Here is a 55,095-nt window from a genome sequence, read left to right as displayed (position 1 = left end):
GTCGGTTGCCCCTGGGTAGTCCATTCCACGCGGTGACGGCAATGCGCCGGAATGTCCAGGCAGTCGCCTGGCACCAGCAAGCGGGTGTAATTCTCGTGCTCAAGGCGCAGCCCGGCGGTGCCGGTCAACAACATGATCCATTCGCCTTCGGCCTGGTCGTACCAGTAGCCTGGCGGGCTGGCCTGGCCGCAGGAAACGATGCGTTCGATGCGCAGGCCAGGGCGCCGCAGCAGTTCATCGACCCGCTCGGCAGCGGCAGGGTCGCAACGGGGCAGGGCGTTGAGCAGGTTGGTGAGCGGCATGGGCAGTTCTCGCACTGATGGAGGTGCTTCCACTATGGACCTGGTCGCTCTGTTGTGCGCTTCTTGACCCGCTTCGTGGTTTGTAGGACTGTTCCGAGATTTGAGAATCGGGGTATCCATGGACAAGCTCTTGGCGATGAGGATGTTCACCACGACAGTCGATGCCCAGGGCTTTTCCGCGGCAGCGCGCAGGCTCGGCGTCGCCACCTCGTCGGTGACGCGCCTGGTCGACGGGCTGGAGTCGGAACTTGGCACGACCTTGCTCAACCGCTCCACGCGCCAGGTGAGCCTGACCGAGGCGGGCGCACGTTACTACGCCCGGGCAAGGGAAATCTTCGACGCGCTGGAGGAAGCCGACGCCAGCGTCGCCGATCGTGGCGATGAGCCGGTCGGCGTGCTGCGCCTGTGCCTGCCGGTAGAGTTCGGCCGCCGCGTGATCGCACCGCACCTTGGGCCTTTCCTGGCTCGCCACCCGTCGCTGGAGCTGGACATCGACATGAGCGACCGGCTCGATGACTTGCTCGACGGTCGTTACGATCTGTCCATTCGCCTCGGCGACCCGTCACCGAACGACGAACTGGTGTGTCGGCAACTCGGTCGCTTCCAGCGCTGGCTGGTAGCAAGCCCCGATTACCTGGCCAGGCGTGACGCGCTGCTGCATCCCGAGCAGTTGCTGCAGCACGCCTGCCTGCGTTTTCGCTACGGGCAGAAGGCGCGCGCCTGGCGCCTGCAGCGTGCCGATGAGGCACTGGAACTGGACGTGAGCGGGCCGTTGCGCAGCGCCAACGCCGACCTGTTGCGCGAAGCGGCGCTGGCCGCCAGCGGTATTGCCTTGCTGGCCGACTGGCTGGTGCGCGAAGACGTGGCGGCCGGGCGCTTGCAGCGGATATTTGCGGACTGGCAGGTCAGTCCCGGCACCGCCAATGACAGCATCAATGCCTTGTATTTGCCCAACCATCGCGGCTCTCGGCGGGTCAACGCGTTCATCGGCTTTTGCGAGGGCCTGCTCAAACCCTGATCCCTGCCGTTGCGCCTGGCGCAAAGCCCCGTTGCGCCGGAGCCGGATTCTCTCGCTGGCAAGCGCTCGGTAAGGTGCCTGACATATTCCAACCCGATGCCGAGGTACCTCGCATGAATTCCTCCCTTGCTGCTGCACCGCCAGCCCATGCCGGCCTGAGCCGTGCTCTGGTCGCGCTGCTGGCGTTCTGTTGTGGCGCGATCGTCGCCAATATCTATTACGCGCAGCCCATCGTCGGGCTGATCGCCCCGGACCTGGGCCTGTCCACCGAGCGCGCCAGCCTGATCGTGTCACTGACCCAGCTGGGCTACGCACTGGGCCTGCTGTTGCTGGTGCCACTGGCTGACCTGGTGGAAAACCGTCGGTTGATGATCGCCACCGCCGTGCTGGCCTGTGTCAGCCTGTTGCTGGCGGGGACCAGCAGCAGCGGCCAAGGGCAACTGTTCCTGGGCTATGCCTTGCTGATCGGTTTCAGTTCGGTGGCTGTGCAGATGCTCATCCCGTTGGCTGCTCACCTTGCGCCTGAGCAAGCACGCGGGCGGGTGGTCGGCAACATCATGGGCGGTTTGCTGCTGGGTATTCTGCTGGCGCGGCCGCTGTCGAGCCTGGTCGCCGACCACTTTGGCTGGCGCGCGGTGTTCATGGGGGCTGCTGGCCTGATGTTGGCAATCATTCTGTTGTTGGCGCTGACGCTGCCGCGCCGGGTGCCTGAGCACAAGGCCAGCTATGCCGGGCTGATGGTGTCGTTGGTTGCCCTGCTGCGCCAATACCCGGTATTACGCCAGCGCTCGCTGTACCAGGCTTTGATGTTCGCGGCGTTCAGCCTGTACTGGACCGCGGTGCCGCTGGCCCTGGCCAGTGAGCACGGGCTGTCGCAAAGCCAGATCGCCTTGTTTGCCCTGGTCGGCGCGGTCGGCGCCATCGCCGCGCCCATGGCCGGCCGCCTGGCCGACGCCGGCCATGCCCGTGCCGGTTCGTTGCTGGCGCTGGTGTTGGCGCCTCTGGCGCTGCTGCTGGGCCTGACGGCGCCCGGCTACAGCGTGATCGGCCTGGGGTTGACCGGGGTGCTGCTGGATTTCGCCGTACAGATGAACATGGTGATCGGCCAGCGTGAAGTCTATGCGCTGGACCCGGCCAGCCGCGGGCGGCTGAATGCGCTGTACATGACCAGCATCTTCCTGGGCGGGGCAATGGGTTCGGCGGTGGCCAGTGCGGTGTTCGCCCAGCAGGGGTGGCACGGTGTGGCGCTGGTGGGGGCGGCATTGCCGGGCATGGCCCTGGTCGTCTTCTTGCTGGTTGCGCGGCGCGCTTGAGCTTTCACCGGCCCAGCGGCAAAGCCACGCCAATCAATGCGAACAGGCTCCCGCAGCAGCGATTGAACCCTTTGCCGCCCTTGGCCATCCAGGGCCGGATACGAAACGCCAGGCGAGCCAGCAGGTATTCGACCACGCATTCCACGCTGGCAAAGGTCGCTGCCATGATCACGAACTGCAGCAACAGCCCACGCTGCGGGTCGATGAACTGCGGCAGGAAGGCACCGTAGAACAACAGTACCTTGGGGTTGGCGATAGCAGACAGCAGGCCTTGGCGGAACATCCCCAAATTGCCCAGGCGGGCAGCGCGTTCGGTCACCTCCAGATGCAGCGCAGGGCTGCGCCAGAGCTGGATGCCCAGCCACACCAAGTAGGCTCCCCCCACCCATTTGAGCACGTTCAGCACCGAGGCCGACGTCTGCAGCAGCGCCGTCAGCCCGAACATCGCCAGGGCAATCAGTGCGCTGAAGCCGAACACCCCGCCGACGATGGTGAACAGCGTGCGGCGCGCGCCATACAGTGCACCGTGCGTCAGCGCTAGCAGACTGTTCGGGCCAGGGGTCAGCGACAGGCCGATGCTCGCCAGCAGGTAGATGAACCAGGTATCCAGAGCCATGATGGGCGCCTCAGGTAGTCACGAGCACTCAGTCTATGGGACGGTACTGCAAGTGCAGGGTATGATCTGGACATTCAATGGTGTTTTCTGGACTTGTTTCGAATGGCCCCTGATATCCGCCTGCTGATCCTGCCGTTACCGGACTTCGCCTTGCTGCCGTTCGGTGCGTTTCTCGACAAGCTGCGCTTCAGCGCCGACGACGAGGACTACAGCCAGCAGCGCTACTGCAGCTGGACCTTGGCCAGCCTGACGGGCGAGCACGTGCCGTCGAGCAGCGGTGCGGTGATGCAGGTGCGGGCCATTACCGAGCAATTGCGCTGGAATGACTACGACTACTTGGTGCTGTTCGGCAGCCGCAATGCTGAAGCCACCGCCGCGTTGGCCCCGAGCTACAAGCCTCTGCTCAAGCGAGCGGCCAAGGCGGGGGTGAAGCTGGTCGCCATCGACAACGCCGCCTTCCTGCTGGCCGCCTGCGGCCTGCTGGACGGGCACAAGGTCGTGGTGCACTGGCGCCATGAGGCGGAGTTTCGGGCATCTTTCCCGCATCTGCAGGTGCTGCGCGAGCAGTTGTACTGTATCGACGGGGGGCGCATCACCTGTGCCGGCGGCACGGCAGCCCTCGACCTGGCGGTGGAACTGCTGGCGGGCGCCTGCGGGCGTGCCCGGGCGCTCAAGGGCCTGGCCGACATGCTGGTGGACGAATCTCGTGACAGCCGCCATGCCCTGCGTTCACTGGAGGCCGACGCCGGGCAGGGGCGCCAGGTGCAGCGTGCGCTGGCGCTGATGCGTCATCACCTGGGGGCACAAGGGTCGATCGAACAGCTGGCTGCGGAACTCGGCATCAGCCGGCGTCAGCTGGACCGCCAGTTCCAGGCCAGCCACGGCATGAGCGCCAAGGCCTGGTGGCTGGAAATGCGCCTGCAGCAGGCGCGCTGGCGATTGCTCAACTCCAGTCACAGCCTGGCGCAGATTGCCGACGAGGTCGGGCTGGGTGATGCCAGCTACCTGGGCAAGTGTGTGCGGCGGCGGTTTGGCTGCACGGCGCTGGCGCTGCGCAGCTCAAACGGTCATTGCGGCGTGCCGAACAGGCCGGTCCAGTAGATGCCGGCATCGCTCTTCGGGTCTACCGCATAGGCCGCACCCATTTCGCGGAAGTCCGGGTTCATCAGGGTGGCGCAATGACCGGGGCTGTCGAGCCAGCCATCCACTACCTTCTGCGCGGTGTCGCGCCCGGCGGCGATGTCTTCGCCGATCTGCTGATACAGATAGCCGGCCAGTTCCGCGCGGTCACCCGGCGTGCGCCCGTCCTTGTCGATATGGTCGAAGAAGTTCTGGTTGGCCATGGCCCGCGTATGGCTGGCTGCCACCCCCGCCAGCGCAGCGCTCCAACTCAGCGCAGGGGCTGCGGCAAACGGCTGGCCGCCGCATTGGCGGGGGGTCTTGCGTGCGGTATTGATGGCCTGCAGCAGCTTCTGCCCCTCGGCCTGCCAGTCACCCAGGCGCCCGCTGAGCAGGGGCCGGGCCAGCACGATGCGCCAGTCGCGGCCTTCCTGGCTGACGCCGATGTCGACAAACTGCGGGTCGAGCACCACCTGGCAGAAGCTCTCCTTGATGGCATTCATGGCAGCGTTCGCATCACGTGGGCCGGACAGGCTGATCGCCTGGACGTTGACCATCGGATAGGCCGCGCGGCTCATGGCCTGCTGCAGGTCACGGGTGCCCTCCGGCGACAGTGCCAGGCGCGTGTCGCTGTTGAGCGGCGGCAGTTCCACCGACACCTGGTCCCCGCAGCGCTGGGCCTGGCTGCGGTAGGTATTGATCGAATCGATCAGTTGCGCTTCTTCGCCGGTGACGGCCAAGGCCCCGGTCGACAGGACCAGGCCCATCGACAAGGCGGCAACGGATGACAGGACGCGCATGTGGATCTCCCTGTGACTGGCAGCGTCTTGGTATGCGCTGCTCATCCTACACAAGCGCGAGGCTTTTGGCCCAGTCTCGTGCAAAGCAAAGAAAACGCCAGCAATGACTTGCAGGCGGCAAAAGAGGGAGTAGACCGGCGAGCGCCAGAAAAGTGCAGTGGCTTATCAGCGCGCCAGTTCCTGATTCGGCTTGTAGAACAGGAAATGCCGGGTTTCGGCGGTCTTGCGATAGGCCTTGGCCCAGCTCGGGTGCACCTGGCGGTCATGGAAGTACAGCGCGCCGCCAGTGCTGTCCTTGAGTTGCTGGTTCAAGGCCTTGCGGGCAATTTCCTTGGCGATGTCGTAACGGTCCTTTTCCTCGACCTGGTCCGGGCGGCCGTCACACCACCAGGAAAACTGGCAGGATTTGGTTTCCACGCCTTGCTTTACCACCCCGCAGATGGTGTTGGGGAAGCCATCCTTGCCTAGCCGGTTGATCACCACGCTGGCCACCGCGCTCATGTCCCCGTCGTCGGCACCCTTGGCTTCCCAATAGATGGTGCGTGCCAGGCAGGTGATGCTGTCATCCATCGGCGCCTGACCTGCCGGGTCCACTGCCTGCACCTCGCCAGGGGTGATGGTTTCTGGCTTCTTCGGCGGAGGAGCATCCTCCACCACCTTTTTTTCCAGGTTTTGCGCCTTGTCCTCGGCCACTGCGGCCTTGGCACTGTCGGCGGCGTGCAAAGGGCCTGCGAGCAGGGCCGAGGTCAAGCCGATCAGCATCCACGAGAGGCGCATGGTCAATTTTCCGAAGTGTGGGCTGAGTCACAGTCTAGCCAAGCGTAATCACCTCAGCGTTAGCATTAGCATCAAAGGCAAGGTCACGGCGGCCAGCACGGTCTGCAGGGCGATGATGGTGGCCATCAGCGGCGCGTTGCCGCCCATCTGCCGCGCCATCACGTAAGACGACGAAGCGGTCGGCAAGGCCTGGAACAGCACTGCCACAACCGCTGCCTGGCCGCTCAACCCAAGCAGGCGGCACAGGCCCCAGGTGGTCAGCGGCATGACCAGGAACTTGAAAGCCGATGCCGCCAGCAGTGGCCGCACTTGCTGGCCGACACTGGCGCCACCGAGTGCAGCGCCCACACACAGCAGGCCCAGGGGCAGGGCGGCCTGGCCCAGCGCCTTGATGGTGGGTTCCAGGCCGGCCGGCAAGCCCAGGCCGCTGGTCCGCAGCAGCAGGCCCCCGGCGCAGCCGACGATCAGCGGGTTGGCGAAGATGGCCCGCAACACCGTCGCCGGGGAGCTGTGGCGCGCGCTGAAGCGGGCGAACACCAGCACGCAGAGCAGATTGACCAAGGGTACGATGGCGGCGTTGGCAACGGCGGCCAGCGCGATCCCGGCGCTGCCGTAGATGCCGGCGGCGAGGGTGGCGCCGATGTAGTTGTTGAAGCGCACGCCGCCCTGGAACACCGAGGTGAAGTCGGCGCCTTCGTGGTTCACTGCACCCTGATAGAGCACCAGCAGCACGGCGCCAAGCAGGGTGGAAAGCATCAGCACACCGACCATGCCCAGCACCGGCACGCCATCGAGATTGGCCGTGGCCAGGCCATGCAGGAACAGCGACGGCAGCAGCACGTAATAGCTCAGGCGTTCGGCGCCCGGCCAGAACGACTCGGCGAGGAAGCCGCGGATGCGCAGGAAAGTGCCCAGGGCAATGAGCAAGATGATGGGCACGAGTGTGGTCAGCAGCAGGTGAAGCATGGTGGTCGTTCCGTGGTCGGGTACGGGCACAGGTTAGCGTGGCTGACTGATTGGGAAAAACGTTGATTTCTGCACTGACTGTTGAGGAAAACTGTACCTTCACGCGTCCATGGCGGTCCTCAACACAGCACTGAGGTGCCGGCGCTGGCTCTTTTCGTGTTCCAGCAACACTACCCGCCGCACCAGCTGTGGCTCGCCAAAGGGCAGGCAGGTGGCCGGCGGCAAGCGTTGCAGATCGTCATCGGCCATGGGAATGATCGCCACCCCCAGCCCCATCACCGCCATGCGCGCCAGTGCTTCCTGGCTGTCCAGCTCCATCTGTTCACTGACCTGCAAATGCTGGCGGCGCAGCTCCTGCTCGATCTGCCGCCCGGCCCAGGCACGCTTGTCGAAGCGCAGGAACGGTTGGCCTGCCAGCAGCTGCGGCAGGCTCTGGCCGGCCAGCTCGGGGCTGGCGATGGCCCAGAAGCGGTCTTCGAACAGCGGCGTGAAAATCAGGTTCTGCGGGTAGGGGCTTACCGGTTCCGTGGTGATCGCTGCATCCAGCTCACCGTCCTCGACGCGCCGTGCAAGCTCCGCCGACATCCCTGAGTTGACGCTGATGTGCAGTTGCGGGTGATGCGCCTTGATCCAGACCAGGGCCTTAGGCAGGCGCCGGGCCAGGACCGTGTGGATCGCCCCCAGGCGCAAACGGCCGCGCAGGCTCGGGCCGCTGGCCAGGGCATCGGCCAGTTCGTCGTAGGCGCCGAGGATGTGCTCGGCCCGCGCCACCGCCAGTTGCCCGGCTTCGGTCAGCGCTACCTGGCGACGGCTGCGGTCGAATAGCGCGACCTTGAGTTCGTCCTCGAGGGTCTTGATGTGCAGGCTCACGGCCGAAGGGGTGAGGCTGAGCAGGTCGGCGGCACGGGCGAAGGTGCCGTGGCGGGCGATGGTCACCAAGGTGCGCAGGGCTTTGAGGGACACGCGAGCGGGCTCCGGGTTGCGAGGGAAGTGTTTCAGTCTGTGGCTGGAGGGAATGCCTGGCAAGCTGCGCAGTCCCATTCGTTACGTGGGTACGAAACCCACCTGTCCCAAGCCATGGAGAAACGACATGAAAGCAGTAGTCTTCACCACATTGCTGGCCTGCGCCGGTCTCGCCCAGGCCGCGCAGACGGTGGAATTGAAGCTGGCCGGGGCGGACGGTCCGGGCAAGTCGATCGGGACCATCAGCATCGAACAGAACAAGTACGGCACCGTGCTCACCCCCGACCTCAAGGACCTGCCACCGGGCGTACATGGCTTCCACCTGCACCAGCAGGGTTCGTGCGCGGCGGCAGAGGAAAACGGCAAGCCAGTGCCAGCCGGCGCGGCGGGCGGGCACTGGGACCCTGACGCCACCAACGCACACAAAGGCCCCTATGATGACAGTGGCCACCGCGGTGACCTGCCGGCACTCTATGTCGGCGCCGACGGCAAGGCCACCTACCCGGTATTGGCGCCTCGTCTGAAAGCCACCGATTTCAAAGGCCATGCACTGATGGTGCATGCCGGTGGCGACAACCACAGTGACCATCCGCAGAAGCTGGGCGGTGGTGGTGCCCGTGTCGCCTGCGGGGTGGTTCAGTAAACCCGGCCAGGTCGCAACAGCCCGTCGCTGACTAGCTGCGTGGCGTGTCAGCCAGGCAGGCGAACACACCGGAAAGACCACTTGCCGTTTTCTTGTGTTTACAAGCGAGGTCCTGGCAAGCCTTGACGCAGAAAACGCGGCAGGGCGAAAGGGCTGCTCAGGGTTGGCGCTCGGCCACCGCACGCAATGTGCGTAGCGTCACCACCGGGGCATCGACGACGAAGCGGTTGGCCAGCCAGCCCGGCACGTCCCCGGCAGGGTCTGCCTGCAACTGGTAGGTCACCTCGGTTTCCCGCTCGCCGAGCGGCTTCATCACCCATTCGCCCGAGAGGTGCTGTACGCGAATCAGCCCCGGCTCTTCTGGCAGGCGGCTCGGTTCGGCGCTCAGGTGGCGTACCAGGGTGCCGTCATCCAGACGTTCGGTGCGGACCTTGAGAATGATGTCGCGCGGCAGGGTCGGCCACGGCAAGTTGGTGGTCAGGTACACCCAGGTGCTATCGCCATCCACGTCCAGCAAGCGCATCTGCTCGCAGGCATACAGCCATTTGCACGCTACCCGCAGGTTTTCCTGCAAGTCGATGAGGGTACGCACGCTGGCTTTCATGGTGCTGACGCCGCGGAACTGCTGGTAAGGCGAATCAGCTGCCGCGGCCAGGTACACACGGATACCTTCGCGGTCGTAGGCGATCTTCCAGTCATCAGCCGCCAGGCTGGCGCTGGAAGCAAGCAATAAGGCAAGCATCAGGCAGCGGTTCATGGCGAGCACCGCGCTAGGGGCAGGGCTTATCAGTATGAGCGGCAAACAGAAAGCCCGCCAGGTGGCGGGCTTTCGGGCATCAGTCTGAACTCAACGCTGGGGGTTGAGGGTCAGGTGCACGTGACGGTTCACGTCCTTGTACAGCAGGTAGCTGAACTTGCCTGGGCCGCCGGCGTAGCAGGCTTGCGGGCAGAAGGCGCGCAGCCACATGAAGTCGCCGGCTTCCACTTCGACCCAGTCCTGGTTCAGGCGGTACACCGCCTTGCCTTCCAGCACATACAGGCCGTGTTCCATGACGTGGGTTTCTGCGAACGGAATCACGCCGCCCGGCTGGAAGGTGACGATGTTGACGTGCATGTCGTGGCGCATGTCGGCCATGTCGACGAAGCGAGTGGTGACCCAGCGGCCTTCGGTGCCCGGCATCTCGATGACGGTGGCGTTGTCGCGGTGGGTGACGAACGACTCAGGCACGGCCAGGCCTTCGACTTTCTGGTAGTGCTTGCGCAGCCAGTGGAAGGTGACGTTGGCCTTGCTGTTGTTGCGCAGGCTCCACTCGGCGCCCGGGGCCAGGAAGGCATAGCCGCCTGGGGTCAGGGTGTGGTGCTTGCCTTCGACGGTGATGTCCAGCTCGCCTTCGACGATGAACACCACGGCTTCGGCGTTCGGGTCCAGCTCAGGGCGCTCGCTGCCGCCTTCCGGAGCCACTTCGACGATGTACTGCGAGAAGGTTTCGGCAAAACCGGTCAGCGGGCGGGCGATGACCCACATGCGCATCTTGTCCCAGAACGGCAGGTGACTGGTGACGATGTCACGCATCACGCCCTTGGGGATGACGGCATAGGCTTCGGTGAACATGGCACGGTCAGTCAGCAGCTCGGTCTGAGCTGGGTGCCCACCGTGGGGGGCGAAGTAGGAGTGGTTCGACATGAGCGGTCTCGACTTGTTGTTCTCTCCCCGTGCCTTGGACCACACCGGCCGGTGCGTGCAGGGGATGTGCGGACAGCATATGGGGCAGTCCGCATCATCCACAAATTAAATGTTGAAATACTCGACATTCAGTTACTGAATGCGAACGTGGCGCCCTGCGTGGGCTTCGGGCAGCCGGTCGCCATGGCCGAACAGCTTGTGGCGCAAGGTGCCGTCGGTGTAGCTCAGCGGGTAGCGGCCACGGCGTTGCAACTCCGGTACCAGCAGGTCGACGACGTTGGCCAGGTCGTCCGGTTGCACCGCATAGGTGAGGTTGAAACCGTCGATGCCGGTCTGGTCGAGCCAGTGTTCCAGCTGGTCGGCAATCTCGTCGGGCGAACCCACCAATACCGGGCCACGCCCGCCCAGGCCGACGAATTCAGCGGCTTCACGCACGGTCCAGCGGCGGTTCGGGTCGGCGGCGGTGAACGCCGCCAGCGCGGCACGGCCAGCATCGTTCTCGACGTATTCGATGGGGGCATCCGGATCGAGGCCGGCGAAGTCGATACCGGTCCAGCCTGAAAGCAAGGCAAGGGCGGCGTCCAGATCAACGTAGCGGCGGTATTCGGCATAGCGTGCCTGGGCTTCCTGGGTGGTCGGCGCGACGATCAGCAGCGCCTGGGCATAGATCAGCACCTCGTCACGGCCACGCCCGGCCACCTCGCTGGCCTGACGGATGCCGTCGGCGTAGCGACACAGCACGGTGGGCGTCGGGCCACTGATGAACACGCACTCGGCATGCCGGGCGGCGAACTGCTGGCCGCGCGCCGAGGCGCCGGCCTGGAACAGCACCGGGGTGCGCTGGGGAGAGGGCTGGCACAGGTGCATGCCGGGTACCTGGAAATGCTCGCCGGCGTGGCGGATGGCGTGCACTTTCGACGGTTCGATGTAGCGGCCGGTTTCACGCTCCAGCTGCACCGCATCGTCTTCCCAGCTTTTTTCCCAGAGTTTGTACAGCACCTCCAGGTATTCCTCGGCCAGGTCGTAGCGCTGGTCATGGCCCAGCTGGCGGGCCAGGCCCAGATTGCGCGCGGCGCTGTCGAGGTAGCCGGTGACGATGTTCCAGCCGACCCGGCCATTGCTCAGGTGGTCGAGCGTGGACATGCGCCGGGCGAATGGATAAGGGTGTTCATACGTCAGCGAAAAGGTTACGCCGAACCCCAGGTGCTCGGTGACCCCGGCCATGGCCGGCACCAGCAGCAACGGGTCGTTGACCGGCACCTGCACGCCACCGCGCAGGGCGGCTTGCGGGCCACCCTGGTAGACGTCGTAGATACCCAGCACGTCGGCGATGAACAGCGCATCGAACAGCCCGCGCTCCAGCAGGCGAGCGAGGTCGGTCCAGTAATCGAGGCGGTTGAACGCCACGCTGGTGTTGCGCGGGTGGCGCCACAGCCCCGGGGACTGGTGGCTGGCAGCGTTCATGCTGAAGGCGTTGAAGCGGATGTGGCGGGGCATTGCCTTCACTCCCTGGTCACGGCAATACAGAGGCCGGGTAGACGGCGTCGGCGACCTGCAACTTGTGCGGGATCAGGCCCAGGCCCTGGAAGGTATCGGCCAGCTTCTGCTGCTCGGCGACGATCTGCGGGGTGATGGCCACGGCGTTATAGTTGCGCCGTTCGCTGGCCACCTCCAGCACATTGGCGCTGATGCCCAGTTGCGGTGCCAGCAGCGCGGCGACTTCAGCGGGCTTGGCGTTGGCCCACTGGCTGACCTTGCCCAGCTCGCTGAAGAAGGTCTTCAGCAGGTCGCGGTGCTGGTCGGCGAAAGCGGCGGTGGACAGGTAGAAGGTGCGGTTGTTGGTCAGGCCGCTGCCATCGCGCAGGTTCTTCAGGCCTGGCTGGCTTTCGGCCGCTGCGAGGAACGGGTCCCACAAGGTCACGGCCTGCACGCTGCCCGATTGCAGGGCGGCGACGGCATCGGCGGCATTGTTGACGTAGGCCGGGGTGATGTCCTGATAGCTCAGGCCGGCCTGCTCCAGGGCCACCGCCAGCAGGTATTGGGCGTTCCAGCCGCGGCCGGTGGCCACGCGCTTGCCTTTGAGGTCCTGCACTGCGGTGAGTTGATCCTGCTCGCGCACCACCAGGCCGATGCCGCGTGGGTAAGGTTGTTCGGCGGCGAGGTAGACCACCGGCTTGCCGGCGGCCTGGGCGAATACCGATGGCGCGTCGGCAGCGTGGCCCAGGTCGATGGCGCCGGTGCTCAGCGCTTCGAGCAGCTGCGGGCCGGCGGCGAATTCGTGCCAGCTGACTTTCACGCCTTGGGGCCCCAGGGCCTTTTCCAGTGCGCCACTGCCTTTGAGAATGTTGATGCTATTGAATTTCTGATAACCGATGCGCAGAGTCTTGGTGTCTTCGGCCAAGGCGCTGGACCAGGGCAGCAGGCTACTGGCGACGGTCGCCAGGAGGCCGCCGATGAGCAGGCGGCGAAAAGGGGAGAAGGGCATGGGCGTCGCTCCTTGAACAGGGTGGGAAACGGTGTACCCAGCCTAAGGAGGTGACGTTTGGCTTTCAATTTTTTAATTCCATTTGGTTAGATCATTTTCTTATTTTTATATCCTTTTGTGTTTGTGTCGTCTGATGACGACATTTCCAAATCCTCTTGCTAGGATTCGGGCCAACTTCAAGGAGCCCCGTTCATGCCCATCCTGCGCCGGCGCAGCACCCGTGTCGCCCTGACTGTCACCACCGGACTGGTGGCCGCCACCCTGGGCTTTTTCGCCTGGCAATCGTTCTACCCGGTGCAGGCCGCCAGTGGCTGGCGTGTCGAGGTGCTGCACCGCGACGTGGCCAAGGCCGCTTCGTTGCTGCCCCAGGCCGACGGCAGCCTGCTGGTCAGCCGTGAGCTGGATGACGGCAAAGGCAGCATTCTCAAGATCACTGCCAGCGGCGACCGCGTGGTGCTGATCGACAACCTGTCCAAGCCCGACGGCATGGTCGCGGCGCAAGGTGGCTGGGTGTTCAGCCAGGAAGGCGGCCAAGCGCCGGTCAGCCTGTCCCGCGATGGCCAGGTCACCCACCTGTTCGATGGCAACAGCGTGCAGGGCTTGTGGAACGACGGCGATCATCTGTATGCCATCGAAGACCGCAAGGGCAATGGGCGGCTGATGCGTTATGACTGGGCCATCGGCCAGCTCGAGGTGCTGCGTTCGGGGCTGACCGAAACCGAAGGCCTGACCCGCTGCGCCGACGGCCGCCTGCTGTACACCGAGAAGGGCACCGGCATAGTTCGTGCGTTGTCCGACGACGGTAAGGACCCGGTGGTGGTCGAGGACCTGCGCCATCCCACCTTCCTGATGTGCGACCAGCGCGGCCTGTGGATCAGCGAAGACAACACCCACCGCGCGCGCCTGCTGCGGGTGGAAGCCGATGGCACCCAGCACGTGGTGCTGACCTTCCTCAAGGCGCCGCAGTCGATCATCGCCGATGGCAAGGGGGGCTACCTGCTCGCCGAAGGCGGGCGCAATCGCGTGCTGCAGCTGACCCCGCCTGCCGACGAAGCCACTGCCCAGCGTTAACTGGGCAGGCGGCGCTGCTGATGGCGCGGGTCGCACCGATGCGTGCCGCCAAGCCGAAGTACAGCACATAGGTGGTGGCGCTCATCACACTGCTGCTGAGCGCAAGGTCTGGCCCGGCAGGCTACCCGGCAACCATCAGCAGCGACTGCGGCACCGGGCTCTGCGGATGCTGCGGCTCCTGCAGGCTCAGCAACCTGAACCCCGCCATGTCCAGGGCATTCAGCCAGCTGGTCAAGGTCCGGAAGTACCACGGCATCGGCCGCCATTCCCCGGTAAAGCCGGCAAACGACTCCTCGCGCCAGCCGTCCTGATAGTCCCCGCCTGCCACGCTCCAGGGGTGCAGGGTCTGGATCAACAGCACGCCACCGGGCGTCAGCAGGGCTTTCATGGCCGTCAGCAAGGGGATGATGTCTTGGTGCAGCAGGGCGAAATTGGCGCAGATCAGCTCATAGCCGCTGCCGACATTCACCTCACCTGCGACCAACTGCGCATAGCTGGCCTGGTGCACGTGCGGCGAGCCTGCGGCCCGCGAAGCCTCGACCAGCGCGGCGTCGCCATCCACGCCGGTCACCTCGATGCCGCGATCGGCCAGCGCCCGTAGCAACCAGCCTTCGCCGCAGCCTAGGTCCAGCATCCGCTCGGGCTGGCGACCGAGGATCGCCAGCAGGATCGCCTGGTCGGTGACCTGCCGGCGGCTCTCGATGGCGCCGCCACGTACCGCGTCTATCCAGGCCCGGGCGTTGTGTTGCCAGCTTTGCCGGAGGGCGTCTTCGAGCGTGGGCATGTCGGTGTTCCTGAGCAGTGGGACTGCTCAAGCATAGGCGTTCGCCGACCTCTTGTCCGAAGGGGCCCGGGCGGGAGCCTGAAGCGCCTCGCGTCCGTAGAAGCCCAGCGCAGTGGCCCAGGTGGTCAACCACACGAAAATCCCGGCCCAGAAAGTATGGGACATGTAGTGCCAGCCTTGCAGCACGCGGGTGGTGCCATAGACGAAGCCGATCAGCAGGATGGCCACCAGCAGCTTGCGCGCATGCTGCCAGCGGTAACGCAGTGCCACGAAGTACAGCGCCAGCAGGGTGAAACCGCTGGAGGCGTGGCCGCCCGGCCAGCAACGACCTTCACCCGCCTTGCCGAACCAGCGGAAATTCTCGTACCACTCCATGTGCGCCTCGGGGCCGCCATAGAGGGTGGTCTCCACCGGGCAATACACGCTGGTGTGGCTTTTCAGGTAATGAATGACCGTGGTGCTCAGGGCAAATGCCACCACCACGAACAGGAAGTCGCGGCGATGACGGCTGGTAAAGCGCAGTACCGGGCTGATCCTGGCGGCATTCAGACCGCGGGTGATCAGCGCGTCGGGGTGGTTGGCCAGACGGGGCCAGATGAACGACAGCAGCGCGCCGATGATCGCCGCCTCGCCGGTCCAGTTCGGCAGGATGCGCGGCCATTTGTGGGTCACTTTTTCGAACAGCTGGTCATGCAGCAGCGGGAATTGCCCACTGACCGGGTCGAGCAGCAGGTTACTGATCCAGCGGTCCAGCGTGGTGAGGTCGAACAGCAGGAACGTGATCGCGGCGAGCAACAGCGGCAATAGCAAGTTGTTGACGTAGAACGTGGTGCGTGAAGAAACGGGCATGCTTACTTCCCTGTGCTGCTGTTGAGTGTCTGCCATTGGTTGGCGTTGAGTTGCCCGAGCAAGTGTGCATTGCCGTTGCTGTCTTTGCTGACGAACAGTGCACTGGCATAGCCGGCAACCCGTTCGCCGCCAGCTACGTGCAGCTGGCGTTCGAGGTGGTCGATGCAGCCGCTGTGGGTGACCAGCACCAGGTTGTGGCCCTCGCGCTTGTGCGCCAGGGCGGCGTTGGCAAAGGTGCTGTCACAGCGCGCCAGCCAGTCCTGGGTTTCGATGGCCTTGCCGAAGACGAACGAGGCCGTCTGCTGGGTGCGGACTTCCGGGCTGCTGAGGATATCGGCATTGGCCAGGCCCAGGCGGCGGATGCCGTCGCCAACGGCGGCTGCGGCCTGGCTGCCGTCCACGGTGATGCCGGCAGGGTCGCCAAGGCAGGCATGGTTGGAGCGGTCGCAGCGTTCGGCATGGCGGATCAGAACAATCACCTTGCCGCTGTTCCAGGCGCTGTAGACGCCCTGGTCGCTCATCAATTGTGAGCTGCCCAGGTTGGTGACATGCGTACGCATCACGTGCCAGAGGCCGAACGCCGTGAAGGCCAGCATCAACGCCAGCAGCCAGACAACAGGCTGTTTACGGCGTTTCTGGCGCGCAAGACGCGGGTGCGTCGCAATAACATTTTCCAGCATGCTGCCACTCCGAGGACAAGGCTGGCTGCACCTTATCCTCGGCTTTGTGGCCCAATAGTGAAGTGGATGTGAAAATTGTCTTATCCCTAGCCGATCTGGGTGGCATCGGTCAGGTTGCGCTCGGCGTCGAGCCGTTCATTGATGTGGGCGCGTAGCGAGAGCGCTTCGGCCACGCCCCCAACGGCGAACACCTAAGAGCCGACGCTCAAATCATCAAACCCCCACAGCAACGGCCCCAATGGCAGGCTCCCGCCGAATACTGGCCAGCGGCACCGCCACCAGCAGCAAGGTCAGCACCACCGTCACGCCGATACCCCAGGCCGCCAGGCTGAAGCCACCGAGCGAAATCAACCCGCCGGAAATCGCCGGGCCCACCGCCAGCCCGAGGCTGAGGAAGCTACCGGCGGCAGCCACCACGCGGCCCTCGCGGTCCAGCGCTGCAGCCAGCCCGGTGAGGTAGCTGAGGGCGTAGAAGTAGGTGATGCAGATGGTCATCACCCCGGCGGTGTACAGGGTCTTGGAGTGCTCGCCCAGCACATAGCTGAGGCTGGTTGCGCCGGTCAGCAGAATCGCCAGGATCACTGGCGTGCTCATGCCGAAGCGCTTGCCGACCATGGCTGCGATCAGCGGCCCGATCAGGCCGACGAACGACTGGAACGACAACAGCACGCCCAGTTCATCGCCGCTGTAGCCGACCATGGTGCCGATTCGTTCGACGAAGGCCCAGCCCATGGTGTCGCGGGCCTGGAACACGAACATCGCCAGCATCATGCAGATCGCCGGCAGGCTCAGCAGGATATTGCCTGCCCCTGGCTGGCCGGCAGGCGCCTGGATTGAAGGTTCGGCAAGCGGTGCGCGCTGGACCATCGCCGGGATGGCCAGCAGCATCACCGCCATGGTCGCCGCCATCGCGTAGTACAGGCCGTGCAGGCCTTGGGCAGCCATGACCTTGGCGTAACCCAGCATCACCACGATCATCAGCACCACCGACAGCACGTTCATGTGCCCGGCGACCCGGTCCGGGTGCTTGGCGCTGGACACGGCGGCGTTGCCACAGGCCAGTGCCAGGCCGGCGCCGATACCCGCAATACAGCGTACTGCCGCGAGTGCATAGAGGCTGTCGACATTGGCGCTGATCAGGTTGGCGACAATCGCCAGCAGGGTACCGGCCAGCGCCAGGGTGCGCCGCGGTGCGCGGCCCATGAACGGGGCGACCAGCAGCGAGGCGAGCATGGTGAAGCCGAACTCGGCCGACATCAGCAGCCCGGCCTGGGCTTCGTTGAGTTGCAGATCGTGAATGATGGCGCTGATCAGGAACGGCAAAGCCCACAGCCCGAGCAGGCCGACGCCGTAGGCAGACGCGGCGGCGGAGAACACCAGGCTCCAGCTCTCGGGCAAGCAGTGTTTTATTGTTTTCATTGGGGTAACCCCTGAATGGCAGGCACGGCATTGGGTAGACGCGCGCAGGTTTAGGCGCGCGCAGGGTACGGGTTACTGCTGGCTTTCGTCGACAGGGGTGCCGTCGTCGTACTGCGACAGCCAGCTGACCATGGCATCGCGGTAGCGGGTGAAGCCCTTGTAGTCGACCAGTTCCTGGTCCAGGTCGCGGATCACCCGATGCATGCGCTTGGCCCACTGCGGCGCGAACTCGGCCAGTTCCTGCAGGCTGACCAGGTAGGTCCGCACCGGGAACAGCACGGCGTTGCTGCGTGGCAGGCGGTGCAGGGGCTGCAGCTCGATGCGCAGGTTGACCCGTTCACCGGCGTTTTCGGCGGTCACGGTGGTGCGGTCCGGGGCCCAGTCGGGCAGAGTTTCGGCGGAGGTTTCCAGGCGCGGGTCGACAGTGATCGACCAGTTGGTGCGGCGCACCGGGTGGCCTGGGCGCAGGCGCAGGAGGAACTTCAGCGCGCGCTGCAGGATGCCCATTTCATGCAGCTTGGGCACCGGGCCGTGGAACTCCATGAAGCTCATGCCGAGGTTGAAGCGCAGCGAGTAGTCGGCGCGCTGGGTCGCCATGCCGGCGCCCATCACCAGGGTGTCGTCACGCTCTTCGAGAAGAATGAACTCGCCCTGGGCCTGGCGGGTGATGTATTCCATCGGCTCCATCGGCAAGGTGCTGGCATCGCCGAAGGTGAAGGTCTGGTCGATCTGCAGCGGGCGGTTGATCCAGTGCCACTGGCTGCCTTTCTTCTCCAGGGTGAAGTGTTCGGGGTAGTCGCGCGAGTACGACTCCATCAGCAGCTCCAGCAGGTCCCACTGGGCTTCCATCATGTGCGGCAGGGCGGCGTAGTGCACGCCCGGCTGACTGTCGAGGGTGTGCGCACGGTGGTGGCACTCGGAGATGTAGTGCTCGTCGATGTCGAACTGCCCGCGCAGCGCGCCGGTGCCGAACGGCACGTGCGGCTCGACGTTCATCGAGTACATGTACTGGTCTTCCGGGTACGGGAAGGGCAGGCGCAGCACGGCTTCGCGGCTGTTCTTGTAGGTGTGGCCCTGGCCTGCGTCGGCGTAGGATTCGATCGGCTTGAATACGGTCATGTTGTTGTTTTCCTGTTTCAGAGGTCTACGACCAGGCGGCTGCAGTTGGCGCGGGATACGCAGGGCATGAATTTGCGTTTGCTCAGCTTGTCTTCCTCGCTGAGCCAGTCATCGCGATGGTCGAGTTCGCCATCGATGTCCAGTACTTCGGTCTCGCAGTAGCCGCAGGCACCGCCGCGGCACAGGTAGGGCACCTTGTAGCCGGCCTGTTCGGCGGCCTCGAGCAGTGACTGTTCGGCTGGCACTTCGATGGTCACCCCCTGGCGTGCCAGGGTGACGCTGAACGGCTGGCCGCTGGAGCCTTGTTCGACGAAGCGCTCGTAGTGAATGTGGCTGTCGGTCCAGCCCAGTGCGCGGGCATTGTCGAGGGTGTCGTCGATCATGCTGTCCGGGCCGCAGACATACACGTGGCTGCCCAGCGGGCGATCAGCGAGGATGTGGCGGATGTCCATGCGCGCATCGACGCCTTGCACATACAGATGCACGCGCTCGCCGTAGCGTGCCTGCAGCTCCAGGCCCAGGGCGGTGTGCTCGGGGCCGCGCACGGCCAGGTGCAACTCGAAGGTGGCCTGCTTGAGTTGCAGTTCTTCCAGTTGCGAGTAGACCGGGGTGATGCCCACGCCGCCGGCAATAAACACGTGCTGGCGGGCGTGCTTGGCCAGCGGGAACAGGTTGGCGGGCTGCAGGATCTGCAGCAGGTCGCCTTCAGCGACCCGGTCATGCAGGTAGCGCGAGCCGCCCCGGCCATCGCTGACCCGGCGCACGGCAATCTGGTAGGCGCTGGAGTCGTAGGGCGAGCTCATCAGCGAGTAGGCGTTGCGGTGGGTCTTGTCGCCGTCTTCGAGCACCACCACCACGTGGCTGCCGCCGGAAAACGCCGGCAAGTGCTTGCCGGCCGGGTCGACCAGAGTGAAGCGGGTGATCTCCGGGGTGAGTGCTTCGATGCGGGCGACGCGCACGCTGAGGGTGCCGTTGTGGGTATTCATGTGTCGAGCTCCTCGGCTGCTGGCAGTTCGCCCGGGACTTCGCCATCGGCCTTGATGCCCTGGAAGGCGGCCAGGCGGCGGGAATAGTGGTCGCGTACCACCAGGTCGAGCTGGCAACCAGGGCAGCTGAACACGCGCTGGGTGACGTTCTCGGTGTAGGTGTCGCAGTGCGCGCACCACACACGGCGGACCAGGGTGCCGCTGTGTTCGCGCAGGACTTCGTCCCGGTTCAGGTCAACCGCGTTGGCGGCTTGCATGGCGGTGCCGATGAAGCTTTCCGAGCCGCTGAGGTACAGGCGCGTACCCATGTGGGCCTGGCCCAGGCGTTCGCGCAGGGCGGCGATCAGCGCCTGGTTGCTGGGGAACACGTCCAGCCCGGCCGCTTCTGCGGCTTGCAGCGCCTGCAGGTGATCGTGGCCGGAGAATGACTCGGTGGAGTAGAGCAGGGTGCTGTGGGCACGCTGCGCGGGGGACATGTCCGCGATCAGGCGCAGCATAGCCGCGCCGCCGCTGCCCTGGCCCGCGATCAGGTGGCGCAGGCCGCCTGACATGGGCCGCAGCTGGTCGTAGACCGGGCGGCTTTTGATGCCGGTGATAAGCATGGTGACACACCTCGTAAGCCCGAACCCCCGGCCTGTGCCGGAAGGTAAAGTTGGCGGCTGTTTTCAGGCTCGGGCATGGGTGGAAGCAGAACCCATGCCATATTGCCTATGGTTTTATATGTTTTATGACCAAAGTCGACAATCAGTGCTTGAACATCACGTGGCGCACGCAGGTGTAGTCCTCCAGGCCGTACATCGACATGTCCTTGCCGTAGCCGGACTGTTTCATGCCGCCGTGGGGCATCTCGCTGACCAGCATGAAGTGCGTGTTGACCCAGGTGCAGCCATATTGCAGGCGTGCAGCCAGGCGGTTGGCGCGGCCGACGTCGCGGGTCCATACCGAAGAGGCGAGGCCGTAGTCGGAATCGTTGGCGAAGGCCAGGGCTTGGGCTTCGTCGGTAAACGGGGTGATGCTGACCACCGGACCGAATACTTCGCGCTGGACGATCTCGTCGTCCTGGCGGGCATCGGCCAGTACGGTCGGCGCGAAGAAGAAGCCGTCGCCCGCACCCCGATGGCCGCCAGTGATCAGGCGGATGTGCGGCTGGGCCTTGGCGCGCTCGACGAAACCTTCGACGCGCTCCAGGTGCTCGCGGGTTATCAGCGGTCCGAGCTCGGTTTCAGGGTCGTCCTGCAGGCCCATGCGCAGGCTGGCCACGGCTTCGCCCAGCTTGCTCACGAACTGCTCGTAGACGCCTTGCTGCACATACAGGCGGCAGGCCGCGGTGCAGTCCTGGCCGGCGTTGTAGAAACCGAACGCACGGATGCCTTCGACGGCGGCATCGATGTCGGCGTCGTCGAAGATCAGTACCGGCGCCTTGCCGCCCAGCTCCATGTGGGTGCGTTTCACGCTGCTGGCGGTGCTGGCGATGATCCGTGCACCGGTGGCCACGGATCCGGTCAGCGACACCAAGCGCACCTTGGGGTGGTTGACCAGCGGTTCGCCAACGCTCGGGCCACGGCCGAACAAGATGTTGACCACACCGGCAGGGAACAGCTCGGCCATGATCTCTCCCAGCGCCAGGGCGGTCAGCGGGGTTTGCTCGGAGGGCTTGAGCACCACGCAGTTGCCGGCGGCCAGCGCGGGGGCGAGCTTCCAGGCGACCATCATCAGTGGGTAGTTCCATGGCGCGATGGAGGCGATTACGCCGAGCGGGTCACGGCGAATCATCGAGGTGTGCCCCGGCAGGTACTCGCCGCCGGCCGAGCCAGACAGGCAGCGGCTGGCGCCGGCAAAGAAGCGGAACACGTCGGCGATGGCCGGGATTTCGTCGTTCAGTGCGGCCTGGTAAGGCTTGCCGCAGTTCTGCGACTCCAGGCGGGCGAGGCGGGCGGCTTCGGCTTCGATGCGATCAGCCAGCTTGAGCAGCAACTGGGCGCGATCCTTGGGTGCGGTCTGCGACCAGCCGACGAAGGCCCGGTCGGCGGCCTGCACCGCAGCATCCACCTGGGCAGCGCTGGCTTCGGCGATAGTCACCAGCACTGTGCCTTCGGACGGGTTGTACACGGCGTACGGACTACCTTGCCCGTCGACCAACTGGCCGTTGATCAGGAGTTTGGTTTGCATGGCGGATTCCTTGGTCGGTCTTATTGGTAGAAATCTAAACCTATGAAACCATATCTTAATATTTTTAGTTTGCCAACCACTGCGAAAATCGACTTCCAGGCGGTAGAATGGCCCGTCAATCGGTACCGGGCGCTGCCCCGTTCGCTATAAGATGCGAAACTGAACCTTTTAGCCGAGGCCCGCGCCAGGCCTGGCAATGCTCGATAGGGAGAGGCAATGACTGCCCTGAATAGTGCTCGTAACACCGCCTTCATCCGGTTGCGCCAGGAAGGGCGAACCGATGAAGTGGCGCGCCGCCTGGTGGAGGCGATCGAGCTGGGGATGTTCGCCGAGGGGCAGCAACTGCCCAGTGAATCGGAACTGGCCCTGCAGTTGGGCGTCGCCACGGTGACCTTGCGTGAAGCACTGGTGGTGCTGCGCCAACGCGGCTTGATCGAGACCCGCCGCGGGCGCAATGGCGGCAGCTTTGTCTGCGCCCCGGTGGAGTTGCCCGAAGCGCTGCTGTTGCAACGCCTGCGTGACATGAGCGGCCCCGATCTGCGCGACCTCGGTGATGAACAAACGGCCATTTCCGGCACGGCAGCGCGCCTGGCCGCCAAGCGCAGCTCGCCAGAGCAGCAGGCACGTATCGCCCAGCATATCGAAACCCTCAGCCAGGCCGGTTCGCGTCTGGCCCGGCACCGCGCCGATGCACGTTTTCATATCGAAGTGGCCGCCGCTGCCCAGTCGCTACGCCTGACCAGCGCTGAAATGCGCCTGCAGTCGGAAGTTGGTGAACTGCTGTGGATGGAGGCCGCTGGCGGCGGTGACGTGACGGTGGTCGAACACGAGCACCGGGCCATTCTCGAAGCGCTGGTCGCCGGTGACGCGGTGCTGGCTGGCGCCTTGGCCGAAGCCCATGTCAGCCGTGGCATCAAGCGCCTGATCAGCCTGCGTCTGGAACTGCTGGCCGACGGGCAGGACTGAGCCGTCCATAACAACAAAGCTGTACCTGCGTGAGGTAATGCCATGTTTGCCCTGAGCGACAACGACCCGCTGTCAGCCTGTGCCCAGCAGCTGGACCACACCCTGGGGACCATCTTCGGCCAGGTTCGCCAGCTGGTGGAAGAAACCCGAGCGCTATGGGAGCGAGTGCTGGCCGAGGGCCGCCAGCCTTGCGCCAAGGACCTCGCGACCCTGCGCCCGGCCATCGACCAGCAATTGCTCACCACCGGTGCCTTTGGCTGTGGCGGTGGCATCATCGTCGAGCCCAACGGCCTGGCCGACCGCGAGATGCACCTGGAATGGTGGTACCTGGCCGACGGCGGCAAGACCCTGCCGCTGCGGCCGAACTTCGACCGGCGCCGCGAGAACTACTACGACTACACCGAGATGCCCTGGTACAGCCGGCCGATGAAGACTGGCAAGAGTGTGGTCGAAGGGCCGTACGTGGACCTGTACGGCACCAACATGTACGTGCTCACCTTCACCATGCCGATCGAAGTGCACGGCCGCTTTATCGGCGTGGCCGGGCTGGACCTGTCGCTGCACAACGTCGAGCGCCTGTTGGTGCGCAGCTTGATGCGTCTTGAGCATGAGGCGGTGCTGATCTCGGCGGACGGGCGAGTGATTGCTTCGAACACGGCGAACTGGATGGTCGGTGACCTGGCCCAGGCTTTGTTGAACACCTTGCCGCGTGATGGCATTCGCCTGGCGTTGGCCGAGTCCGAGGCGGGGTGGTCGCTGGTGCGGTTGCCGGTGCTCAGGCGCAGGTGATCAATTGCCTCATCCGGCCTCTTCGCGGATAAACCCGCTCCCACAGGATCGCCTATGCCTTGTGGCTTGTGCAGTACCCGCGAAGAGGCCGGCCCAGGTTTCACAAGGCCTTGCGCATGAACACCCGGGCATAGGCCACCTGGACCAGCTCCATGATCGCCTCGATGTCAGCACGTTCTGCCCTGCGAAGAGTAAGGTCTGGGTTCAAGTTGAAGCCTCCGGAAGTTCGCCTGAGCTTAATAGGTATGAGTCTGCAACGCTTCACTCCGCTGCTTTCATATCCAAATGCCGATCACCCCGTGATAAAAACCGGACACTCGACAAAAACAAACGGAATACCTGATGTCCGCCAGTCACCCGCCTGCCAATGGACTATTCGCCACCTTCTGCCTGAGCAGTTACCTGCTTTCGCTGTCTTACGGCAGCACCTTCCTGCTGGCAATGACGCTGCGCGCACACGGTGCCAGCGAAGCCGATGCTGGCTCGGTGATCTCCGTCGCCATGCTCAGCACCTTCCTGGCCGTGATCTTCTCCGGCCACCTGACCGACCTGATTGGTGCACCCAAGGCCGTGGCCGGTGGCGCGGTGTTTCTTGCCGCGGCCTGCCTGGGCTTTGCCGCCGCCCCCGGGTTCGGCATAGCCATCCTGTTGTGTGGCCTGCTGCTGGGCTTCGGCTGGGGCCTGTTCTACACGCTGGGGCCGATCATCGTGGCGATGCTCATCGAGCCGGCACGGCGGGTCAGATACTTTGCCTTGCTCTCGGGCAGCATGATGACCGGTATCGGCACCGGTCCGCTGCTGGGGCGTGCGGCGCAGGTGCTGGGTTACCCGGTGGAGGCGGCCTTCGTCGCCGCAGCCGGGGCGAGCCTGCTGGGTGGCGTGATGTTCCTGCTGATGGGGCCGCGCATGCAGCAGCTGAAAACCGGCGCCGTCGCGGTGTGCAAGATCACCCCGGCAGCCACGCGTGCGGTGCTGTCTTCCAAGGCGGCCTTTGCCATCCTCATGGTTGGCCTGGGTGGCGCGATCTTCGGTGGGCTGTCGAGCTTCCAGACCTCGTACGCCAGCGCCAGGCACCTGGACTACTCGCTGTTCTTCCTCGGTTTCATGTCGGCTGCGATTTCCTGCCGGCTGCTCATTGCCGGTTTCATCGTCAAGCGCGACCCATACCGCATGGCCTGCCTGCTGACGGCGTTGATGGTGCTGTCGGTGCTGATGTTCATGTACGGCGTCGACAGTGCGGCGGCCTATTTGCTGGCGGCAGTGGTACTGGGCGTCGGCTATGGCCTGACCTATTCGGTGATCAATGGCCTGGCGGCCAACGAAGCACCGAGCGGGCACACAGCGCAGTCGCTGGTCCTGTTCAGCCTGGCCTATTTCGTTGGCGTGTTCGGTTTTCCATTCCTGGCCGGCAAGGTCATCGTCCAGGCAGGCATGCCGGCGCTATTGCAGCTTCTGCTGGTGATTGCCCTGGCCAACTGGTCGATCACCTTCGGCCGCCTGGTTTGGCGGCGAAGGAGCAGTCGCCCTGTGATGGGGCGTGCATGAACAGGCGCACCCTGCTGGTGCGTTTGCGGGGAGCGTCGAAACCTGGAAAGCGCGAATAGTTAGCTTGCATACGAGTTGGCGTGCAACTTGCTGTCATTTTGCCATCCGATGTCGCGTATGGTGAAAACAATGTCGCTTTCTAGCAGTTCCATGCAGTTGTCATCGAGCGAGAAGGGTTGGCTGCCCTGGTTCGGCAAAACCGGCAAGTTCAGCATGGGCTGGGCCTGCCGCCTCAATCGCGCGCACTACCCGGTGATCGAACAGACCTTCGAAGCCATCGCCCAGACCCGCGTGCAATTGCTGCACAACTGGGCCCGGCAGCAGTGGGAGCATCTGGCGGAACTTGCGCAGCACATGGCATCAGGCTGCAGCGAGGCCGACCGGTCGCTTTTGCTCGACAAGCTGGTACAGGCGGAAGACTTTTCCGAGCTGTGCGTGATCGACACCGCTGGTAACGTGATCGTCTCTACCTGGGCCAAGCGCGGCAATTCGCGAATCGACCAGATGCAGGCATTGGCCCTGGGCCTGAAGGCGCCGTTCTTGCACGGACCCTACAGCGACCCGCAGACGCTGCAGATCGGCCCGTCATCGTCGCGTTTCCACGATGAGGTGACGCTGATGTTCTACCAGCCGCTCAAGCGCGATGGCAAAACCGTCGGCTGCCTGTGCGGGCGGGTGCCTAACGATGTGTTGGGCGACCTGATCCAGCGTGAGGCCGGGCATATCTTTGCCGAGTCCGGCGACAACTACCTGTTCATGGCGCAATCGCGCTTCGACCAAAGCATACAGCCAGGCACTGCCTTGTCCCGTTCGCGTTTCGAGGACGGCACCTTCACCCATGGCGAGAACCTCAAGAGCGGCGTGCACACGCCCTGGAGCACGGTGCAGATCCAGCGCCACACCGAGCTGGAACTGCGCTTCACCGACCCGTCCACGCGCGAGCTGCACCCCGGTGTGCGGGAAACCATCCGTAACGGCGCCAACCTGTTCGTGACCTACCCAGGCTACTCGGACTATCGCCATGTGCCGGTGGTCGGCAAGGGCGTCACGTTCCAGATGCCCGGCTCGCCAGACCGCTGGGGGATGATGTGCGAAGCCGACCTGGAAGAAGTCTACCGCCGCCGCTCGCTCAGCTACGGGCTGATGAAGCCCTACGTGGCAACCATGGCCGGGCTGTTCGGCTGCAACTACCTGGTGCAGCACTACGCCGGTTTGCCACAGGGGTTGACCGATACCCTCGAAGCGCTCGGCATGCTCGCCGCCACATTGCTGTTCAGCGTGCTCGGGCCCAAGCGGCTGGCCGCACGCCTGAACGGCATGAGCGGCGTGCTGCGCACCATCGCCGAGGGCGAAGGCAACCTGCGTCAGCGCCTGGACACCAGTGCCATGGGCAATGACGAGAGCGGTGACATGGCGCGCTGGATCAACAGTTTCATCGACCGCCTGGATGCGGTGGTGGGGCAGGTGGTCAAGGCCAGCCGCACGGTGGGTGCGACCAACCAGATGATGCTGGGCCGCAGCCAGGAGGCGAGCGTGACGTCCGCCGACGTGGCCGACGCGGTGCATCAGATGATGATCATCATGGAGGAACAGTTGGGCGAACTGCAGCAGGCTGCGGTCAGCGCCGAACAGATGAAGCAGGCTATGGACGAGGTGGTCAGCCGCGCCCGCGAGCAGTTCCTGGCGGTGCAGGCGGGTACCCAGTCGATTCGCGACGTGGTGGCGCGCTCGTCGTCCAGCGTGCAGTTGCTCGACAACCGCATGGGCCAGATCGGCAACATCACCGGGCTGATCAGCGACATCACCAACCAGACCAACCTGCTGGCCCTGAATGCCGCCATCGAGGCGGCGCGTGCCGGCGAGCATGGCCGTGGTTTCGCGGTGGTGGCCGACGAGGTGCGCAGCCTGGCGGCGCGCACCTCGCGTGCCGCCGATGACATCCGGCACATGGTCGAAGGCCTGCAAGGCGAAACGCAGCAGGCCGTAAGCTTCATGGAGGCCGGCGTGGAGGATGTCGATAACAGCCTGCGCCTGGCTGAGGATGCCTCGTCGGAGAACGTGCAGCTGCATCAGGCGGTCGAGGCAATGTTCGCGATCATCCAACAGCTCAACCGGCGCAGCGTGGAATACGGCAAGACCATCGAGCAGGTCAACCAGTCCTCCGGCGAGATGCGCCAGACGGCGGTGGTGTTGCAAAGCAGTGCCGAGACGGTGAAGGTCAATGCCAGCAAGCTGCAGAAGCTGGTCGGGCAGTTCGAGGTCAGCAGTGATGACGGGCGTGCGGCGGCGGCATGAGTAGCATCAGGTTTGGGCGCGGTTTCATACAGGGTATGATTCGCGCCCGCAGTTGGAGCCCGCCATGGCCAAAGACATCGAAAACCCCTGCGTCTCGCTCTGCCAGCTCAACAGCGAGCTGTGCGTGAGCTGCGGTCGCACCCGTGAGGAAATCCGCAAGTGGCGTGGTATGAAACGCCCTGAGAAGATGGCCACCGTGCAACGCGCGGCCACGCGGATGAAGGCCATTACCAAGAAGAACGCCAAACGCCAGGGTAACGACTGAAGCTGCTGCGCTTGTGTAAGATGCAGGCTTTAAAACGTTTCCGAGCCTGCCGTATGGATACCCACTCGCTTCTCGCCTTCACCTTGGTCGCGGCAATCGCCATTGCCAGCCCAGGGCCCGCCACCCTGATGGCCATCAGCAACAGCCTCGCCCATGGCCAGCGCAGTGCCGTGTGGTCGTCACTGGGCAATGGCTCGGGCCTGTTCTGCCTGTCGGCGGCAGCCATGCTTGGCCTTGGGGCGCTGCTGGCCAGCTCCGAGATGCTGTTCAACGCGGTCAAGCTGATCGGTGCCGGCTACCTGTTCTACCTCGGTGCACGGCAGTTGCTGAAGAAAAGCCCCATGCTGGTGGATCAGGCGGCGGTGAAGGTCAGCAAACCGACCCCCTTGAGTTTGTACAAGTCGGCGTTCCTGACCGCCGTCACCAACCCCAAGGCGACGATGTTCTTCACCGCGCTGTTCCCGCAGTTCATTGACCAGAGCGCGGCGTTGCTGCCGCAGTTCCTGACCCTGACCGGGATCTTCGTGGCCTTGTCGCTGACCTCGTTGAGCCTGTATGCCGCGCTGGCATCGCGGGCCAAGGGTGTGCTGACCCGGCCGGCGCTGTCGCGTTGGGTAAGCCGGGTAGTCGGGACGACGTTCATCGGTTTTGGTGCGGCGATTCTGACCATGCGCCGGCAGGCCGGTTAAGAGCGTTCTCGGGCCCATTGCTCTGCATGGTGGCAGCAGGAACAGGTATTGGATCGAGCAAAATCGTGCCGCTACCAACGACACCAGTTACCTGTATTTCGATGCAGCACTGCCGCGGCGCGTGCACCGTGTGCCAGTCACGGCAGTCTGGGTGCAGGCTCCGGTCGAGCAGGCATTGGCACGCAATGCCTTGCGCCGGGTCGATCATCAACTGCCGAGGGCGAGTATCGAGGCGGTGGCGGCTGCGTTCGAGCCACCTTGCAGGTCCGAGGGGTTTGTCGAGGTTATCGAAGTGAACGCCAGCCAAAGTGGGCACGAGAAGGCTGCAAGGCTTTGAGTGTCGGCAATCGGTCGGAACCTGCCGGTCGCGAATGGCTGCTTACGACCCAGAGCGGACAGCCAAGCGCGGCCTTGAGGATTCGCCTTGCACCAACATGCGACCCTAAAGCGCCTTCCAAAGACTTAGCAGGTTTTGGCGGCAACGGTCCAATGAACATCGCTTTCAGTCGATCTCGACCGATGACGCGTGCCAGTTCGACGATGACGCAGTATATGAAAATTAAGGTCAGGAGCAGGATCTGAATGGTCCAGAAGCGAGGCCAGTTCATCGAGGACCATAGAAGCGAGTTCGCATCCATGAGGCTCGACGTCTCTTTCCAGTAATCGTAAAGCCTTTCCAGGTAATGAACGAAGAGCGCGACCAAGGCATACATGAGGGTTTTCCAGCTGACGTCCCATATCAGCGGTTTATCCGGGAAGCCTCTACGTTCTCCTGCCTAAATCAGTACGGCAGGAGGACATTCGAGTTTTTTTTCAGCGCTTGGAACGCATTGACCATGTCTCTCGCCCAACCATGGAGTACCGTGCGAGCATCCTTGGCCTGCATTACTTGCGAGGAGTTTTCCAGGTCGGCGCCGGCGCCTTTGCGTACCACCTCGGCGACAACTTCATTGGAGCGCCCGTCAATGAATGCAGCCTCAGTGGCGACACTGTTGAACTGGCGAACGTCAATTCCTAGCTTGATCCAGCGCATGACCGCCGCGCCAGATGGCGACTTTTCCTCCTTGTGCTTGCTGTAGTCCTTAAGCAAGCCCGAATACTGGTCCGGCTCGACGTATTGGCTGTTAGTCGCCCGGTAGATTTGATCTGCTCGACGTTGGTCGCCGAAGGCTTAAAACGGTCCATGAGAGGAGTTGGCCTTTTGGTTGTTGACTAACTTTGTTAACTATAGGTTTTCTGATCGGCCAAGAAAACCCTGAGCGCCTCATGCGACATGGGTCTAGCAAAGTGATATCCCTGGAAAATATCGCATCGACCACTTTCCAGGAGGTCCACTTGGGGCGCAGTTTCCACGCCTTCCGCGACCACTAACAGGCTGAGGTGATGGGCCATCGAAATAATGCCTTGAGTGATTGCTGCATCGTGTGGATTCGTCGATATATCCTGGATGAAGGAGCGATCAATTTTTATTTTGTCTATTGGCAAGCACTTGAGATAACTCAGGCTGGAAAATCCCGTGCCGAAATCATCCAGCGCAATGCGTACGCCCAAGTCTTTAAGACGGTACAAGGTTTCAATTGCTAGTTCAACGTTATGCAGCAAGAGTGACTCGGTTATCTCTAACTCCAATTGCCCGGCGCTAAGCCCGTACTTGCTCAGTACTGCCTGGATACATTCAACGAATTGACCACGCTGGAAATGCATGGGCGAAATATTTACGGCCATCGAGATGCCGGTGAAGCCCTGATCACATAGGTTGCGCAACTGTGCACAAGCCGTATCGAGAACCCAAAGGCTCAGAGGGATAATTTGACCGCTGTCCTCTGCCACGGGTACAAATACCGCTGGAGAGATGAATCCTTTGATCGGATGCCTCCAACGTAACAACGCTTCGATTCCGACCACATGCCCCGTGCGCGCCTCAATCTGTGGTTGATAATGCAGGCTAAACGACTTGGTCTCGAGAGCCTTCTGCAGGTCATTGCGCAGGCTTCTATGCTCGCAGATTCGTTGGTTTAGATCGCTGGTATACCACTCAAAGTTGTTGCGACCTTGTTGCTTGGCTTTATACATGGCCATATCAGCCTGCTGGATCAATTGCATTGGCTGCTCGATGTGACCGTCGCTTAGCGTGATACCGATACTTGCGCTTACGTGCAGGTCAATGCCATGGATGCAATAGGGTTTGCCAATGTTGGCCAGCAGTCGCTCGGCCACCGGCACAACGTCTTCGTCACGCAGCAGGTCCGTCAGCAGAACGACAAACTCATCGCCGCCCATGCGCACGACGGCATCAGCCGGACGGACCTGCTGGGTCATGCGCTGTGCCACCTCAATCAGCACCTGATCGCCGAAGCAGTGCCCGATGGAGTCGTTGATGGATTTGAATCCATCCAGGTCGATGTACATGACCGCCAGTTGACGCTTACGTTGACGGCTGCTGCGGCACTCCAGGACAAGCCGGTCTTCCAGAGACAGGCGGTTAAGCAAACCGGTCAGCCCGTCATGGCTGGCACTGATACTCAGCTGGCGCTCGTAATGCTTCTGTTCGCTGATGTCCCGCGCGATGCCGAAAACCCCAACGATCTCGCCATTGACCATGATCGGCAGGTTGGCGATATCCATGATCAACTGCTTGTCGTCGCTCTCGTCGCGGACCCTTGCCTCGAATCGCTGCGGCTCACCGGCGCGGGCTGCGGAAAAATGCTGATTCACTCGCGGCAGGTCTTCTTCGAACACGAGGTGAGAGAAATGATGACCGACAAGATCAGTTGCCGCGCCAGCTTTAAGCTTCAGGCCAGCCGGGTTCACACTCTGGATGTTGCCCGCCATGTCGAGGGCAAAAACCGGGTTGGGGTTAAAGGTAAACAATGAGCGAAACCGTTGTTCACTTTCCTCCAGGCGTTGGCCGTCACGCTCATGCCGGATCGCAATGGCAGCCAGTTGCGCCGCGCAGGTCAACCTTTGGATCTGCATCTCGCTTGGCGCAATCGCCTGATCTTGATACAGCGCAAACGTCCCAAGAACGGAGCCCTGATGCGAGAGTAATGGCAACGACCAGCAGGAGCGCAGATTGTACCCTAGCGCCAGACTGCGAAAACGCTCCCAGCTCGGATCCCGGGCTATGTCTGCCGTCACCACCAGCTCGCGCCGGTATGCCGCTGTGCCGCACGTGCCTTCCCGAGGGCCGATGGGCATGCCGTGGACCGCATCGTTGTATGCCGGCGGCAGGCCAGGCGCGGCACCTTTGAGCAAATGCTTGCCTTGCGCATCGGTGAGCAGTATCGAACACAGCGTACCGGGATCCTGGGCGTCGATCATCAAGCAGATGGCGGTGAGGATGTCGTGTAGTTGATGATTGGTCGCGATCATACCGAGTATGTCGCGCTGAGACTCGGGAAGCGCAATGCTGGGATAGCTTGTGCAGAAGGTGTTCATGGGGATTCCTGAGTACTTGCGAGGCCATCCGGTTCCCTGAGCGTCTGCAGAAGTGAGTGCCTGGGCGCAGTCCGATCGCACCCCGATAGCGAGATCTTATAAAGCAGTGGGCCTGCCACGAAAAAGAGTCAGGTGATCGTTAAAAAAACGTATCAGATGGAGCGCATGCGGCTGAATCCGGCTTGCAACGGCCTGACCACCGCCCGCTGATTCTCTGAGCAAACCGCAGATACTGCTTGACTTCCAGGCTACCGGGCGCAGACTTAAGCGAGTACTGTAAAAGTTCTCTTGGGCTGGCCGCATCTATTTGCGGCGCTCGCCCTCCCGCGCTTGCCTGCCAGGCATGCTGAAGCTGGCGCTGGACATCACGGATGCAGTGCTGGCTTTCCTTCGAATTGCCCGGTCTCAAGGAAAGAACATCCCGATCACGCGCGACTGCTACGAGAGCAGCAGAAGTGCGTCTTCCCTCGTGCCAAATGCTACAACGGCTGTTACCCGTGACGCTTGAACCGGCATGACGATGCCGAATAGGTTTTGATCAAGCGCCCAGTCCACAATGGGCTGCTGACGATCATCCCCGACGAGCGCGAAACGCGTGCATTTGCATTGAAGCACAGCCGTTCGATTCCGAATTGAAGCTGACTCGGAGATTCCATAGCCGTCGTCACGAAGGCCCACCAGCAGACGAGGAGCTGCGGCAGCCTCACCTCGTCGCCTCAATGATTCAAGGAGCGCCCGCATGGCCAGCAAACAGTGCCAGGTCTGTGGCCAACCCGCCACGACACGGGTGGAAGCCAAGGTCAATGGCCGCCACAGCACAATGCTGTTGTGTGATGATCACTATCGCCAATTGGTGCGCCAGCAAAAGCGTACCCTTTCTCCACTGGAGGCCCTTTTCGGCTCGCGCAGCAGTTTGTTCGAAGATTTCCTGGGCAGCGATTTCTTCCGCAACGGAGAAAACTCAGTATCCGTTGCCGCGGGTGCCGATGATGTGGCCGAAGCGTCGTCTGGCGAAGCTGCCCCCGCAGGGGGGGGCACGCCGCGGCGTCGCGGCAGCGGGCTGGCCAGCCGTATCAGCGAACACTCCGAGGCCCTGTTGCAGGAAGCGGCCAAGCGTGCCACGGAGTTCGGGCGGTCCGAAGTCGATACCGAACACCTGCTGCTGGCCCTCGCCGACAGCGACGTGGTGAAGACCATCCTCAGCCAGTTCAAGATCAACGTCGATGACCTCAAGCGCCAGATCGAGGCCGAAGCCAAGCGCGGCGACAAACCGTTTGAAGGAGAAATCGGCGTGTCGCCTCGCGTGAAGGATGCGCTCAGTCGCGCCTTCGTCGCCTCGAATGAATTAGGCCACGCTTACGTCGGACCCGAGCACCTCCTGATCGGGCTAGCAGAAGAGGGCGAAGGGCTGGCCGCCAACTTGCTGCGCCGCTATGGCCTCACGCCGCAGGCCCTGCGCCAGCGGGTAAACAAGGTGGTTGGCAAAGGCGCGGAGGATGGCCGCGCCGAGGCGCCGACGAATACGCCGGAGCTCGACAAGTATTCGCGCGATCTCACCAAGATGGCGCGCGAGGGCAAGCTGGACCCGGTAATCGGACGCGCGCAGGAAATCGAAACCACCATCGAGGTACTGGCGCGGCGCAAGAAGAACAACCCCGTATTGATCGGCGAGCCCGGCGTGGGCAAGACGGCCATCGTCGAGGGATTGGCACAGCGTATGGTGGCCGGCGAGGTGCCCGAGACGCTGCGTGACAAGCACCTGGTAGAGCTGAACATCAATTCCATGGTGGCCGGGGCGAAGTACCGGGGCGAGTTCGAGGAACGGGTGCACAAGGTGCTCAAGGAAATCTCCGAGCATCAAGGCGAGCTGATTCTCTTCATCGACGAGGTGCACACCATTGTGGGTGCAGGCCAAGGCGGTGGAGAAGGCGGTCTGGACGTCGCCAACGTCTTCAAACCCATGATGGCGCGCGGTGAGCTGAACCTGATCGGCGCGACCACGCTCAACGAGTACCAGAAGTACATCGAGCGGGACGCTGCGCTGGAGCGGCGCTTCCAGCCGGTCATGGTGCCCGAGCCAACGGTGGCGCAGACCATCATGATCCTGCGCGGCCTGCGCGATACCTTTGAAGCGCACCACAAGGTCAGCATCACCGAGGACGCGATCATTGCTGCCGCCGAACTGTCCGACCGCTACGTCACCGCGCGCTTCCTGCCGGACAAGGCCATCGACTTGCTCGATCAGGCTGCCGCCCGCGTGAAGCTATCGGCGACGGCCCGCCCCGTTGCTGTGCAGGAAATGGAGTCCGAACTGCACCAGTTGCGCCGGGAGCAGAACTACGCGGCTTCCCGCAAGCAATATGATAATGCGGCGCAGATCAGCAAGCGCATTGAAGCCAAGGAGGCCGAACTCAAGGAGCGCGTCGCGGACTGGGAGCGCGAGCGCGGTTCGGGCAGCGCCGAAGTCAAGGCGGAGCACGTTGCGCAGATCGTCTCGCGGCTGACCGGTATCCCGGTCAATGAGCTGACGGTGGAGGAGCGCGAGAAACTGCTGCACCTGGAGCAGCGGCTGCATGAGCGCCTGGTGGGGCAGGACGAGGCGGTACGCGCTGTGGCGGATGCGGTGCGGCTGTCGCGCGCGGGTCTGCGCGAAGGCAGCAAGCCCGTGGCCACGTTCCTGTTCCTGGGTTCCACTGGCGTCGGCAAGACTGAGCTCGCCAAGGCGCTGGCGGAATCCATCTACGGCGACGAGGGGGCCCTGTTGCGCATCGACATGTCGGAGTATGGCGAGCGCCATTCAGTGGCTCGGCTGGTGGGCGCGCCCCCCGGCTACGTCGGTTATGACGAAGGCGGCCAGCTTACCGAAAAGGTCCGTCGCAAGCCCTATAGCGTACTGCTGCTCGACGAGATCGAGAAGGCCCACCCCGACGTCTACAACATCCTGCTGCAGGTGTTCGACGACGGGCGACTTACCGACGGCAAGGGGCGTGTGGTGGACTTCACCAACACCATTATCATTGCCACGTCCAACCTGGGCTCCGACATCATTCAGCGCCAGCTGAAGGCGCCCGGAGCGGCGAGTGAGGAGTACGAGAAGACCAAGCTCGAGGTCATGGATGTGCTGCGCGGGCACTTTCGCCCCGAGTTCCTCAACCGCATCGATGAGATCATCGTCTTCCATGCGCTGGGCAAGCAGGAGATCCGCCACATCGTTGGCCTCCAACTCGAGCGCGTGGCCCGCAATGCCGCGAGCCAGGGCGTGACGCTGACGTTCGACGAGACGCTGGTCGATCATTTAGCGCAAGAGGGCTACAAACCTGAATTCGGTGCTCGCGAGCTCAAGCGACTGATCCGCAGCGAGCTGGAGACGGCACTGGCACGTGAAATGCTCGGCGGCGGCATTGGCAAGGGTGATCACGCCCATGCGCGCTGGGACGACAAGTCCGAGCGGGTCGGGTTCGACCGCCGGCAAGCCGTGCCGGCCGAAGAGCTCGACAGTGGAAATGCGTGAAGCGCAGGACGAAGGCTGCGGTTTCTCGTTGCAATGATCTTGCTGCTGAAGAGGTGAGCATGAAGGACAGCAATGAGCCCGAGAGCACGCGCATGCGATTGCGTCGCGAGTGGGCGATGTTGACGTTTTACGAGCGTTTCGAGCAAATCGTCGCCCACATTCTATCGATGGTGATCGCGCTGGTTATCGTGGTGTCGCTGGTGCAGCTGATCCAGATAGTCTTCAGCCTGCTGATCATCGACGCGTTCAATCCGCTGGACCACCGGATCTTCCAGAATGTGTTCGGCATGGTGATGACGCTGCTGATCGCAATGGAATTCAAGCATTCCATCGTGCGCGTTGTCTTGCGCCGTGGCAGCATCATTCAGGTCAAGACGGTCCTGTTGATCGGGTTGATTGCGCTGTCGCGCAAGATCGTGATCCTCGATCCCGATGTCAGCCCGGCCAAAGTCGCGGCGCTTGCTGGCGCCACCCTGGCCCTGGGGCTGACCTACTGGCTGTTGCGTGAGCGCGATGATCGAGTTGCCTAGGCTGTGTGTGAATGGCGCCGAGGCAAAGATTGAACGGGAAAAAGAGCGCGGATCTGTAATTCCATATTCGTTCAAACTGGGGCTTGAAAACCTCCAAATCGCTCACATAATTTCGTCGTCAGGGGCCGAAGCCCGGCGCTTCGCGCCTCCTGTTCGAGATCATTTCAGTCAGCTGGAAGGAGGATTGTCATGTACGAGTCCCTTCTTAATCTGTCGAGCGATCCGATTGCCGAGTTCGAGAGGCTGCAGCGCGAGCTGCAACATGTGCTGGGCACGGGGCTCGGGCGCCCAGGCAGCATTCGTGCCTTGGCCAGTGGTGCTTTTCCTGCAATCAATGTCGCGAGCACGCCGTCCAGCCTGTAGGTCTACGCCTTCGTTCCTGGCGTGGACCCGAGCGACCTCGATCTGCAGATTCACCGAGGTCTGCTATCGATTTCCGGCGAGCGTCGGCCAGCGCGCAGTGCTCAGGAGGGCAATTGCTCCGTGTATGCCAACGAGCGTTATGCCGGCCCCTTCAAGCGTACCGTGAGCCTCAATGACCAGGTCGATACCGACAAGGTCGAGGCCCACTGCCGCGACGGCGTCCTGCGCATTTCCTTGCCGCGGCGGGAAGCGCTACAGCCCAAGCGCATAGTCATTCAGTAACAGCAACGGTTTGAAGGAGGAATCACCATGAACGACAAACAAGCGGTCGTGCGCGGCGAAACTGAAACCCAAACACTGCTGCCGCGTGTCGATGTATTCGAAGACGAAAACGGAATCCAGCTGTTTGCCGATTTCCCCGGCGTGCCCAAGGACCACCTGGTAGTCAATGTCGACGGTGACACGCTTGTGCTGGAAGGGGAGATCATGCCGCAGTTTTCCCAACAGCTGGAGGCTGTCTACGCTGAGGTCCAACTGTCGCGATTCAGGCGCGCCTTCACTTTGAGCTCCGAGCTGGATACGACCCGGATCGACGCTGAGCTACGGGACGGCGTGCTGAACGTGCGTGTTCCCAAACATGCACATGCCCAGCCGCGCAAGATCGTCCTGAAAAGCGCGTAGGGCCTTGAGCGTGTGGAGGACGACCCATGGAAAAACTAGTTGAACTCAGACATGGCCTGGAGGAAACCTGGCATTCGTTGGGCGAGGGCTGGCGTCAGCTTCGCGATCGTACCAGCGAGGCCCTGACGCGCTTCACGCCAGTGAAGCGGAGCAGGGGTGAGTCGCAGGATGCGACCTCATCACCGGCGCTTGCCTCGAACTGGGGGCTGCTGGCCGGCGATCTTTACGAGGATGGTGAGCGGATCGTCGTTCTCCTTGAGATACCTGGACTGGTCAAGGAGGGCCTGAGTCTGGAAGTGCGGGGCGATACGCTGATCATTCGCGGTGAAAAGCGCGTCGAGCAGGAGCAGGGCAATGGGCATTATCGCGTCCGGCAATGCACCTTCGGCAGTTTCCGGCGCACCTTCCGGCTTCCTGTCGAGGTCATTGCCGAGCAGGCCAGTGCCACATGCAACAACGGTGTGCTGCGTATCGAACTGCCCAAGCAAGCGCGTGCGCGTGGCAGGTGCATCGAGGTTATACAACGATAGCCTCCGTTGCGCGCAGCCAAGGGGACAGCCCCTCGTCACCAGGATTACCCGCCCGCGACCTGCTTGCGGGCGGGTGATTCTTAAGTTGCTGCAGAGGAGGCTGCCGCTTCCCCACGCAGTGGATATTGCACCTCCCTGGCGAGCTGAGACACCCAGCGATAATTCGTCCGGTAATTTCTCCACAACCGGTCCTGACAGGGGCTGAGGGTCGAGGCCATGGCCACTGAAGGCAACGCAGGACTGTTGATGGGTGTCATCACGTTGCTCAGCGCTGCCGTAGTGGCCGTGCCATTGCTCAAGCGCATCGGCTTCGGCTCGGTGCTCGGTTACCTGCTGGCGGGGCTGATGATCGGACCCTTCGGGCTGCAGCTGGTCAATGACCCTCACACCATCATTGATGTGGGTGAATTGGGCGTGGTGATGTTCCTCTTCGTGATTGGCCTGGAGCTCAAACCCTCGCATCTGTGGGAGCTGCGGGCGCAGATATTTGGACTGGGCAGCCTGCAGGTGTTGATCTGTGCCGTTCTGCTCACTGTCGTCGGCAAGGCCTTTGGTTTCCCTTGGCAGGTGTCATTCGTCTGCGCGGCCGGTTTTGTACTCACATCCACGGCCATCGTCATGCAAGTTCTCTCGGAGCGGGGTGACTTGACCAAACCGAGGGGCCAACGCATCGTGTCCATTCTGCTGTTTGAAGATCTGCTGATAGTGCCCTTGCTGGCGGTGGTGGCATTTCTGGCGCCTACTGCATCGGTGCCCGAACCCACCTCACCCCTGTGGCAGCGCATGGCTACCGCAGCCCTGTCCCTGAGCGCACTGGTGGTCATCGGGTTGTGGTTGCTCAACCCTCTGTTTCGGGTATTGGCGCAAGCCAGGGCGCGCGAGGTGATGACTGCTGCCGCGCTGCTGGTGGTGCTGGGAGCAGCGCTGCTGATGGAAATCGGCGGCCTGTCAATGGCGATGGGAGCGTTCGTTGCCGGTGTGCTGCTGTCGGAGTCGACCTTCCGCCACCAGCTGGAGGCTGACATAGAACCGTTCCGCGGGCTGTTGCTGGGGCTGTTTTTTCTCGGCGTCGGCATGGCGCTGGATCTGCAGGTGGTGGCCAGGAACTGGCTGCTCATCAGCACTGGCGTGCTGGCGCTAATGGTGGTCAAGGCGCTGTGTATCTATGGGGTCGCGCGCCTCGCGAAAAGCCAGCATGGCGATGCGCTGGACCGCGCCGTGCTGATGGCGCAGGGGGGCGAATTTGCGTTCGTACTGTTTGCCGAAGCACTGAAACTCAAGGTCGTGAGTCCCGAAATCAACGCCAACATGACGGCTATCGTGGTGATGTCCATGGCCATTACGCCGGTCAACCTTGTGTTGTACAAGCGTTTTGCGCGGGCCCGGGCGGTTTCCATGGACGGTGTGGAGCCCGCGCAGAATCTCCAAGGCCATGTACTCATCATCGGGTTTGGCCGTGTCGGTCAGATCGCTTGCCAGGCGCCACTCGCTCATGGCGCCAAGCTTTCAATCATAGACATGGACCCGGAGGTGATTCGCGCCGTCGAGCCTTATGGTTTCAAGGTCTATTACGGTGATGGTGCCCGCCATGACCTGTTGCATGCTGCCGGGGCCCATCACGCCCGTACCATCATTGTGTGCGTGAATGACAAGAAGGCCGCGACACGCATTGTTGAAAGCACGCGGCACTATTGCCCGCAGGTGAAGGTGCTGGTGCGCGCCTTTGACCGCGAGCACGCGCTGGAACTGGTCAAGCACGACGCCGACTATATCGTGCGGGAAACCTTTGAATCCGCCTTGCTGCTTGGTCACCAGGCCGTGCTGACCTTGGGTGCCTCAGCGCTCGAAGCCGACGCGGTGACCGACGAGGTGCGCACACGCGATGCCGAACGTTTTGCCCTGGAAACATCCGGCGGTCTATTTGCCGGGCGAGCATTGGTCCTTGGAAATATCGAGCGCATTGATCCGCCGAAGCCTGAAGCGCGTGATACTCATTGAGCATGAGAACCTGACGGCAAGGTTGAACAGGGCCAGTTCACGATCCTTGTTTGCAATTTCCAGCCGTACTCTAATCGCCCAAATGTCCCTAAGCCGAAGCGGTGCTTTTGGCCGACCAGTTTGCCTTTGTTCCAGGATTCTCGAGATTTCGCGGTGAGTATGGAGATGATTCGTTCGCCACATGGTAGAAGACTAGGATGCATCTCTCAACGCACCTCCGGCCGTTTCCGGCCAAAAGCGGTCAGTGACAATATTCGCAAAGTCTGCCGCTCAGCTTCCCGAAGACCGATCTCGACTATTCGTTAGGTACAGCACCATCGCTGCGCGAGCCGCATCTTTGACTGCTGCTCCGCGCAGTGCTGCAATGGGGTCACGTTATCCGTATAGGATGTTGCTCCATGCGAGTGAATCTCCAAACACTCCCGACGCGATACCTTCAGCCTCAACCAAGGTGATATTCGCGCCTTTATCAGCCAGGTGTTACGCCAGCGAAGCGCCCACGATGCCGGCACTAATGACAACGACTCGTTTGTCCAGAGCATTTCCCATATCAACCTTCACTCTGTAGACCTGAAGGCGGTTTCAGTGTCTGCCTCTGGTCGATTTCTGCTTGTCGTAAGGGGTAGCAGTTGTCGTCCAGAAAGCAGATGTAAATTTGTCTGAAGTGGCGAAATAGCTGCCAAAATCATCGTGTTAAAACGCCGCCTGAAATGGCAGCAAGATAAGCGCGTGAGTGTTGTTGGCACTGGAGGGTAGCGAAAAATCGTTCAGCTACTACGGTAAGCGTCATCAACGACTATAGTCATTGGTGAGCCAGAGCGAATCTGACCATTCCCCTGCCAACCTGGCCTAATCCAATTCCGCGATTACACGGCGGATCTTCTTGTGTTCCTTGATGCGGAACGTGAACGTTTCGCTGCCGAAATCACTCAGGCTCAGGCTGAGATCGAGGCAGCGTTGTCTTTTTTTGAACCCCTTGATGGTGGATGGAGTTATCCCACCGGGCACGTCGCATCCCACTGAGCACGTCCCAACCACCCATCTATAAAGGTTCAAGCAATGAATACTTTAGAGTTCGATGATGCACAAAAAACCAATGGCGACCTGGTTCAGGGGCCGCTGCCGGCCGGCACTGTCGCGCCCGACTTCACTCTTCACGCAACCCCTGATCAACAGTTGTCGCTGCGTGAGCTAAAGGGAAATCCCGTGATATTGGCGTTTTATCCCGCTGACTGGACTTCGGTGTGCGGTGACCAACTGACTTTGTACAACCAGTTGCTACCCACATTCAGAGAATACGGTGCGGCGCTACTGGGTATCTCGGTTGACAGCGCCTGGTGTCATCAGGCCTTTGCCAAAGATCGGAATTTTCACTTCAGCCTGCTGGCCGATTTCGAGCCCAAAGGGGCTGTGGCACGACAGTATGGAGCGTACCAGTCCCAGCTCGGGGTTTGTAAGCGTGCGCTGTTCGTGATTGACAAGGACGGGGTGGTTGCCTGGAGCTACGTCTCCCCGATGGCAATCAACCCTGGTGCGGACGGTATTCTGGATGCGCTGGATGCTTTGGCGAATTCGCCACAAAGCACGCCAACCAAAAATTAACAGGTGATTAGATGGCCACTCTCAAAGTCCCGGTAAGTGCCAACGACCATCGCCAGGGAAGTGCGCATGCCAAGGTCACCTTGGTCGAATTTGGCGACTATGAATGTCCCTATTGCGGTGAAGCTTATTGGATGGTCAAGAATCTGCAACAGCATTTTCGCGATGACTTGCTGTTTGTGTTCCGTAACTTCCCTCTGACCACCGCTCACCCCCATGCATTGGGTGCAGCGGTCACCGCTGAGTATGCCGGGAGTCGAGGATTCTTCTGGGAGGCCCACGACGAATTGTACGAAAATCAGGATCGATTGGGCCTGCCGCTGTATCGCGCCATCGTTCTCAAACACGGCCTTTCCAGGGAGGAATTCGATCTTGCAATGCAAGAGGATACTTACATTCCCAAAATACAAGCCGATTTCAATGGCGGTGTACGCAGCGGCGTGAATGGCACCCCAGCGTTTTACATTGACGGGCTTCGCTATGACGGAGTTCCAGAGTTCATCGGGATGAGTCAGATGATTGAGCTTTTGTTAGTGCGTGGACGAAATCGCTAGAGAGCCAAATCGGCTTGGCATCACCCACATCGGAGCCGAGGAAAAACCAACGTTAGCTTCCTTTTACATTAAAGAGGTGGGCACGGAGCCGGCAACTAATGAAATCTTTGAAGTATTATGAAGAAAATCGACACGCCACATGGTTGGAGTTGTTTTTTGACCTGACTTTCGTTGTTACGATAGGCCAAGTTACGCACACTCTCGGACATGTTCATGATGGGCACTTTTAACATAAGCAATTATGGACATTCTTACTGCTTTTTGTGCCGCTGTGGTGGATCTGGTCCAGTCACACGATTTACTCCAACAGGTTCGATACAGACAGCAATCTTCACCGTTTGGCAACATTATTCATAATGCTCCTGCTCATTGTGCTATCGGCACGGATCGGGGAAGACTTGGAAGTGAACTACTCGCTCATTATTGCCTGCTATTTTGGTATACGTGCAATCATCAGTGTTATGTATATTTCATCCATTAGTAAACTCGATTCTCGCGGCGAACTTTCCTCAAGGCTTGGCTTCGCCCTATTAGTTAGCGCAGTTATTAGCCTTTCATCCGTTATTTTTGACCCGCCCTTGCGTTACCTTGTTGCTTATATTGGGATTATTCTTGATATTCTGTTTCCTGTATTTTTCTGGACTAAACTAAAACCGTTGCCAGCACACACAGAGCACTTGGTTGAGCGCATAGGCCTACTCACCCTAATCTTATTGGGGGAGTCAATTATTAGCCTTTCCGGAGGCTTATCTAACATTCAATGGGGTTATTATAATGTGATGGCAGCCATCACCGGATTTATCATGATTTGCAGTATCTGGTGGATCTATTTTGATAGTTTTTACTTGCTGAACAAACATCAAAGCAGTATGAGTGGACACGCCTTAATCTACTCGCACCTTTTTCTTTTTATGGGGCTGGCACTTCTGGCAAATTTGATTAGGCATGCGATCCTGAACGACATTGCGATACGCGATTTCCAGATTATGTCGATCACCGGCATGGCCTTGTTTTTCCTAGGTAAGCAATATGGCTATTTCATAGCCGTGAGTAGAATAAGGAAATACATCCTACAAAACACGTTGATAGTGTTTTCTTTGGGCGGGTTAGTCGTGTTTTTACCCCGCGTCGAGTACATATTGGTCGGCCTGACAGCAACCATGATCTCTTATGTTTTTCTAAATTTCAGATATCGTTGAATCATCATTATCAGACCAGAGGGTGGGACCAAGTGAGCAAGTGGCTGACTTGCGGTTACATGCTGCCCACTACGTCGTTCTCACTGCTCGTGCGCTACTCGCCGCTACCCTTGGTCTATTTGGGTTTGTAATCCTGGTATCGTCGACCATAGTTAAGAGTCTCGGATGCCCCTCTTAGCTATCGCGATCTGATAGCGCCAGCCGCATCGTAACAACAGGAGCCACATCATGGTCAAAGTAGCGTTGTTCGTTCGCCTAGAAGCAAAACCCGGGAAAGAAAAGGATGTAGAGAGCTTTCTTTTGGGTGGCCTTCCGTTAGTGGAGGAGGAGCCAGCCACTACAGCCTGGTTTGGAATCCGCTTGGGGCCGTCCACCTTTGGCATCTTTGACGCATTCCCGGATGAAGCGGGCCGGCAGGCTCATCTTTCGGGCAAGGTCGCGGCGGCGCTTATGGCAAACGCTGCCGAGCTATTTGCCGAACCGCCATCAATCGAGAAGGTTGACGTCCTTGCGGCCAAGCTACCCGGCTAAGCAAACCCAATAGGAAGCTCCAGTCAGTACTGGGAGGCCCACGATGTATTTTGTGAAAATCAGGATAGCTTGGGCCTGCTGCTGTTCCGGGCGGTGATCAATCAAAACACTTGTATTGAAGATAAATGTCATGGCTAAAGTGCCGTGTCCAGGGTTCATGCCATGCTTGCGCGCTCGGTATAAGTGAAAGGATACGCGCGCAAATCGTGTCCAGGGACGGCGTGGAAGCCGCACAGAATCTGCAAGGCAACGTGCTCATCACGGGTTTAGGCTGGGTAGGGTAGATTGTTTGCCGGGCACCGGTCGCTCATGGCGCGAAGATCTCCATCATTGATATAGAACCGGAGGTCATCCGCGCCGTGACACCTTATGGTTTCGTCAAGTGAGCATTCGTCGGCGTAGCAGTGACCGATGTTCAATGAGCTGCCTGACGCGGCTGCACTCCGAACTGCGCAACGATGTGCGTACCCAATTCCTCAATAACTTCCACCGCAGGGCGCTTGCCGTATTTGAGATTGAGAATGACGTGGTCCACGCCGATTTCCTCAAGCGACTCCAGCAAAAAACGTAGATGGTAACGTCCAAGTCTGAACCCCAAATGGATACGTGTGGGTGGCGTTGACGGATTCTCATCGAGATCGATGTACAGCGACTGAGTAAAGGGCTTATACACAGAACCACATTGTTTCGTGACCTCCAGTCGCCAATCTTCCACGACCAGCCGCTGCATGTTCGGGATGCGTGGATAGTTGATCCATCCGTTGCTCTCACGCGCGATCCAATCCAGTGACTGGCGACTGTTGCCGGTCACGAGCATTGGAATGAATTGGGTGGTCGGTTTCGGAATCAGGTCTGCGCCTTGCATTTCACCAGTGCTCCAGTGGATGGGCTCAAAACTGGTGCTGTGGGCGCGGCGAATCACTTCGTAGTGTTCTCGAAAGATCTCTCCACGCCTTTCGGGATCGACGCCAAACGCCGAAAACTCCACTGGCCGATCTCCCGAAGCAACCCCCAGAATCAAGCGACCAGTGCTCAACTGATCTACGCTGGCTGACGCCTTGGCCGTGTGCAGGGGATGGTGCAGCGGGATGGCGATGGAGGCGGTGCCAAGTGCAATCTCCGAGGTATGGGCGGCCATATAACCCAGGTAAACCCAGGGGTCGAAGACTTGGCCGACATCGCCGAAGCCAGGGTCGCGAAGCGGCACGTCGCGAAACCAGAGCGCGCAGAAGCCCAGCGCCTCGGCTTGTTTAGCCAGTGTGACCTGGTTGAGCATGCTCGGAGTGTCCCCGTCGAACGCCTCCATGGGAAAGAATAATCCAAGGCTCAAATGCCCCTGAGTGAAGGTTCGGCTGAACCCTCGATGCTGCTGGTAAGGAATAGTGCTCGGCCGATACATACGGATTGACCTCATGGCAGAACGTGAACAGCGCCCCCGTTTCCAGAGGTGCTGCGGCATCGGTCGCTTTTGAACGGCAGGTGGGGGGGCTGGGTCTGGCTTTTACCCGTTGCGCCGTACTGCTGGTCGTGTGGACCGGACTCAGGGGGCAGTTGCTGGCGATAGGCGCGGGTTGGTCCGGGTGGGTGTTAAGCGGACGGTCAAAGGAAGTCAGATCTCTCGGCTCTATACCACCAGATGGGCAAGGCGTTCGAGGAATCATTCTATAAGCGTAGGCGGTTTTGCAGCTCTCCGCCATATTCTTACAATCGAGCCGCTGGCGGGCGAAAGTCGCGTATCGAAGGCAGTTATCGGTCGTTTCCTGCCATTCCAGAACGGCCGCTATTGGCCGATAGCTGTCTTCCCCGAAGGGCAGCTATGGGTCGGAAGCAGCCATCTACGACCGGCCGCTTTCTCGGCCCATGAAAAGGAATTAAAAAAAATGGAAGTAACGTGCACCTCACTGGATGAAGTCCGGCAGCGCATCGATGTCATCGATCGAAGCCTCGTTTCATTGCTCACTCAACGCGGCAAGCTCGTGGCGCAGGCCGCGCGCTTCAAGAAAACCACCGATGACGTACGCGCGCCGGCGCGGGTCGAGCAAGTCATCGAGAAGGTGCGAGTAATGGCAGGCGAGGCGGGCGCTTCGCCTGCGGTGGTGGAGCAGGTCTACCGGGCCATGATATCGGCGTTCATCGCCGAAGAGCTGAACGTTCACGCCACGCTGACTGCCACTGATCCAGCGGGCAATGCGTGAGCATTCATCGGAGCAGCGTGCATCAGGCGGGCAGGGCGCCTCAACCTTTCACAAGGGATCGAGGCGCCTCTGGGTAATGACTACAGCGACAGCGCGGTCACCCGCGAAGACTTGGCGTTGGGTGACCGTGGTCGGTCAGTCCACCCGCACGAACACATTCTTGGCCATGTTGCTGCCGCCAATGGCTTCCAGACGCTTGCCGCCGTCCAGTACGCGCACATTGATCAGTGCCTGGCCATCCTTGTCGCGCGCGACGACCTCATCATCCTTGCGCTCCCACTCCTCGACCTTGAACTTGTTGCCGTTGGCAATGATGTAGTCCTTGGCGAACTCGACTTTCTGTTTTGGGCCCTGGATGCCCATCACCGTGGTGGTCTGTTCATAGGTGCCTTCCAGGGCATCGTTGCCGCAGCCGGCCAGTACACAGAAGGGCAATGCTGCGAGCACGAGTTTGATTTGACGCATGGGATTTCCTTATCGATTGGCTTTGATCGAACGACCAGGCGCGAGTCAGGGCGCCGGTCCTTCGGCTACCGCACGGGGTGCGGTCAACGCCGCGGGATTATACAGACCGTTTAAAAAAAATCAGATTTTGCGCCTTTCTTGTAGTCCATTCCCCAAAGATACTCTTCCCGCATATTTTCCGTTGTGGTTGCTCTGCCAAGGGCTTTAGTCTCGGCCTGTCGCTGCTCATCAGCGACACGGCTTTGACAGGCCGTAACTCTGATGTGCAGCAGTTGCACTGTTGCCCCGGACCTTGGTGCATCTGGACCGTGAGGAGGGTATTCGCACCAGCAATCGCCTGGGCACGGCTGACCCGGAGCGGTTCGATGCGTTGCTGCGTGGCAACGGCTCGCCGGTCTGAGCGCACACGCCTGAACGCCGCAATCAGTGTTCGCCGGTGATCTCCCGCGCTAGGGTCAGGCGGCGCGTATGAAAGTCGTACTCATAGAGTTCGGCATAGCGCCCCCACTCGATGGCCACCTTGAGTACGCGCTCGGCTTCCTCTGCGTCCATGTACTCCGTCAGGCGGTCGAGCACGGTCTTTTCCAGCAGGCCGGCGGGCTCCAGGTGGAGGCTGTCGAGGATGTAGCTGATCAGCGACACGCGCCCCTTGCACTGGCGCGCGAACAAGTCCTGGCGCCGTGCCTGGCGGGCCGTCACGTAGTTGCGGCCCTGGCGTGTAAGGCGGATGTCGCCCTCGATCACCTGGGCAAAGCCAAGCAGGCCGAGGGCCTCGTAGATCGGGAACAGCACCTCGTCGGGCAGCGCGGTTTCCTCGGCCAGGTGCGGCAGGTCGGCCTCGCCGTTGAAGGGCTCGCCGGCGATGAGTTCGAGCACGCTTTCCATCCGTGCGATGTCGGCGTCGGGCAGTCGGTAGCCCAGCTCCACAGCCGGTGGTGCACCGGCGGCGGCGATGGCTTCGGGGCCCTGGGTCATGAGCGCGTAAACGTCGTCGATCAGTGCGCGGACTTCCGCTGAGTCGGCATTGCGCGGGCGGGGCAGGTCGATGTGCAGTTCCGAGCGCACCCGGCCCGGGTCGCTGGAGAGGATGAGGATGCGGTCGGCCATCATCACCGTCTCCTCGATGTTGTGCGACACCACCAGAATGCTGCGGGTGGTGATGCGGCGTTCTTCCCAGAGTTCGAGCATGTCGTTGCGCAGGGTTTCGCCGGTGAGTACGTCGAGCGCCGAGAAAGCCTCGTCCATCAGCAGCACTTCGGGGTTCATCACCAGGGCGCGGGCAATGCCCACGCGCTGACGCATGCCGCCGGAAAGTTCGCGCGGCAGGGCGCCACCGAAACCGGACAGGCCGATCAGCTCCAGCGCCGTGTCGGCCAAGCGCTGGCGTTCGGCCGGGTTCATGCCCTGGGCCTCCAGGCCTAGCTCGACGTTCTGCTGCACGGTCAGCCAGGGGAACAGTGCGAACGACTGGAAGACCATGGCCACGCCGCCTACCGGGCCGTGGATCGGCTGGCCGCGGTAGGTGACGGTGCCGCGGTCGGCGCCGACCAGGCCGGCGATGATCCGCAACAGGGTCGACTTGCCCGAACCGGAGCGCCCGAGCAGGGCGACGATCTCACGCTCGCGCAGGTTCAGGTCGACGCCTTCGAGGACGGTGCGCGGGGTGCCGTCGGAAGCCTGGAAGGCCTTGCTCACGCTCTTGAGCTCGATCAGCGATGGTTTCATGGCAAGTCCTCAGCGAAGGTTTTCGGCAAGCAGGTACAGACGGCGCCAGAACACGCGGTTTACCAGCATCACGTAGATGCACATCACGCCGATCCCTAGGGCGATGCGGTGGAAATCACCAGCGTCGGTCATCTGCTTGATGTAGCTGCCCAGGCCGTTGGCAACCAGCGAGGTGTCGCCCCAGCTGACGTATTCGGCGACGATGCTGGCGTTCCACGAGCCGCCGCTGGCGGTGATGGCGCCGGTGATGAAGCTGGGGAACACCGCCGGCAGGTATACGCGTTTCCATTTCAGCCAGCCGCGCAGGCCGAGGTTGTCGGCGGCCAGGCGCAGTTCGTAGGGAATGGCCGCGGCACCTGCGACCACGTTGAACAGGATGTACCACTGGGTGCCGAAGACCATCAGCGGGCTGAGCCAGATGTTCGGGCTGAGCTGGAAGTGCACCAGCACCAGGACCACCAGCGGGAACAGCAGGTTAACCGGGAAGGCGGCAAGAAATTGCGCCAGCGCCTGGACCTTCTGCGAGTAGCGGGGCCGCAGGCCGATCCAGATCGACAGCGGCACCCACACCAGCGAGGCGAGGGCGATCAGCAGCATCACCCGGCACAGGGTGATCAGGCCCAGGCCGAGCACGTGCAGGGCCTCGCCCCAGCCGACGTCCTGGTGCACGAACAGCCCCAGACGGATGAAGGCGAAGGCGCAGACCAGCACCAGGGCCGCGTCCCAGGCGCGTGACCACCAGGCGGGCAGGCGCAGCCACTGGCGCCGCGCCACGGTGCCGTCGTGGCGTTGAGCGAACCAGCCCATGGCGCTCTGGAACCCCTTCGCCAACAACGCGCTGAAGCCGCTCAGCCAACGGCTGCGGCGCCCCCAGTCGAGCAGCCAGGAGCGCTGCGCGGTATCGCCCTGGGTGTCTTCGAAGCGGAAACGGTCGGCCCAGGCCAGCAGCGGACGGAAGAACAACTGGTCGTAGAGCACGATGCCAGTGAGCATCGCGCCGACGGCCCAGCCGATGGCGCCGAGGTTGCGTTGGTCGATGGCCACGGCGATGTAGGAGCCGATACCGGGCAGCTTGATATCCTGCCCGGCCACCGAGATGGCCTCGGCGGCAACCAGGAAGAACCAGCCGCCGGACATCGACATCATCATGTTCCACAGCAGGCCGGGCATGGCGAACGGCAGCTCCAGGCGCCAGAAGCGCTGCCAGGCCGAGAGGCGGAAGATCCGCGCGGCCTCGTTCAGTTCCGGCGGCACGGTGCGGAACGACTGGTACAGGCTCAGCGCCATGTTCCACGCCTGGGAGGTGAAGATGGCGAAGATCGCCGCGCATTCCACGCCCAGCAGGTTGCCTGGAAAGAGTGCGATGAAAGGCGCGATGGCAATGGCCTGAAAGCCCAGGATGGGCACCGACTGCAGCACGTCCAGCAGCGGGATCATGGCCTTCTCGGCGGCGCGGTACTTGGCCGCCAGCGCGGCGAAGAGGAAGGCGAACAGCAGCGAGAAGCCCAGCGCGGTGAACATCCGCAGCATGGTGCGCAGCAGGTAGTAGGGCAGGTTGGCCGGGTCGAGGGAAATCGGCAGCGCCTCGCCGACCACGAACGGACGGCTCATCTGCATGGCGCCATAGGCGGCGAGCACCAGCAATACCAGCACCAGCGGCAGCAGGATCCAGTCCCAGCGATTGGGCGCGGCGTTACGCAGGCCTGGCGACGGGGTGAACAGGCGGGCCATGATCAGGTCTCTATCGTCAGGGGCTGGGAAGGGCAGGTGTCGCGACGTGAGCCAGTATGGTTCAGTTGGCTTACAGGTCAATGGCAGTGCCCGTCGCAAGCAACAGGCCAGTGGGCGGCAAATACCTGAGAGACATTAAGATTTTTTAATCGTCACTGACGGGGAGGGACGTGACGAGGCATGTGCTCAATGCGGCATGGGGAGGGTATGTGGCTGGACCAGCAACTGCGTAGACGATCAATCCCGCCGTCATGAAAAGGAATTCACGAAAATGATTAGACTTTTCTTGATGAAATATCGCAGATGCAGCGTTGATCGAGCCTGCCGGGGCTCAGGAGATTGCCTGGGTCGCCGGTGTGTTTGAAGCAGACTGTACAACTGCCGCGTCAGCTTCAAGCTTCTGCCGGTCGGCCTTGCTAATGTACTTTGGCTTGTTGCTCTTGGGCGCCAGCTTGGCATTGGCCTTTTTCTGGTGGGCCTTGAGCAGCTGTTTGAGTTTCTTCTGGCGGTTCATTGTCTGTCTCTGAAGTGCAGCGTGGGTCGAGCATTGTACCTCGGGAGCTTCATCCTGCGGGCCCGGAACTCGACTGCGGTATCCGTGGCCGATAAAACCCGGTGAGCGTGAAGAAGTTGAAAGTATTGGTGAATTTAGTTCCATTGTCATATGAGAATTGGCCAATAATTGTCTTTAGCGGAATGAATAGACTGGGGGGCCATCAACAGGAGCCTCCTAATGTCCGCTCACGAATCAACCGTACAGGTTGCTTCCACTTCCAGAAACGCAGCAGTCAGCATCGCGATCCTGGCCTTTTCCGCCTTTCTCATCGTCACCACCGAATTTCTGATCGTCGGGCTGCTTCCCGCGCTGGCTCGGGACCTGAACATTTCGATTGCCGTTGCCGGGCAACTGGTGACGCTGTTTGCCTTCACCGTGATGGTTTTTGGTCCGCCCCTGACGGCGGCGCTGTCGCATCTGGAGCGGAAAAAACTGTTCATCGGGATCTTGCTGCTGTTCGCCGCCGCCAACGCCGTCGCTGCCGCTTCGAGTAACGTCTGGCTGCTCGCCGTGGCCCGCGTGGTGCCTGCCTTGGCCTTGCCGGTGTTCTGGGGCACGGCCAGCGACACCGCCGGGCAACTGGCCGGGCCGCAGCGGGCGGGGCAGGCTATTTCAAGGGTCTACCTCGGAATCTCGGCGGCCATGCTGCTGGGCATTCCGCTGGGTACTGTGGCGGCCAATGCGATCGGCTGGAGAGGGGCTTTCTGGCTGCTCGCCGGGCTGTCGTTGATCATGGCTGCGGCCATGTGGGTCTACATGCCGAGCGTGGCGCGCACGACCAAGGTTGATTTCCTCAAGCAGGCACGGATTTTCAAGGAGCCATGCTTCCTGGCCAATGTGCTGCTTTCGGTGCTGGTGTTCAGCGCCATGTTCATCGCCTACACCTACCTGGCCGACATCCTCGAGCGTGTCGCGGGCGTGGCTCCGGCCGATGTTGGCTGGTGGATGATGGGCTTTGGCGCGATTGGCCTGGTGGGTAACTGGATTGGCGGCAGGGCCGTGGACCATTCGCCAATCAAAGCCACCATCGGCTTTCTCGCGCTGCTTGCCCTGGGCATGGCAGCGGCCGTTCCGCTGGCTGAAGATGGCTGGCTGTTCTGTGTTGCGCTTGGGCTGTGGGGTATCGCCAATACAGCGCTTTACCCGGTCAGCCAGGTGCGGGTCATGCGTTCGGTCACCCACGCACAGGCGCTGGCGGGCACCAGCAATGTCTCGGCGGCCAATGCCGGCATTGGCACCGGCGCCATCGTCGGCGGCATGACCGTGTCGAACCTGGGCATCGGCTACCTCGGCTATGTGGCGGCCGCCGTTGCGGTGCTCGCGCTGCTCCTGGCGTTGGCCGTTCGCAACCTCGCGCCTGAGCGTTAGGGCAGGGCAGTCAGCTGCCGCCGGGCCGGCTGCCGTGGGGCGTCAGCCGTGGCAGCAAGTAGTCCAGCAGGGCGCGGACCTTGGGCTGGTTCTCACGGCTTTTCAGCCAGACCAGGTTCATGGGCAGGCCGTCCGTTGCCAGCTCAGGCAGCACTTCGACCAGTGTGCCCTGGTCGATGTGCTGCTGGGTCAGCCAGGTCGGTAGCTGGCCGATGCCATGCCCAGCGAGCACAGCGGTCACTTCGCCCTCGCCATCGCCGACGGCGATACGCGCCTGCGGCGTACGCCGCTCCATTTCTCCCGGCTGGCGGCCTTTGAAGAACCATGGGCTGACCAGGCCATCGCCGTGCCCATAGCCGACACAGTGATGCTGATCGAGGTCACGTTCGCTTTGCGGGGTGCCGTGCTGTTCAAGGTAGGCGGGTGAGGCACAGAAGATCAGGCGCTGGGCGCCAAAAAACTCGTGACCCAGGCTGGCTGGCCAGGCATCCGGGCCGCCGATGCGCACGACGATGTCGATGCCTTCATGCAGCGGGTCGATAAAGCGGTCGGTAAACGAGATGTGCGGTTGCAGCAGCGGATGCTGATGGATGAAAGCCAGGATCAGCGGTAGCACATGCAACCGGCCGTACGAGGCCGGCAGGTCTATCCGCACCCTGCCGTGAGGCTCGTCGCCCTCGGCGCTGAGCGCATGCTCTACCTGCTCCAGATCGGCCAGTACCGAGGTACAGGTGCGGTAAAAGGTGATACCTGCCTCGCTCAGCGCCAGGGTGCGGGTGGTGCGGTTGAACAGCCGCACCCCAAGGCGTTCCTCGAGGCGCGCCACACTCTTGCTCACTGCAGATCCTGTGAGGTTCAGCCGTTCGGCTGCGGCAGTGAAGCTGCCCAGGTCAGCGACGGCGACGAACACGTCGAGACCCTTCAGCCGTTCAGATGAAAACATTCGTTTCTCCCTTTGAGCGGCATTGGAACAGGAATTGCTCGCAATGCTGAAAAGCGACCAGACAGGGGATACGCCAATGCTCGTGGAGGACCACTACTTCATGTTCCTCGTTGTGGCGATCGTGCTAGCCGTGGATGTGGTGGCGGTCACCCTGTATTGGCGCAGCAAACCCTGAACCCAGCCACGGGGGCAGAATACCCCTAGTCGGGGCTTTTGCGATGGATCATCGACTGGCACTGCTTCCAAACCCGAGGTGATGGCGGTAGCCTCGGGAGACCTTGGCCGATAGAAAATCCATTCCCATGCCTGCTGGTTTCCCCGGGTTGCCGTCACTCAATGCGCTGCGTGTGTTCGAAGTGGTGGCGCGTCAGTTGAACTTCCGCCTTGCCGCCGAGGAGCTTGGCGTGACCCAGGCGGCGGTCGCCCAGCAGGTGCGTGGGCTGGAGGCCAGCCTGCAGGTGCGCCTGTTCGAGCGCCTGCCACGGGGTGTTGGCCTGACCGATGCCGGGCATGGCTATGCGACGAGCATCCGCAGCGCCCTGGGGATGATCGACGAGGCGACCCGGCTGCTGCGCCCGGCGCCGTCGCAGCTCACCGTCAGCGTGACGCCTACCTTTGCCTCGAAGTGGCTGATTCCACGGCTTGGGCACTTCGCCGAGACCCACCCTGACATCGATCTGCGCCTGCTGGCCACCGACCGGCTCTCGCATTTCCATACCGATGGCGTCGACATCGCCGTGCGCTACGGTCAGCCACCGTTCGGGGGCGGGCTGAACGTCGAGCTGCTGATGGAGCAACGGATCGTCGCCGTGGCGAGCCCGGCGTTGTTGGCTGAAATGGGCAAACCAGAGAGCTTTGCGGCCTTGCAACGTTATGTCGCCCTGCACGACGGGCACAACTTCTGGCCGCACTTCACGGCGGCCTTCTTCCCTGATCATCCGAAGCCGACGGCGAAGAGTGTGCGTTTCAACCAGACATCGCTGGCCATCGACGCCGCCATTGGCGGGCAGGGCATTACCCTCGCCAGCTATGCCTTCGTCAAGAACGACATCGCTGCCGGCAGGCTTGAGCAGGTCTTTGCACAGCAACTGACGCTGGACAAGGCGTTCTACTTGGTATGGCCGCGCAAGGCGCAGGAGACAGAAGCACTTAGCCTTGTCAGAGGGTGGCTCAATAGCCAGGTAGGCGATAGTTAATCTACTGGATAGGCAGGCTTTGCTTGACTCCCTCGATCAGCTGCCGGCTGCTAGTGTGATGAAACCTGCAACAGCGCAGTTCCATTACCTAAGGAGGCAGTATGTCTGTAGAAAAAGTGGCAATCATAACGGCCGGTGGCAGCGGCATGGGCGCTGCTGCGGCACGTCGGCTGGCCGCTGACGGTTTCAAGGTCGCCATCCTGTCCTCTTCAGGCAAGGGCGAGGTGCTTGCCGCCGAACTGGGCGGCATCGGCGTCACCGGTAGCAACCAGTCGGTCGAGGACCTGCAGCGCCTGGTGGATGCCGTGATCGAGCAATGGGGCCGCATCGACGTGCTGGTCAACAGCGCCGGCCACGGCCCGCGCGCGCCGATCCTGGAGATCAGCGACGAAGATTGGCACAAGGGCATGGACACCTACCTGCTCAATGTCATTCGACCGACACGGCTGGTGACGCCTTACATGCAAAAGCAAAAGGGTGGAGTGATCATCAATATCTCCACCGCCTGGGCGTTCGAGCCGGTTGACTTGTTCCCTACATCGGCCGTATTCCGCTCGGGCCTGGCGGCCTTTACCAAGATCTTCGCCGACCAGTTCGCCGGTGACAACGTGCGCATGAACAATGTGCTCCCGGGCTGGATCGACAGCCTGCCGGCCACCGAGCAACGCCGCGACAGCGTACCGCTCAAGCGCTATGGCACGAGCGAGGAGATCGCCGCCACCATCGCCTTCCTGGCCAGCGACGGTGCTGGTTACATCACTGGGCAAAACATCAAGGTCGATGGTGGCGTGACGCGTAGCGTCTGAGCAGGTTCCTTGGGGGAGGCCAGCAGGTGATCGGCACACCGTTTTCAGCGCCTTCCGACCTACACCTTGAGGCCCAGATGCCAATTTTACGTTTTGCGACAAATTTTTTACGTTTGTCGTTATAACGTTACGCCGCTCGTCGCCGGTGGCCGTCAGCTCGTTCGGCTCATGACTTGCGAAGCCTGGTATTTCATGGAGTCTTAATGACAGTCGATCTAGACACTGAGGCCGCCGACCTCGATGGTTACCCCCGTTTTCAGCATGCGCTGGTCCATACGCGCAAGCTGAAGCAGCTGATGTACCTGGCGCTGGCAGTTGCTGTGCTGCTGGCGCTGCTGCAAGGGCTGATCGGGATATTCAGCCCTGACTCCTACTGGCTGGTCCTGCTCGCCGTCAACGGCGCCGTGCTGCTCCTGTTAGCGGGCGCCGCGCAGTCGGCCTGGCAGGTGGCCAGCTGGCGTGCGATTGCCATGGGCCAGGTGCCCGTCCCGCTGCTGTTCTCACGCGCTGGCGAAGAAACCGTCGAGCCTGGGTCGCTCAGCCGTTTCGATCGCTGGTGCCGGCAGGTCGCCGATGCCTGCCGGCGGCAATGGCGCAGGCTTGGCGCAGAAACGCCCTGGCTCATTGGCCTGGCGTGCCTGGCACTGCTGCTGGTCAAAGGTGCTTGGCGCTTCGACCTGCCGACAGCGTCGGTGGCAGGGCAGGTGACGTGGATTGCCATCGGCCTGTTGGCCGTTTTTGCGTTTTGCCTGGTCGTGCTCGAGCGCCACCTGATGGCTGAAAGCGAGGCGACCTGGCCCGAGGCCGCGGCGCTTGCCGCCACCTTGCGGCTGGTCATTGCCGTGCAAGTGCTGACCATTGCCT

53 protein-coding genes and 3 pseudogenes (2 of these 56 only partly in view) are annotated in these 55,095 nt (G+C 62.0%); 28 read left to right on the top strand and 28 right to left on the bottom strand.

Annotated elements, in window-relative coordinates; genetic code table 11:
* Window positions 1-302, bottom strand: the 5' portion of a protein-coding gene (locus ACOKS3_RS16285) for a cupin domain-containing protein (RefSeq protein WP_422763642.1). The gene continues 52 nt to the left of window position 1, outside the view; 302 of the gene's 354 nt are visible here — the first part of the coding sequence; its start codon is at window positions 300-302; the stop codon falls past the left edge of the window.
* Between the two features lie 118 nt (window positions 303-420).
* Between ACOKS3_RS16285 and ACOKS3_RS16280 the strand changes: the two genes are divergently transcribed.
* Window positions 421-1,320 (top strand): LysR family transcriptional regulator, encoded by a 900-nt coding sequence (locus ACOKS3_RS16280; protein ID WP_103447611.1) that lies wholly within the window; start codon window positions 421-423, stop codon window positions 1,318-1,320.
* A gap of 113 nt (window positions 1,321-1,433) precedes the next feature.
* Window positions 1,434-2,633, top strand: a complete 1,200-nt coding sequence (locus ACOKS3_RS16275; RefSeq protein ID WP_103447610.1) for an MFS transporter — start codon at window positions 1,434-1,436, stop codon at window positions 2,631-2,633.
* Window positions 2,634-2,637: 4 nt separating this feature from the next.
* On the opposite strand, the gene ACOKS3_RS16270 is transcribed toward ACOKS3_RS16275, so the two are convergent.
* The gene (locus ACOKS3_RS16270) at window positions 2,638-3,249 is read right to left on the bottom strand and encodes a LysE family translocator (RefSeq protein WP_422763643.1); all 612 of its coding nucleotides are present in this window, start codon (window positions 3,247-3,249) and stop codon (window positions 2,638-2,640) included.
* A gap of 102 nt (window positions 3,250-3,351) precedes the next feature.
* Between ACOKS3_RS16270 and ACOKS3_RS16265 the strand changes: the two genes are divergently transcribed.
* Window positions 3,352-4,350: a GlxA family transcriptional regulator gene (locus ACOKS3_RS16265; protein ID WP_422763644.1), complete on the top strand. Its 999-nt coding sequence runs from the start codon at window positions 3,352-3,354 to the stop codon at window positions 4,348-4,350.
* On the opposite strand, the gene ACOKS3_RS16260 is transcribed toward ACOKS3_RS16265, so the two are convergent.
* From ACOKS3_RS16260 to ACOKS3_RS16245, 4 genes are all read right to left on the bottom strand, one after another.
* The gene (locus ACOKS3_RS16260; protein ID WP_103447607.1) at window positions 4,317-5,168 is read right to left on the bottom strand and encodes a CAP domain-containing protein; all 852 of its coding nucleotides are present in this window, start codon (window positions 5,166-5,168) and stop codon (window positions 4,317-4,319) included. The genes ACOKS3_RS16265 and ACOKS3_RS16260 overlap by 34 nt on opposite strands.
* 165 nt (window positions 5,169-5,333) lie before the next feature.
* On the bottom strand, window positions 5,334-5,945 hold the full coding sequence (locus ACOKS3_RS16255) for a cell wall hydrolase (protein WP_103447606.1): 612 nt from the start codon (window positions 5,943-5,945) through the stop codon (window positions 5,334-5,336).
* Window positions 5,946-5,993: 48 nt separating this feature from the next.
* The gene (locus ACOKS3_RS16250) at window positions 5,994-6,911 is read right to left on the bottom strand and encodes an AEC family transporter (RefSeq protein WP_103447605.1); all 918 of its coding nucleotides are present in this window, start codon (window positions 6,909-6,911) and stop codon (window positions 5,994-5,996) included.
* A gap of 99 nt (window positions 6,912-7,010) precedes the next feature.
* A complete protein-coding gene (locus ACOKS3_RS16245) occupies window positions 7,011-7,874 on the bottom strand; it encodes a LysR family transcriptional regulator (protein WP_103447604.1) in 864 nt (287 codons plus the stop codon).
* Window positions 7,875-8,001: 127 nt separating this feature from the next.
* On the opposite strand from ACOKS3_RS16245, the gene sodC reads away from it, so the two are divergent.
* A complete protein-coding gene (gene sodC / locus ACOKS3_RS16240; protein ID WP_422763645.1) occupies window positions 8,002-8,517 on the top strand; it encodes a superoxide dismutase [Cu-Zn] SodC in 516 nt (171 codons plus the stop codon).
* 157 nt (window positions 8,518-8,674) lie between these two features.
* Here the strand turns inward: sodC and ACOKS3_RS16235 are convergent, their stop codons facing one another.
* The 4 genes from ACOKS3_RS16235 to ACOKS3_RS16220 all read right to left on the bottom strand — a co-directional run bounded on the left by ACOKS3_RS16235 (window position 8,675) and on the right by ACOKS3_RS16220 (window position 12,686).
* The gene (locus ACOKS3_RS16235) at window positions 8,675-9,274 is read right to left on the bottom strand and encodes an START domain-containing protein (RefSeq protein WP_103447602.1); all 600 of its coding nucleotides are present in this window, start codon (window positions 9,272-9,274) and stop codon (window positions 8,675-8,677) included.
* A gap of 90 nt (window positions 9,275-9,364) precedes the next feature.
* Window positions 9,365-10,201: a bifunctional allantoicase/(S)-ureidoglycine aminohydrolase gene (locus ACOKS3_RS16230; protein WP_027918838.1), complete on the bottom strand. Its 837-nt coding sequence runs from the start codon at window positions 10,199-10,201 to the stop codon at window positions 9,365-9,367.
* Window positions 10,202-10,333: 132 nt separating this feature from the next.
* Window positions 10,334-11,698: an LLM class flavin-dependent oxidoreductase gene (locus tag ACOKS3_RS16225; protein WP_103447601.1), complete on the bottom strand. Its 1,365-nt coding sequence runs from the start codon at window positions 11,696-11,698 to the stop codon at window positions 10,334-10,336.
* Between the two features lie 16 nt (window positions 11,699-11,714).
* Window positions 11,715-12,686 (bottom strand): aliphatic sulfonate ABC transporter substrate-binding protein, encoded by a 972-nt coding sequence (locus ACOKS3_RS16220; RefSeq protein WP_422763646.1) that lies wholly within the window; start codon window positions 12,684-12,686, stop codon window positions 11,715-11,717.
* A 192-nt stretch (window positions 12,687-12,878) separates the two neighbouring features.
* Between ACOKS3_RS16220 and ACOKS3_RS16215 the strand changes: the two genes are divergently transcribed.
* The gene (locus ACOKS3_RS16215) at window positions 12,879-13,757 is read left to right on the top strand and encodes an SMP-30/gluconolactonase/LRE family protein (protein WP_422763647.1); all 879 of its coding nucleotides are present in this window, start codon (window positions 12,879-12,881) and stop codon (window positions 13,755-13,757) included.
* A 121-nt stretch (window positions 13,758-13,878) separates the two neighbouring features.
* On the opposite strand, the gene ACOKS3_RS16210 is transcribed toward ACOKS3_RS16215, so the two are convergent.
* The 8 genes from ACOKS3_RS16210 to ACOKS3_RS16175 form a co-directional block, all read right to left on the bottom strand.
* Entirely contained in the window at window positions 13,879-14,541 is a 663-nt protein-coding gene (locus ACOKS3_RS16210) for a class I SAM-dependent methyltransferase (protein ID WP_422763648.1), read from the bottom strand.
* Between the two features lie 27 nt (window positions 14,542-14,568).
* Window positions 14,569-15,390: a phosphatase PAP2 family protein gene (locus ACOKS3_RS16205; RefSeq protein WP_422763649.1), complete on the bottom strand. Its 822-nt coding sequence runs from the start codon at window positions 15,388-15,390 to the stop codon at window positions 14,569-14,571.
* Between the two features lie 2 nt (window positions 15,391-15,392).
* On the bottom strand, window positions 15,393-16,070 hold the full coding sequence (gene pmrG, locus ACOKS3_RS16200; RefSeq protein ID WP_103447596.1) for a lipopolysaccharide core heptose(II)-phosphate phosphatase PmrG: 678 nt from the start codon (window positions 16,068-16,070) through the stop codon (window positions 15,393-15,395).
* 213 nt (window positions 16,071-16,283) lie between these two features.
* The gene (locus ACOKS3_RS16195) at window positions 16,284-17,489 is read right to left on the bottom strand and encodes an MFS transporter (RefSeq protein WP_103447595.1); all 1,206 of its coding nucleotides are present in this window, start codon (window positions 17,487-17,489) and stop codon (window positions 16,284-16,286) included.
* 72 nt (window positions 17,490-17,561) lie between these two features.
* A complete protein-coding gene (locus ACOKS3_RS16190) occupies window positions 17,562-18,608 on the bottom strand; it encodes a heme-dependent oxidative N-demethylase family protein (RefSeq protein ID WP_103447594.1) in 1,047 nt (348 codons plus the stop codon).
* A 17-nt stretch (window positions 18,609-18,625) separates the two neighbouring features.
* Window positions 18,626-19,594 (bottom strand): PDR/VanB family oxidoreductase, encoded by a 969-nt coding sequence (locus ACOKS3_RS16185; protein WP_103447593.1) that lies wholly within the window; start codon window positions 19,592-19,594, stop codon window positions 18,626-18,628.
* A complete protein-coding gene (locus ACOKS3_RS16180; RefSeq protein WP_103447592.1) occupies window positions 19,591-20,196 on the bottom strand; it encodes a dimethylamine monooxygenase subunit DmmA family protein in 606 nt (201 codons plus the stop codon). The genes ACOKS3_RS16185 and ACOKS3_RS16180 overlap by 4 nt, the downstream gene beginning before the upstream one ends.
* 142 nt (window positions 20,197-20,338) lie before the next feature.
* Complete coding sequence (locus ACOKS3_RS16175) at window positions 20,339-21,763, bottom strand: gamma-aminobutyraldehyde dehydrogenase (protein ID WP_103447591.1); 1,425 nt, start codon at window positions 21,761-21,763, stop codon at window positions 20,339-20,341.
* Window positions 21,764-21,979: 216 nt separating this feature from the next.
* Between ACOKS3_RS16175 and ACOKS3_RS16170 the strand changes: the two genes are divergently transcribed.
* From ACOKS3_RS16170 to ACOKS3_RS16145, 6 genes are all read left to right on the top strand, one after another.
* Window positions 21,980-22,729: a FadR/GntR family transcriptional regulator gene (locus tag ACOKS3_RS16170; RefSeq protein ID WP_103447590.1), complete on the top strand. Its 750-nt coding sequence runs from the start codon at window positions 21,980-21,982 to the stop codon at window positions 22,727-22,729.
* 42 nt (window positions 22,730-22,771) lie between these two features.
* A complete protein-coding gene (locus tag ACOKS3_RS16165) occupies window positions 22,772-23,518 on the top strand; it encodes a PDC sensor domain-containing protein (RefSeq protein WP_103447589.1) in 747 nt (248 codons plus the stop codon).
* A 342-nt stretch (window positions 23,519-23,860) separates the two neighbouring features.
* Window positions 23,861-25,063 carry an MFS transporter gene (locus tag ACOKS3_RS16160; protein WP_103447588.1) on the top strand — a complete coding sequence of 401 codons (1,203 nt, stop codon included), beginning with the start codon at window positions 23,861-23,863 and terminating at the stop codon, window positions 25,061-25,063.
* 129 nt (window positions 25,064-25,192) lie between these two features.
* On the top strand, window positions 25,193-27,358 hold the full coding sequence (locus ACOKS3_RS16155; protein WP_103447587.1) for a methyl-accepting chemotaxis protein: 2,166 nt from the start codon (window positions 25,193-25,195) through the stop codon (window positions 27,356-27,358).
* Window positions 27,359-27,422: 64 nt separating this feature from the next.
* Entirely contained in the window at window positions 27,423-27,623 is a 201-nt protein-coding gene (locus ACOKS3_RS16150) for a DUF1289 domain-containing protein (RefSeq protein ID WP_103447586.1), read from the top strand.
* A gap of 53 nt (window positions 27,624-27,676) precedes the next feature.
* A complete protein-coding gene (locus ACOKS3_RS16145; protein WP_103447585.1) occupies window positions 27,677-28,312 on the top strand; it encodes a LysE family translocator in 636 nt (211 codons plus the stop codon).
* 284 nt (window positions 28,313-28,596) lie between these two features.
* Here ACOKS3_RS16145 and ACOKS3_RS16140 read toward each other — a convergent pair whose 3' ends face one another.
* The 3 genes from ACOKS3_RS16140 to ACOKS3_RS16130 all read right to left on the bottom strand — a co-directional run bounded on the left by ACOKS3_RS16140 (window position 28,597) and on the right by ACOKS3_RS16130 (window position 31,750).
* Window positions 28,597-29,025: a hypothetical protein gene (locus ACOKS3_RS16140; protein WP_258035863.1), complete on the bottom strand. Its 429-nt coding sequence runs from the start codon at window positions 29,023-29,025 to the stop codon at window positions 28,597-28,599.
* Between the two features lie 68 nt (window positions 29,026-29,093).
* Window positions 29,094-29,453: a DUF3313 family protein gene (locus ACOKS3_RS16135; protein ID WP_422763703.1), complete on the bottom strand. Its 360-nt coding sequence runs from the start codon at window positions 29,451-29,453 to the stop codon at window positions 29,094-29,096.
* A gap of 80 nt (window positions 29,454-29,533) precedes the next feature.
* Entirely contained in the window at window positions 29,534-31,750 is a 2,217-nt protein-coding gene (locus tag ACOKS3_RS16130) for a putative bifunctional diguanylate cyclase/phosphodiesterase (protein ID WP_422763650.1), read from the bottom strand.
* A 739-nt stretch (window positions 31,751-32,489) separates the two neighbouring features.
* On the opposite strand from ACOKS3_RS16130, the gene clpK reads away from it, so the two are divergent.
* The 7 genes from clpK to ACOKS3_RS16095 all read left to right on the top strand — a co-directional run bounded on the left by clpK (window position 32,490) and on the right by ACOKS3_RS16095 (window position 39,363).
* Complete coding sequence (clpK, locus tag ACOKS3_RS16125; protein WP_103447582.1) at window positions 32,490-35,261, top strand: heat shock survival AAA family ATPase ClpK; 2,772 nt, start codon at window positions 32,490-32,492, stop codon at window positions 35,259-35,261.
* A gap of 59 nt (window positions 35,262-35,320) precedes the next feature.
* Complete coding sequence (locus tag ACOKS3_RS16120) at window positions 35,321-35,791, top strand: phosphate-starvation-inducible PsiE family protein (protein ID WP_103447581.1); 471 nt, start codon at window positions 35,321-35,323, stop codon at window positions 35,789-35,791.
* A gap of 189 nt (window positions 35,792-35,980) precedes the next feature.
* Entirely contained in the window at window positions 35,981-36,154 is a 174-nt protein-coding gene (locus tag ACOKS3_RS16115; RefSeq protein ID WP_258035862.1) for a hypothetical protein, read from the top strand.
* Between the two features lie 21 nt (window positions 36,155-36,175).
* Window positions 36,176-36,436, top strand: a complete 261-nt coding sequence (locus tag ACOKS3_RS16110) for an Hsp20/alpha crystallin family protein (protein WP_258035861.1) — start codon at window positions 36,176-36,178, stop codon at window positions 36,434-36,436.
* 27 nt (window positions 36,437-36,463) lie between these two features.
* Entirely contained in the window at window positions 36,464-36,835 is a 372-nt protein-coding gene (locus ACOKS3_RS16105) for an Hsp20/alpha crystallin family protein (RefSeq protein WP_103447580.1), read from the top strand.
* A 26-nt stretch (window positions 36,836-36,861) separates the two neighbouring features.
* Window positions 36,862-37,365, top strand: coding sequence for an Hsp20/alpha crystallin family protein (locus ACOKS3_RS16100; RefSeq protein WP_103447579.1), 504 nt, complete (start codon window positions 36,862-36,864; stop codon window positions 37,363-37,365).
* A gap of 216 nt (window positions 37,366-37,581) precedes the next feature.
* A complete protein-coding gene (locus ACOKS3_RS16095) occupies window positions 37,582-39,363 on the top strand; it encodes a monovalent cation:proton antiporter-2 (CPA2) family protein (protein ID WP_103447578.1) in 1,782 nt (593 codons plus the stop codon).
* A gap of 378 nt (window positions 39,364-39,741) precedes the next feature.
* Here the strand turns inward: ACOKS3_RS16095 and ACOKS3_RS16090 are convergent.
* A pseudogene (locus ACOKS3_RS16090) lies at window positions 39,742-39,912 on the bottom strand (FAD-dependent oxidoreductase); the annotation flags it as partial.
* 510 nt (window positions 39,913-40,422) lie between these two features.
* On the opposite strand from ACOKS3_RS16090, the gene ACOKS3_RS16085 reads away from it, so the two are divergent.
* The 5 genes and pseudogenes from ACOKS3_RS16085 to ACOKS3_RS16065 form a co-directional block, all read left to right on the top strand.
* Complete coding sequence (locus tag ACOKS3_RS16085) at window positions 40,423-40,965, top strand: redoxin domain-containing protein (protein WP_019751018.1); 543 nt, start codon at window positions 40,423-40,425, stop codon at window positions 40,963-40,965.
* Between the two features lie 11 nt (window positions 40,966-40,976).
* Window positions 40,977-41,516, top strand: a complete 540-nt coding sequence (locus tag ACOKS3_RS16080) for a DsbA family protein (RefSeq protein WP_070086726.1) — start codon at window positions 40,977-40,979, stop codon at window positions 41,514-41,516.
* 98 nt (window positions 41,517-41,614) lie between these two features.
* Window positions 41,615-42,715, top strand: a pseudogene (locus ACOKS3_RS16075) (low temperature requirement protein A).
* Between the two features lie 228 nt (window positions 42,716-42,943).
* Window positions 42,944-43,246, top strand: a complete 303-nt coding sequence (locus ACOKS3_RS16070) for a putative quinol monooxygenase (RefSeq protein ID WP_023047152.1) — start codon at window positions 42,944-42,946, stop codon at window positions 43,244-43,246.
* Between the two features lie 194 nt (window positions 43,247-43,440).
* Window positions 43,441-43,623 (top strand): annotated as a pseudogene (locus ACOKS3_RS16065) (monovalent cation:proton antiporter-2 (CPA2) family protein); the annotation flags it as partial.
* A gap of 38 nt (window positions 43,624-43,661) precedes the next feature.
* Here ACOKS3_RS16065 and ACOKS3_RS16060 read toward each other — a convergent pair.
* Window positions 43,662-44,645 carry an LLM class oxidoreductase gene (locus ACOKS3_RS16060; RefSeq protein WP_043862986.1) on the bottom strand — a complete coding sequence of 328 codons (984 nt, stop codon included), beginning with the start codon at window positions 44,643-44,645 and terminating at the stop codon, window positions 43,662-43,664.
* 481 nt (window positions 44,646-45,126) lie between these two features.
* Here ACOKS3_RS16060 and ACOKS3_RS16055 point away from each other — a divergent pair, with 481 nt between their 5' ends.
* Window positions 45,127-45,441, top strand: coding sequence for a chorismate mutase (locus ACOKS3_RS16055; RefSeq protein WP_103447576.1), 315 nt, complete (start codon window positions 45,127-45,129; stop codon window positions 45,439-45,441).
* A gap of 135 nt (window positions 45,442-45,576) precedes the next feature.
* Here ACOKS3_RS16055 and ACOKS3_RS16050 read toward each other — a convergent pair whose 3' ends face one another.
* From ACOKS3_RS16050 to ACOKS3_RS16035, 4 genes are all read right to left on the bottom strand, one after another.
* On the bottom strand, window positions 45,577-45,906 hold the full coding sequence (locus ACOKS3_RS16050; protein ID WP_103447575.1) for a hypothetical protein: 330 nt from the start codon (window positions 45,904-45,906) through the stop codon (window positions 45,577-45,579).
* A 423-nt stretch (window positions 45,907-46,329) separates the two neighbouring features.
* Window positions 46,330-47,631, bottom strand: coding sequence for an ABC transporter ATP-binding protein (locus tag ACOKS3_RS16045; protein ID WP_103447574.1), 1,302 nt, complete (start codon window positions 47,629-47,631; stop codon window positions 46,330-46,332).
* A 9-nt stretch (window positions 47,632-47,640) separates the two neighbouring features.
* Window positions 47,641-49,362 (bottom strand): ABC transporter permease, encoded by a 1,722-nt coding sequence (locus tag ACOKS3_RS16040; protein WP_103447573.1) that lies wholly within the window; start codon window positions 49,360-49,362, stop codon window positions 47,641-47,643.
* 331 nt (window positions 49,363-49,693) lie between these two features.
* Window positions 49,694-49,876, bottom strand: coding sequence for a DUF2986 domain-containing protein (locus ACOKS3_RS16035; RefSeq protein WP_103447572.1), 183 nt, complete (start codon window positions 49,874-49,876; stop codon window positions 49,694-49,696).
* Between the two features lie 219 nt (window positions 49,877-50,095).
* Between ACOKS3_RS16035 and ACOKS3_RS16030 the strand changes: the two genes are divergently transcribed.
* Window positions 50,096-51,286, top strand: coding sequence for an MFS transporter (locus ACOKS3_RS16030; protein WP_422763651.1), 1,191 nt, complete (start codon window positions 50,096-50,098; stop codon window positions 51,284-51,286).
* A gap of 10 nt (window positions 51,287-51,296) precedes the next feature.
* Here ACOKS3_RS16030 and ACOKS3_RS16025 read toward each other — a convergent pair whose 3' ends face one another.
* Window positions 51,297-52,229 carry a LysR family transcriptional regulator gene (locus ACOKS3_RS16025; protein ID WP_103447570.1) on the bottom strand — a complete coding sequence of 311 codons (933 nt, stop codon included), beginning with the start codon at window positions 52,227-52,229 and terminating at the stop codon, window positions 51,297-51,299.
* A 302-nt stretch (window positions 52,230-52,531) separates the two neighbouring features.
* Between ACOKS3_RS16025 and ACOKS3_RS16020 the strand changes: the two genes are divergently transcribed.
* The 3 genes from ACOKS3_RS16020 to hflK form a co-directional block, all read left to right on the top strand.
* Window positions 52,532-53,425 carry a LysR substrate-binding domain-containing protein gene (locus ACOKS3_RS16020; protein ID WP_103447569.1) on the top strand — a complete coding sequence of 298 codons (894 nt, stop codon included), beginning with the start codon at window positions 52,532-52,534 and terminating at the stop codon, window positions 53,423-53,425.
* A gap of 101 nt (window positions 53,426-53,526) precedes the next feature.
* Window positions 53,527-54,231 carry an SDR family oxidoreductase gene (locus tag ACOKS3_RS16015; RefSeq protein WP_103447568.1) on the top strand — a complete coding sequence of 235 codons (705 nt, stop codon included), beginning with the start codon at window positions 53,527-53,529 and terminating at the stop codon, window positions 54,229-54,231.
* 203 nt (window positions 54,232-54,434) lie between these two features.
* A protein-coding gene (gene hflK / locus ACOKS3_RS16010; RefSeq protein ID WP_422763652.1) for a protease modulator HflK crosses the window boundary here: on the top strand, window positions 54,435-55,095 show its 5' end (the start). 1,319 nt of this gene lie beyond the right edge of the window; the window shows 661 of its 1,980 coding nt (coding positions 1-661); its start codon is at window positions 54,435-54,437; its stop codon lies beyond the right edge, outside the window.

The organism is Pseudomonas sp. HS6-2 (assembly GCF_049325675.2).
Classification (GTDB): domain Bacteria; phylum Pseudomonadota; class Gammaproteobacteria; order Pseudomonadales; family Pseudomonadaceae; genus Aquipseudomonas; species Aquipseudomonas putida_N.
This window is presented reverse-complemented; position numbering and strand designations above follow the sequence as displayed.

What these genes read in the sequence shown, in the direction of transcription:
- ACOKS3_RS16280 (WP_103447611.1), top strand. Translation starts at nt 421, where the DNA reads ATGGACAAGCTCTTGGCGATGAGGATGTTCACCACGACAGTCGATGCC.
- ACOKS3_RS16275 (WP_103447610.1), top strand. Translation starts at nt 1,434, where the DNA reads ATGAATTCCTCCCTTGCTGCTGCACCGCCAGCCCATGCCGGCCTGAGC.
- ACOKS3_RS16270 (WP_422763643.1), bottom strand. Translation starts at nt 3,249, where the DNA reads ATGGCTCTGGATACCTGGTTCATCTACCTGCTGGCGAGCATCGGCCTG.
- ACOKS3_RS16265 (WP_422763644.1), top strand. Translation starts at nt 3,352, where the DNA reads ATGGCCCCTGATATCCGCCTGCTGATCCTGCCGTTACCGGACTTCGCC.
- ACOKS3_RS16260 (WP_103447607.1), bottom strand. Translation starts at nt 5,168, where the DNA reads ATGCGCGTCCTGTCATCCGTTGCCGCCTTGTCGATGGGCCTGGTCCTG.
- ACOKS3_RS16255 (WP_103447606.1), bottom strand. Translation starts at nt 5,945, where the DNA reads ATGCGCCTCTCGTGGATGCTGATCGGCTTGACCTCGGCCCTGCTCGCA.
- ACOKS3_RS16250 (WP_103447605.1), bottom strand. Translation starts at nt 6,911, where the DNA reads ATGCTTCACCTGCTGCTGACCACACTCGTGCCCATCATCTTGCTCATT.
- sodC (WP_422763645.1), top strand. Translation starts at nt 8,002, where the DNA reads ATGAAAGCAGTAGTCTTCACCACATTGCTGGCCTGCGCCGGTCTCGCC.
- ACOKS3_RS16235 (WP_103447602.1), bottom strand. Translation starts at nt 9,274, where the DNA reads ATGAACCGCTGCCTGATGCTTGCCTTATTGCTTGCTTCCAGCGCCAGC.
- ACOKS3_RS16230 (WP_027918838.1), bottom strand. Translation starts at nt 10,201, where the DNA reads ATGTCGAACCACTCCTACTTCGCCCCCCACGGTGGGCACCCAGCTCAG.
- ACOKS3_RS16225 (WP_103447601.1), bottom strand. Translation starts at nt 11,698, where the DNA reads ATGCCCCGCCACATCCGCTTCAACGCCTTCAGCATGAACGCTGCCAGC.
- ACOKS3_RS16220 (WP_422763646.1), bottom strand. Translation starts at nt 12,686, where the DNA reads ATGCCCTTCTCCCCTTTTCGCCGCCTGCTCATCGGCGGCCTCCTGGCG.
- ACOKS3_RS16215 (WP_422763647.1), top strand. Translation starts at nt 12,879, where the DNA reads ATGCCCATCCTGCGCCGGCGCAGCACCCGTGTCGCCCTGACTGTCACC.
- ACOKS3_RS16210 (WP_422763648.1), bottom strand. Translation starts at nt 14,541, where the DNA reads ATGCCCACGCTCGAAGACGCCCTCCGGCAAAGCTGGCAACACAACGCC.
- ACOKS3_RS16205 (WP_422763649.1), bottom strand. Translation starts at nt 15,390, where the DNA reads ATGCCCGTTTCTTCACGCACCACGTTCTACGTCAACAACTTGCTATTG.
- pmrG (WP_103447596.1), bottom strand. Translation starts at nt 16,070, where the DNA reads ATGCTGGAAAATGTTATTGCGACGCACCCGCGTCTTGCGCGCCAGAAA.
- ACOKS3_RS16195 (WP_103447595.1), bottom strand. Translation starts at nt 17,489, where the DNA reads ATGAAAACAATAAAACACTGCTTGCCCGAGAGCTGGAGCCTGGTGTTC.
- ACOKS3_RS16190 (WP_103447594.1), bottom strand. Translation starts at nt 18,608, where the DNA reads ATGACCGTATTCAAGCCGATCGAATCCTACGCCGACGCAGGCCAGGGC.
- ACOKS3_RS16185 (WP_103447593.1), bottom strand. Translation starts at nt 19,594, where the DNA reads ATGAATACCCACAACGGCACCCTCAGCGTGCGCGTCGCCCGCATCGAA.
- ACOKS3_RS16180 (WP_103447592.1), bottom strand. Translation starts at nt 20,196, where the DNA reads ATGCTTATCACCGGCATCAAAAGCCGCCCGGTCTACGACCAGCTGCGG.
- ACOKS3_RS16175 (WP_103447591.1), bottom strand. Translation starts at nt 21,763, where the DNA reads ATGCAAACCAAACTCCTGATCAACGGCCAGTTGGTCGACGGGCAAGGT.
- ACOKS3_RS16170 (WP_103447590.1), top strand. Translation starts at nt 21,980, where the DNA reads ATGACTGCCCTGAATAGTGCTCGTAACACCGCCTTCATCCGGTTGCGC.
- ACOKS3_RS16165 (WP_103447589.1), top strand. Translation starts at nt 22,772, where the DNA reads ATGTTTGCCCTGAGCGACAACGACCCGCTGTCAGCCTGTGCCCAGCAG.
- ACOKS3_RS16160 (WP_103447588.1), top strand. Translation starts at nt 23,861, where the DNA reads ATGTCCGCCAGTCACCCGCCTGCCAATGGACTATTCGCCACCTTCTGC.
- ACOKS3_RS16155 (WP_103447587.1), top strand. Translation starts at nt 25,193, where the DNA reads ATGTCGCTTTCTAGCAGTTCCATGCAGTTGTCATCGAGCGAGAAGGGT.
- ACOKS3_RS16150 (WP_103447586.1), top strand. Translation starts at nt 27,423, where the DNA reads ATGGCCAAAGACATCGAAAACCCCTGCGTCTCGCTCTGCCAGCTCAAC.
- ACOKS3_RS16145 (WP_103447585.1), top strand. Translation starts at nt 27,677, where the DNA reads ATGGATACCCACTCGCTTCTCGCCTTCACCTTGGTCGCGGCAATCGCC.
- ACOKS3_RS16140 (WP_258035863.1), bottom strand. Translation starts at nt 29,025, where the DNA reads ATGTATGCCTTGGTCGCGCTCTTCGTTCATTACCTGGAAAGGCTTTAC.
- ACOKS3_RS16130 (WP_422763650.1), bottom strand. Translation starts at nt 31,750, where the DNA reads ATGAACACCTTCTGCACAAGCTATCCCAGCATTGCGCTTCCCGAGTCT.
- clpK (WP_103447582.1), top strand. Translation starts at nt 32,490, where the DNA reads ATGGCCAGCAAACAGTGCCAGGTCTGTGGCCAACCCGCCACGACACGG.
- ACOKS3_RS16120 (WP_103447581.1), top strand. Translation starts at nt 35,321, where the DNA reads ATGAAGGACAGCAATGAGCCCGAGAGCACGCGCATGCGATTGCGTCGC.
- ACOKS3_RS16115 (WP_258035862.1), top strand. Translation starts at nt 35,981, where the DNA reads ATGTACGAGTCCCTTCTTAATCTGTCGAGCGATCCGATTGCCGAGTTC.
- ACOKS3_RS16105 (WP_103447580.1), top strand. Translation starts at nt 36,464, where the DNA reads ATGAACGACAAACAAGCGGTCGTGCGCGGCGAAACTGAAACCCAAACA.
- ACOKS3_RS16100 (WP_103447579.1), top strand. Translation starts at nt 36,862, where the DNA reads ATGGAAAAACTAGTTGAACTCAGACATGGCCTGGAGGAAACCTGGCAT.
- ACOKS3_RS16095 (WP_103447578.1), top strand. Translation starts at nt 37,582, where the DNA reads ATGGCCACTGAAGGCAACGCAGGACTGTTGATGGGTGTCATCACGTTG.
- ACOKS3_RS16085 (WP_019751018.1), top strand. Translation starts at nt 40,423, where the DNA reads ATGAATACTTTAGAGTTCGATGATGCACAAAAAACCAATGGCGACCTG.
- ACOKS3_RS16080 (WP_070086726.1), top strand. Translation starts at nt 40,977, where the DNA reads ATGGCCACTCTCAAAGTCCCGGTAAGTGCCAACGACCATCGCCAGGGA.
- ACOKS3_RS16070 (WP_023047152.1), top strand. Translation starts at nt 42,944, where the DNA reads ATGGTCAAAGTAGCGTTGTTCGTTCGCCTAGAAGCAAAACCCGGGAAA.
- ACOKS3_RS16060 (WP_043862986.1), bottom strand. Translation starts at nt 44,645, where the DNA reads ATGTATCGGCCGAGCACTATTCCTTACCAGCAGCATCGAGGGTTCAGC.
- ACOKS3_RS16055 (WP_103447576.1), top strand. Translation starts at nt 45,127, where the DNA reads ATGGAAGTAACGTGCACCTCACTGGATGAAGTCCGGCAGCGCATCGAT.
- ACOKS3_RS16050 (WP_103447575.1), bottom strand. Translation starts at nt 45,906, where the DNA reads ATGCGTCAAATCAAACTCGTGCTCGCAGCATTGCCCTTCTGTGTACTG.
- ACOKS3_RS16045 (WP_103447574.1), bottom strand. Translation starts at nt 47,631, where the DNA reads ATGAAACCATCGCTGATCGAGCTCAAGAGCGTGAGCAAGGCCTTCCAG.
- ACOKS3_RS16040 (WP_103447573.1), bottom strand. Translation starts at nt 49,362, where the DNA reads ATGGCCCGCCTGTTCACCCCGTCGCCAGGCCTGCGTAACGCCGCGCCC.
- ACOKS3_RS16035 (WP_103447572.1), bottom strand. Translation starts at nt 49,876, where the DNA reads ATGAACCGCCAGAAGAAACTCAAACAGCTGCTCAAGGCCCACCAGAAA.
- ACOKS3_RS16030 (WP_422763651.1), top strand. Translation starts at nt 50,096, where the DNA reads ATGTCCGCTCACGAATCAACCGTACAGGTTGCTTCCACTTCCAGAAAC.
- ACOKS3_RS16025 (WP_103447570.1), bottom strand. Translation starts at nt 52,229, where the DNA reads ATGTTTTCATCTGAACGGCTGAAGGGTCTCGACGTGTTCGTCGCCGTC.
- ACOKS3_RS16020 (WP_103447569.1), top strand. Translation starts at nt 52,532, where the DNA reads ATGCCTGCTGGTTTCCCCGGGTTGCCGTCACTCAATGCGCTGCGTGTG.
- ACOKS3_RS16015 (WP_103447568.1), top strand. Translation starts at nt 53,527, where the DNA reads ATGTCTGTAGAAAAAGTGGCAATCATAACGGCCGGTGGCAGCGGCATG.